The sequence below is a fragment of the Arthrobacter sp. UNCCL28 genome (assembly GCF_900102805.1).
Taxonomy (GTDB): Bacteria; Actinomycetota; Actinomycetes; order Actinomycetales; family Micrococcaceae; genus Arthrobacter; species Arthrobacter nicotinovorans_A.
On record NZ_FMWE01000003.1, the window covers coordinates 574,197 to 630,864 of the forward strand.

Here is a 56,668-nt window from a genome sequence, read left to right on the forward strand (position 1 = left end):
TAGCCCAAGGCTCACCACCGAGAAATCACAGCGACCACGGCGGGGGCGGGGCGCAATTGCCCCGTATGCGCGTCCACTATTGGTGCGCAAAAGGACACGAAACACAGCTTGTTTTCCTGAAGCTCCCGGATGACCAAATCCCAAGGACCTGGGATTGCCCCAAATGTGGTCTTCCTTCTTCGCGTGATCCCGGTCATCCGGCCGCGGCCGCGCCGGTGGATGACCTCTATAAATCCCATCTGGATTACGTCAAGGAAAGACGCTCCAGCCAGGAAGCCGAAGTTGTCCTGGCCGGAGCGTTGGAGCGCCTACGCTCCCGCGGGGTCCTTCCGGACCAATTGCTGGGGGACCCGTGATGCTGCGTTTTCGTCGATAAGCCACAAGGTCCTGGAACGACCAACAGGACCTGCAGCCGGAACCTGGACGGGATTGGCTCCGGCCAACGCCAAACCGACAGCGCCGGCCTTGTCCTCACCGGCAACAACCATCCAGATTTCCTGGGCAGTGTTAATGGCGGGCAGCGTCAGGGAAACACGCGACGACGGCGGCTTGGGCGAGTTTTCCACCCCCACCACCGTGCGCTTCTTCTCACGGATGCCGGCCTGTTCGGGAAACAGCGACGCGACGTGAGCGTCCGGACCCACTCCAAGAAGCAGGACATCGAAGCGCGGCAGGACTCCAGGCTCTTCAGAACGGTCATCTGACATGTCAGCCGCATGCTCGGCTTCGGCTGCCGCCTTCAGCTCCTCGGCATAGGCTGAGGCCGCTTCGTCAGCAGTTGCGAAGTGATCGGTCGAACCCGGCTCGTGGATACGCGCAGGATCCACCGCAAGGTGTGCCAGGAGAGCCTGGTGTGCCTGACGGGTATTCCTGTCCTCGCTGTCCGCTGCAACGAAACGTTCGTCCCCCCACCAGAAGTTAACCTTTGACCAGTCGACCGCGGGCGCTGCAGCCGAATCGGCCACCGCTTTCAGCGTTCCAATGCCGACTGTACCGCCGGTCAGGACAACCGTCGCCTCGCCGTGTTTGTCCTGGACGTCCACGAGCTTGGTAATAAGGCGGGCCGCGATGGCGGCCATCAACACCTTGGAGTCGGGATGGATGCTAACTCTTGGCTCAGCGTGCACTGGTCTGGACTCTCCTCTGGCTGGTAAGTGGCAGTCCCATCGTAATCACTTCTCCGAAGACTTCGTCCGGGTCAAGTCGGCGAAGCTCTTCAGCAAGGCAATCCTTCAGGCTTCGCCGCGGGAGGGTGATACGCTGCGCCGGCTGCCCGGGCTGCGTCAACTCCGCCACCGACAGGCCGGGACGGAAAAGTTGGACGTCACCGCTGGCGCGGGTGAGCCGGACTCGACGGATGCCGGTCCCGGCAGGGTCCGCCACGATCGTCACAGGAGCCTCCAGCGCCAGGCTGAGCCAGGCGGCCAGCAGCAGCGTGCTGGGGGAGTCGGAGGCACCCTCAACGGCAACCGCGGAGACGGGGTCACTGTCCACCTGGTCGAAGACAGCGGCGAGTTGCATGCGCCAGTTGGTCAGGCGGGTCCACGCGAGGTCGGTGTCGCCTGCCTTGTACGTTGCCCGGATGTTCTCCAGAGCCAGGCGGGGGTCAGGTTCGTTGGCCGAATCGGTGATGCGTCGGTGGGCGATCCGGCCAATGGAGGTCTCGCAGGCGCTTTCCGGTGCTCCGTGCGGCCACCAAGCCACGATCGGGGCGTCCGGCAGCAACAGGGCTGCCACCAGCGATTCGCTCTCATGGGCCATGTGCCCGTGACCCCGGAGCACGATGACCTCGGACGCGCCGGCGTCGCCGCCAACACGGATCTGGGCATCCAGACGATCCGGTCCCTCAACGCCGGCGTCAGCAAGGACGATGATCCGACAGGGGTGTTCCCGGCTGGCTTCGTTGGCCGCCTCGATGGCCTCTTCTTCCTGCCCGGACTTGGTCACCACCACCAGCGTCAGCACACGGCCCAAGGCGATCACGCCGCCTTGCTCGCGCAGGGACATGATCTTCTTGGAGATCTTTGAAGTAGTGGTATCGGGAAGATCTACAATCATGGCCTTCTCCAGGTTCGTCCGTCGCGGGCCAGCAGGGCATCGGCCGAAGCCGGACCCCAACTGCCGGGCGCGTAGGGTTGCGGTTGTTCATCCAGTCCGGCCCAGTATTCCTCGAACGGGTCAAGGATCTTCCAGGACAACTCGACTTCCTGGTGGCGCGGGAACAGCGGCGGTTCGCCCAGGAGCACGTCCAGGATGAGGCGTTCGTAGGCTTCGGGGCTGGATTCGGTAAAGGAGTGTCCGTAGCCGAAGTCCATGGTGACATCGCGGACTTCCATCTGCGTCCCCGGAACCTTTGAACCCAAACGGATCGTGGCACCCTCGTCGGGCTGGACACGGATCACCACGGCATTCTGGCCGAAGTCGTCCTCGCCATGGTCACGGAACAATAGATTCGGTGCCCGTTTGAACACCACCGCGATTTCAGTCACGCGGCGGCCCAACCGCTTACCGGCGCGCAGGTAGAACGGCACACCATTCCAGCGGCGGGTATTGATATCCACCCGGATCGCAGCAAACGTCTCAGTCTTCGAATCAGCAGGAATGCCATCCTCGTCCAAATACCCGAGGACTTCCTCACCGCCCTGCCACCCACCGGTGAACTGGCCACGGGCTGAATGCGTGGACAAATCATCAGGCAGCTTGACCGCAGCGAGCACCTTCTCCTTCTCCGCCCGCAAATCATCGGCATTGAACGAGATCGGTTCTTCCATGGCCGTCAACGCCAGCAACTGCAGCAAGTGGTTCTGCAGGACGTCACGGGCAGCACCCACGCCGTCGTAATAGCCTGCACGCCCGCCCGTACCGATGTCCTCGGCCATGGTGATCTGGACATGGTCTACGTAATTGGCGTTCCAGAGCGGCTCGAACAACTGGTTCGCGAAACGCAGCGCCAGGATGTTCTGCACCGTCTCCTTGCCCAGGTAGTGATCGATCCTGAACACCGCATCAGCCGGGAACACCGATTCGACGATGTCGTTCAGCTGACGGGCAGACTCCAGGTCGTGACCGAACGGCTTCTCGATCACCACACGACGCCATTGCCCCGGCTTCGCCTGCGCCAGGCCGTGCTTGGAGAGCTGGCGGCAGACCTGCTCGAACGCCTTCGGCGGGATCGACAAATAGAAGCCATGATTCCCACGGGTGCCACGGGTCTCATCCAGCTCATCGAGGACATCGCCGAGACGCTCGAAAGCATCGTCGTCGTCGAACTCGCCCTGAACAAAACGGATACCCGAAGCCAACTGCTCCCACACCGCTTCATCGAACTTCGTCCTGGCGTGAGCCTTAACGTTTTCCTTCACCTCAGCGGCGAATTCAGCGTTGTCCCAGTCGCGGCGACCGAAGCCAACCAAGGCAAAGCTCGGCGGCAAAAGACCACGATTGGCGAGGTCATAGACCGCCGGCATGAGCTTCTTACGGGCAAGGTCGCCGGTGACTCCGAAGAACACCAACGACGACGGCCCGGCAATGCGGTTCAGGCGCCGGTCCCGCGGATCCCGCAAAGGATTCCGCAGACCGGCGTTTTTCCTGCCGTTTTCAGTTTCTGGCATGTTTGGTTCTGTGCCTTAGCTTTCGAGTGCGCTGGCCTGGCCGGCCAACGCAGCGACGACTTCCTGGAGTTGGCTTACGCCGGCAGCACGCTCTGTGAGGTGCAGGCGCAAAACCGGGCGGCCATGGCCTTCCAGCACCTGGGCATCGCCCGAGGCCTGGGCAGCAATAAGCTGGCCAAAGGTGAACGGCCGGTCCGGAATTTCCAGATCGGTGGAGGACGCTGCAGTAACCTGCAGGAAAACCCCGATTGCCGGTCCGCCCTTGTGGAACTGCCCGGTGGAGTGGAGGAACCTCGGACCCCAACCGAACGTCACCGGACGCCCACTGATGGCAGCGAGTTCATCGCGGATACCTTCCAGGGGCGCGTGGGAAATACGGTCAAGGTACGCCTGGACGCTCAAGTACCCGTCGGTGCCAAGCTGGCCCAGGAGGGCCTGAACAGCCTCCGACACAGTGGAAGCCGAACCAAGCCAGCTGCCACCGCGGACTTCCACTGCACCATCGGTGAATGCCGCAGGAGTGGGCTCGGGTCGGGCATCCAGCAAGCCACGGGCGGCCACCTTGGCGGCTTCGACGTCAGGCTGGTCAAAGGGGTTGATCCCCAGCAGGCGACCGGCCACAGCCGTCGCAAACTCCCAAGTGAACATCTGCGAAGCCAGGCCGCCGGCAATTGCGACCTCGTTTCCACGAAGCTCGACGTCGGAATCCGCACCGACCAGCCGGACCACCAGTACGTCGGGGGCACCGTTCAGGGCTTCCGGAGAATCCGGTCCGGCCACGACTGGAAGGACGCCGGTGCCCAGCTTGCCGGTGGATTCGGCAATGAGCTGCTCGGCCCAATCGGCAAAACCAACAATGCCGGAACCGTCTTCAGCGATAACGATTTTGTTGCGCAGGGGACTGGTGCCGCCCAAGGCAATGCCCAGGGCCAGTCCGATGTTGTCGGTGGAGTCCTCATTGAGGATCTCTGCAGCTTCCTCCGCCTCATCCAGGAATGCCTGGATGTCCACACCGGCCAGGCCACAAGGGACCAACCCGAATGCAGTAAGTGCCGAGAAGCGTCCGCCGACGTTGGGGTCGGCATTGAACACCGCACGGTAGCCCGCATCACGCGAGGCCTTATCCAAGGGCGAACCCGGATCCGTGACGATGATGATGCGGCTCTTGGCGTCGATGCCGGCGTCGTTGAATGCCTTTTCGAAAACCCGCCGCTGGGAGTCGGTTTCCACGGTGGAGCCGGACTTGGACGACACCACGATTGCCGTTTCGGCCAACCGCTCCTCAAGGGCAGCACTGACCTGTTCGGGGTCCGTGCTGTCCAGCACAGTCAGCTCGACGCCGGCGGTGCCGGCGATGACCTCGGGAGCCAAGGAAGACCCACCCATGCCACAGAGGACAATACGTGTCACTCCTTCGGCGCGGAGGGCATCGCGGAGTTCCAGGATGTCGCCAACCAAGGCCTGGGACACTGTGGCAGCCTCTACCCAGCCAAGACGGATAGCGGATTCGGATTCTGCATCCGGACCCCACAGGGTGTGGTCCTTGGCGAAAATCCTCGTCGCGATCCGGTCTTCGACCAGGCTGTCAATGTGTTGGGCGATGGCCTGCTGCGCGGCACCGCTGGCGTCGTAGCTGATTGTGCTCATGAGGTGTTAGGAAGCCTTCCGTGCGGTGGCGAGGGCGCCTTCGACGTCGGCCAGGAGTTCCTTCCAGGAGCCCACGAACTTCTCGAGGCCTTCGGTCTCCAGGAGGGTGACGACGTCGTTGTAGGAGACGCCGAGGGCTTCGAGGGCGTTGAGGGTCTCATTCGCTTCGTCGTAGGTGCCGGTGATGGTGTCACCGGTGACTACGCCGTGGTCGAACGTGGCATCCAGCGTCTTCTCCGGCATGGTGTTGACCACTCCTGCTGCGACGAGCTCGGTCACGTACAGCGTGTCCGGGTAGGCCGGGTCCTTCACGCCGGTAGAGGCCCACAGCGGACGCTGGGGGAGCGCACCGGCCTCAGCCAGGACGGCCCAGCGCTCGGTGGAGAAGAGCTCCTCGTAGACCTGGTAGGCCAGGCGGGCGTTGGCAACGCCGGCCTTGCCCTTGAGTGCCTTGGCTTCCTCGGTACCGATGGCGTCGAGGCGCTTGTCGATCTCGGAGTCAACGCGTGAGACAAAGAACGAGGCCACGGAGTGGATCTTGGAGAGGTCGTGGCCGTTTTCCTTGGCCTGCTCAAGGCCGGTCTGGAAAGCGTTGATGACCGCGCGGTAGCGCTCCAGGGAGAAGATCAGGGTCACGTTGACGCTGATGCCCTCGGCCAGGGTAGCCGTGATGGCTTCCAGGCCTTCCAATGTTGCCGGGATCTTGATGTGGACGTTGTCCTTGTTGACCTTCGCGTAGAGGTTCTTGGCCTCGGCGATGGTGCCCTCGGTGTCCCAGGCAAGGCGGGGATCGACCTCGATGGAGACGCGGCCGTCAACACCGTTGGTTGCAGCGGCGATCGGTGCGAAGAGATCGCAGGCGTCGGCCACGTCCGTGGTGGTGATTTCAAAGATGGTCTCTTCGACGCTGGCACCGGATGCCGCCTTGGCTGCAATGGTGGCGTCGTAGTCGGTACCGGCGGTGATCGCGGCGTGGAAGATGGACGGGTTGGTGGTTACACCAACCACGTTCTTCTCATCGATGAGCTTCTGCAGCGTGCCCGTTTCGAGGCGGGTGCGTGAGAGGTCATCGAGCCAGATCGAAACGCCGGCGTCGGAAAGCTGCTGTGTGGGAGTTGTAGACATGTGATTTCTCCTGTTGTGAGGTATCAGGCTGTTACGCGTTGGCGTCTGCGAGCGAGTCCTTGGCGGCAGCGGCGACGGCTTCGGCGGTGATGCCGAATTCGTTGAAAAGCCGCTTGTAGTCAGCGGAGGCCCCGAAGTGTTCCAGGGAGATGGAGCGGCCGGCGTCACCGACGAATTCACGCCAACCCAGGGCCAGGCCGGCTTCAACCGAGACACGTGCCTTCACCGATGCCGGGAGCACGGACTCGCGGTAAGCCTCGTCCTGCTTGTTGAACCACTCAACACACGGCATTGAGACCACACGCGCAGCGATGCCTTCAGCCTGCAATGCTTCGCGGGCCTGCACGGCGAGCTGGACTTCGGAGCCGGTGCCGATCAGGATGACCTGCGCGTCAACGGTTTCGCCATCCTTGGAAGCCTCGGCCAGCACATAGCCGCCCTTGGCAACACCTGCCGTTGAACCGAACGTGTCGCCGCTTGCTTCGCCTTCACCGCGGGCGTAAGTGGGGATGTTCTGACGTGTCAGGACAATGCCGGCCGGGTTCTCGTGGTTCTCCAGCATGGCCTTCCATGCGGCGGAGACTTCGTTCGCATCGCCGGGACGGACAACGTCCAGACCGGGAATGGCGCGCAGCGACGCGAGCTGCTCCACGGGCTGGTGGGTGGGGCCGTCTTCGCCCAGACCGATGGAGTCGTGCGTCCAGACATACAGGGACGGGACACCCATCAGTGCGCCGAGGCGGATGGCCGGGCGCTGGTAGTCGCTGAAGATCAGGAACGTGCCGGAGAATGCGCGGGTGCGGCCGTGAAGGGAGATGCCGTTCACGATCGAGGCCGCAGCGTGCTCACGGATACCGAAGTGCAGTACACGGCCGTAGGGGTTGCCCTTCCAGGCGTCCGTGGAACGGGACGTCGGAATGAACGACGGCGAGCCTTCAATGGTGGTGTTGTTGGACTCGGCGAGGTCGGCCGAACCGCCCCAGAGCTCAGGAAGGACCGGGCCGATGGCGTTCAGGACCTTGCCCGAAGCGGCGCGGGTGGAAACATCCTTACCGGCTTCGAACACCGGAAGCGCGGCGTCGATGCCCACGGGCAGCTTCTTGGCTTCCACACGTTCCAGCAAGGCAGCAGCGTCAGGGTTGGCGGACTGCCATGCCTCAAAGCTCTTCTGCCATGCAGCGCGGGACTCCGCACCGCGGTCCAGGACCTTGCGGGCGTGCGCCAGGACTTCTTCGTCAACGTCGAAGGACTTGGCCGGATCGAAGCCGAGGACGCTCTTCAGTGCAGCGACTTCTTCGGCGCCCAGTGCGGAGCCGTGGATCTTGCCCGTGTTCTGCTTCTTAGGTGCCGGGTAGCCAATGATGGTGCGCAGCGAGATGATGGACGGCTTGTTGGTCTCTGCCTTCGCAGCGAGCAGCGCCGAGTAGAGTTCCTGGACGTCTTCGACGTAGTCGCCGGTCTTGGTCCAGTCAACGCGCTGGGTGTGCCAGCCGTACGCTTCGTATCGCTTGAGGACGTCTTCGGTGAAGGCGATATCGGTGTCGTCTTCGATGGAGATGTGGTTTTCGTCGTAGATCACCACGAGGTTGCCCAGTTCCTGGTGCCCGGCCAGTGAGGACGCCTCGGACGTCACACCTTCCTGCAGGTCGCCGTCGGAAGCGATAACCCAGATGGTGTGGTCGAACGGCGACTCGCCGGCGGGAGCATCGGCGTCGAACAATCCACGCTGGCGACGCTGGGAATAAGCGAAACCTACGGCAGATGCCAGGCCCTGGCCCAGCGGGCCGGTGGTGATTTCGACACCGGCGGTGTGCTTGTACTCGGGGTGGCCGGGGGTCAGCGAACCCCACGTGCGCAGCGCCTCAAGATCCTTCAGTTCCAGCCCGTAGCCGGAGAGGAACAACTGGATGTAGAGGGTCAGCGAGGTGTGGCCGGGGGACAGCACGAAACGGTCGCGGCCCAACCAATCCGGGTTTTTGGGATCGTGGCGCATCAGCTTCTGGAACAGCAGGTACGCTGCCGGAGCCAAGCTCATCGCCGTACCGGGGTGGCCGTTTCCGACCTTCTCCACGGCGTCAGCGGCCAACACGCGAACGGTGTCAACTGCCTTCTTGTCCAGATCGGTCCATGACAGTTCTTGCTCTTCCAAATGTGGCACGAAAACCGAGCCCCTCTCTGTGCTGACGGCAGGTGTAAGGACACGGCACGCAGGAAGCACAGGATGGCGCCCGCTGCAATGTGTCTACCAGCCGTTCACCATTGAAACGTTGATCTCTCATCCAGACGCACGGATATCCGAGAATACGGTTTCCCGGATCGTCAACGTGTGCTGATCTGCTCAACAGCTTAGCCCTAAACGTGTCAGGGAACTCAGGGAATCCCACTAACTGGACAGAAATTCCCTTATATGAATCACGATGGCCCTGAAGGCGGGTGAAGTTTCGGAAACATTGACGACTTTTGGGGACATTGGGCCACTTCCGGCCACGGTATGATATTTGGAGGCCACCAGCGGATCATGCGCCCGTGTCAGCTTCGAGGACCGGGACGGCAGCCGCTGCGAGAACCCCAGAGCATAGAACAGAGTGACTGCCGCCGTGAGCACAACTGATACGCCCCTTAACGCGTCCCCGGCCCGGGGAAGCATCGGAATTTCCCGTAAGTTCAAGGCGTATCTGGCACTCACCAAACCCAGGGTCATCGAACTCCTCCTGGTCAGCACTTTGCCCACCATGATCTTCGCCCAGCGGGGTTTCCCTTCCATCGGCCTGATCCTTGCCACCCTTGTAGGTGGAGCGTTTGCGGCCGGCAGTGCCGGCGTCTTCAACTGCTATATCGACCGTGACATCGACAAGTTGATGCACCGGACCGAGAAGCGGCCCCTTGTCACCGGTGAGGTGACCCCGCGTGAAGCGTTGGTCTTCGCCTGGATTCTCGGGGCAGCCTCGATTGCCATCCTGTGGTTCGGCGCCAATCCGCTGTCCGCCTGGCTTGGACTTGGGGCCATCGTCTTCTACGTGGTGATTTACACCATGATCCTGAAGCGCCGCACAGCCCAGAACATCGTGTGGGGTGGCGCAGCCGGTTGCTTCCCTGTCCTGATCGCCTGGGCTGCAGTGACCAACACTGTGGAGTGGCCCGCAATCGTGCTCTTCATGGTCATCTTCCTCTGGACGCCTCCCCATTACTGGCCGCTGTCCATGCGGTACGGCGAGGACTACCGCAATGCCAACGTGCCGATGCTCGGCGCCATTGCCGGCGCCAAGGTGGTCTCTGTCCAGGTTGTGCTCTACGCCTGGGCCATGGTTGCGTGCTCGCTGTTGATGGTGCCCGTTGGCGGCGCCGGCTGGGTCTACACGATCGTGGCAGTTGCTGCCGGCGCCTGGTTCCTCTACGAGAGCCACGCGTTGTACAAGCGCGCACAGGGCGGCGACGTCTCCAACAAGGGCGCCATGAAGGTCTTCCACGGCTCCATCAGCTACCTGACGTTGCTCTTCATCGCCCTGGCGGTAGACCCGTTCATCGGCTCAGCGATCGTCGGCGGCTAGGTTCCGCAGACTTTTGTGACAAGAGAGTTCGACGCCGGTACCCGCCACTTGCTTTAGTGGCCGGTGCCGGTGCCGGTGCCGGCGTCGCCGTTTCCGGCCACAAGCCCAACGGTCTCTCACATCCCACGGGCTTGAGCCCAACGGTCTCTCACATCCCACGGGCTTGAGCCCCACGGTCTCTCACATCCCACGGGCTTGAGCCCCACGGTCTCTCACATATCAAAAGATGCCACCAAGCGAGCCAGCGGGGGTGGTGCCTTGCCGGAAGGCAGCGCAGACACCAAGAGGGGCGCGTACCGGATCTTATTGCCGCTGCGCCCACCGAAGAACCTCCGCAGTTGAGCCTCAATGGGCCGGCCCCGCAAGGAGGGTTGTCGCCGGAGAAGTTCGAACGAGCCAAGCTCACCTTCCCTGGCGATCACGTTGAGCACTTCATCGACGCCCAGGCAACGAATAAGTTCATCCTCCAAATCAGCCTCACAGACCTGGAACCCCAGGTCGTTCAAGGAAGCGGCCCCGAAACCGGCCCTGCTGAAGGCGCGGGTGATGCCCCGGGATTCTCCGGAATCGCAGAGACCCAGCAGTCGATGGTTTTCCCCTTGCGGTCCGTAGCGGTCGAGGAAGTGGACAATGTTCGTGGCCCCACCCATTGGGACGATGCAGACGTGTTGCTTTTGCAGGTCATGACCAAGGCGGTGGGCCAACGCGTTCACGGCCAGACGGTCGCTCTCGCCTTCCACGAACACTGTCGTCATCTGCACATGACCAGTATGGCTGATGAGGATGTCTGGCCTCGGGTCGCTGATGGCCAGCACCTAGAGGCCCCAACGCAGCACCTAGTTTGGGGCTGTTCGGCACCTAATTCTTGCCGGAACGCCACCTAGTTTGAGCAAAAGCCGTCTAGGTGGTGACGTGCGCAACCTAGTGTTCGTGGTGGAACAGAGCTGTTCCATGGCGCACAAGCATTGGGGACACAAGTGAAAGCATTCCTGCGTACAGCCGGCATTCTGACGGTTGCTTCGGCTTCGGTCTTAACCGGAGTCACCGCCGCGCAAGCCGCACCGGCTTGCGCCACGGCCCGCGTATGTCTCTACGACAACTACTGGTTCACCGGAACTCAGCGAACCTATAACTGGGTCGCATCGTATGTGGGTGACGCGGCAAACGATAAAGCCAGCTCAATAGTCATAGGCCCGCCTGCGAACATTCAATCGCCCTACGTGTATCTGTATCGGGATCTTAACTACTCAGGGCATTCCGTCATCTTCCGGGGTGGCAACGCCGTCAACGACCTTCGGGGCGTGTCAATGTATGCCGGCGTGAACTGGGATGACGAAATCTCCAGCATCTGGGGTTAGCCGTGCGATCTCCCACTTTTCATTCAGTTTCGGCGGTCGCGGCGACACTGGCTGTAGTCGTGCTCGCCGGCGTGGCCTGTTCGGACCCGCCGGCATCGTCTCCCACCGCAACGACGACGGTCAGCCTGCCTGCAGTGGATCGCGCGGCCGGAGCAGGAGCCAGGGCCGACCTCAAGGAAAGCACCGGCGAAGTTGTCCTTCCCATGAGTGCTTACTGGTACTCAGACCGTGAGAACGTCCTGGTCAATACGGCGGTGGCATTCCTCATTTACGATTGCGTGGAAGATGCCGGGTTCACGGTGGCTCCGTGGGGAGGCGGTGGCAAGGCCCTCCAGGACGGTAGGTATGGACAGTGGTCCCGCCCGTTGGCCGCCAGAAACGGTGCCATGCCGGAGATCCGCGAAATTCCAGGTGTAATGGACGAACAACCCGAGCGCCCCGCACTCAGCGCCGACCATCAGGCGGCGGAAACAAAGTGCAGTAATTCGGTGGGGAGGGCCGGACTACCCGAACTCCTGGACGGCCTGGCTGGTGATGCCTCCTTGCAGAATCAAATCACTCGGAACGCCGTGGCACTGACAGAGCTCGATTCGGAGTACTTGGCTTACCGGAAGAGCTGGGAGGAATGCCTGGCCACCAAAGGCATCAAACTTTCGGAACAGGGTTCGTGGAGCTTGCAATCCAGCGGATCAAGGGAGGATGGGATACGGGTTGCCCTCTTGGATTTGGACTGCAAGGACGCCAGTGGCGGGGCCAGGAAACCCTACGACATCCTTGCTGAATACCAGGCCGCACAGATGATGGATCATCAGGCCGAACTCAACGCCTTGGCAGAAGAGAAGGCGGACGCCGTGGTGCGTGCCAAACAGATTTTGCGGGATCACGGCGTTGCTGATGCAAGACTATGAGTTGCAGCTGATTGGACGCGGACTGAGGCGGGTCCCGCGGTCGTGGCTGATCCTCGTTGCATCACTGGTGGTGCTGGCAGGTTTGGGCGGCGCTTACTGGGCAGGAACATCGACCACAGCAGGGGCGAAGTCCACACCGATCCCTGCATCGGTGGTTCCGGTTTCGGCTGCGGTAGAACGCCGTGTGGTGGCCAAACAGGTTGTTCTTTCGGGGAAAGTCGTTCCAGGAGCCGAGACAAACCTTCAGGCCAGTCCCGCAGCCGGCGTCGACAGACTGGTGGTGACCGACGTGGCAAAAGAGGCCGGGAGCCCCGTGGTTTCCGGTGAATTACTGGCGGTCGTCTCAGGGAGGCCGCTGTTGATACTACCCAGCAGCGTGCCGTTGTATCGGGACATCAATCCAAACGACTCGGGCCCCGATGTCAAGGCACTACAAGGGGTTTTGGCGGGCTTCGGTTATGCATGCGCCATAACGGGAACCTTTGACCGGGCTACTCAGCAGGCACTGGCATCGTGGTACCAGGCCGCAGGGTTTAGAGCCCCCGTTTCGCTCGCGCAGGAGGAAGCTGGTGATGCGGCATCGAGGAGCCCATTGGATGTCATGTTTCGCTGGCGGGAATTTGTCCAGGTCCCCGGTGATACTGGCACTGTAGCTTCGATCGCCGGACCCGGTTCCATCTTGGCCGAGGACGGGGTGGTGGCCCGGATCAGGATCGCTGACGACTCCTTCGTTGCCCGCGCAGACGTTGTCCAGGCCGAGAGCTTCGTGGCGGGTACGCCCGTAACGGTCAGGGCCGGTTCAACAGTTCTGGACACCACAGTGGTTCATGTCAGCGACTTCCTGGAGGGTGACCAAAGCAAGAATGAGATCCCTGGAAAAGATGTCACCGTAGCTTTGCCGCCGGGGACGCAGGGATTCGCTGCCGGCCAATCAGTCACCATTGCCGCTGGTGGTGCGGCTGCAGAGTCCCTCGCCGTTCCCCTCATCGCCATTCGCCAGGACGGCGGGATACCGTATCTCCTGGTTGAAGGGAACAGCGAGCCCCGCCGCGTAGTCGTCAGGGTTACCGCGCAGGTGGATGGGTGGGCGGCGATCGCTGACGTGGACGGCCTGGTTGTTGGGGATCAGGTGAAACTCCAATGAATGCGCTTCTGCCAGCCCGGGAAACGTCCTTGCATGCGAAGCGCGTGCCAATCCTCAGCCTGCGTGGTGTTGACCGCAGTTTCCCCGGCGCGAAAGCGCTGAAGGAAGTGGACCTCGACATCCACGAGGGGGAATTCGTGGCCATTGTGGGCCCATCCGGTTCGGGAAAGTCCACACTGCTCAACGTCCTCGGCCTCCTGGACACACCCTCGGGGGGTTCGTATCGGATCAGGAACCTAAACGTCGCAGATCTCAGCGAGAGGCAGAAGGCGGCTCTACGGGCCGATGTTTTCGGCTTCGTCTTCCAGGAATCACATATGGTGGGCCGGGATGCCACGGCCCGCAACGCCGTGTTGGGACTGCGTGTGCGGGGCATAGGGATGAAGGTCCAGAAACAACTGGTCATGCCCGCTCTGAAGAAGTTCGGGCTCGCAGACAGGGCAGCAACACCGGCGTCGTTGTTGTCCGGGGGAGAGCGCCAACGTCTGGCTATCGCACGGGCAGTGATCGGAGCGCCAAAGGTTGTCCTCGCAGACGAACCCACAGGCAGCCTGGACACCGGCAACGGCCAGATCGTCATTCAGCATCTCCGGGAGCTTAGTGATGCCGGTACCACTGTGGCCTTGGTGACCCACGATCCCGACGTTGCGTCAGCCGCGGACCGCATCATCACCATGCGCGACGGAGCCATCATCATGGACACCGGGCACAACAGGGACAGCATTCCAGCACCAACAACAGATGGCATTCCATCGCCCACAACAGAAGGTCCCGAAAGCAAACGTGCCTTCGGCCGGAGCCTGCGCCATGAGGCAGCAGATGCCGTTGCCGACGCGCTCTCCGGGCTGACCGTTCGCCCAGCCAAAGCCCTACTGCTGATCATGGCGTTTCTCCTTGGCAGCGGAGGGTTGGTTGCGGCCATCGGACTAAGCGAGAGTGCCTCAGTCAAGGTGTCCACGCGGATAGATGCAGCCGCGAGCGACGAAGTCAGGGTGACGCGTTCGGCCGGTTATCCATCGTGGGAAACCATCAGCAGCGACCTCAATGCATCCAGAAGGCTCTCGGGAGTGCATGACGCCGGTGTTATCGCCGAACTCTCATCGTCAGTGGTGCAGCCATCCACCTTTCGGCCCGCATCCTTTCCTGAACAACCGGCTTTCAACGGCGCAGTCCGGATCATCGACTCTGCTTACCTTCGGCTCCAAGGCGCGACCCTGTCCTACGGTGATGCTGCCCTGCTCGACCAATCGTTCGGTGGTCCCGTCGCAATCCTGGGTCAGAACGCTGCCAAGGAACTGGGAGTCGCAAAGCCAGGTCCCGGCGTCGTGGTGTGGCTCTATGGCCAGCCAGTCCCGGTGGTGGGCATTATTGGGGACCCCGGCCGTGACCCGATTCTGCCGTCAGGAATCATGGTGGGGATCGGGTCCTACCATTTGACCGGCAATGTGGCGGCAAGCCTGGTCCTTCGGACTGATCCAGGGATGCCGGCGGCCATTGCCGAGGCGCTCCCAAAAGCGCTCAACCCTGCTGAACCCGGCGACGTAGAGGTTCAAACAGTGGCCGATCTTCGGGAACTCAAACAGGGGATTAATACGGACCTCGGCAGACTGGTTGCCGTTGTGTCCATCATCCTGCTCGCCATGGCTTGCCTGAGCGCCGGAACCACCATGTATCTGGGGGTGTTGGCGCGATCCAGCGAAATTGCGCTTCGACTCGCCTTGGGTATGCGTCGAAGAGTGCTCGCCCTAATGTTCCTGACCGAAGGCGCCGTGGTGGGAGTGCTCGGCGGGGCTGGAGGAGCAGCCGTCGGGATGGGTGCTGTGCTGGCCTACGCATCCAGTGAAGGTTGGGCGGCTGTGGTCCCTTGGTACGCGTCCCTGTGGGGCATAGGGGCGGGATTGGCCAGTGGCACCTTGTCGGCTGTGTATCCGGCAGTGCTGGCCATGCGTTCCAACCCGGCGCAATTGATCCGGAGTTAGGAGATCTGCTGAAGGACCGGGCTGTGCTTGGCGAGGTCGGCGGCATTGGTGGCCGCGCTCATCAGCACTGCGGCACCGAACATATGCGCACCAACCAGCAACGCCGGGATTCCGTTGTAGTACTGGGTAAAGCCGATGACTGCCTGCAACAGTGTTACGCCCAGCAGAAGGTAGGCCGCCGTTCGGAACGGGCCGCCGATCTTGCCGCGGATCACCAGGAACACAGCGAACAGTGTGCCGGCGGTGATGAGGTAAGCCGGAACGGCGTGGATGTGCGAGAAGAGGTCCCAGTCGAGATCGTTGCGGGGGGCATCAGCGTCGCCGGCATGAGGACCGGCGCCAGTGACTACGACGCCCAGCATCACTGAGAGTGCGGAGAAGACGGCGACAGCCAGCATCACGGGTCGTGCGACGGCGGGCAGGCCCGGGAGGGTCCGGTTCATGAAGCCACCGGTACGGCCGTAGGCCCGGTTAACAAGCAAGGTGGAGAACACCACCAGGGCCATGGATACCAGGAAGTGCAGGCCCACAACCCACGGGTTTAGCCCGGACAAAACGGTGATGCCGCCGATGATGGCCTGGGCCGGGATGCTCGCCAGGAGGCCCAGGGCCAGAAGAAAGAGGTCGCGCCGCTCTTTACGGAGGTTCCACAAGTACACCAACATGAGCGCTGCGACGGCCGCGAGGGCAAATGTCAGCAGGCGGTTGCCGAATTCGATGAATCCGTGGATGCCCATTTCCGGTGTATTGACCAGCGAGTCGTTGGTGCATCGCGGCCAGGTGGGGCATCCCAACCCTGAAGCGGTCAGGCGCACGGCACCACCGGTCACCACCAGGATTGTCTGCCCGATGAGTGACAGCAAGGCCAGGCGGCGTACTGCCTTGTTGACTTCGGTAGGCAATTTGGACGTGAACCGCTGAATGGTTTTTGGGAGGCGCGATGCCGTGCTCACAGTTTTCTCACTTCTCAGTTCTGCATTGTTGGTGGTGCCCGGTTGGATTAGTTCCACTTGAACCAGCGGATGGCTGCGGCGCCGGCAAGTACCGTCCACAGCAAAAGAACGAGGACGGCGGGGAAGGGCACAGTGCCTGCAAGGAGAGCGTCACGCAGTGCCTGACCCAAGGCCCCCGAAGGAAGGAAGTGAACTATGCCTTGAAGCAATGCGGGCAATCGTTCGGACGGCACCACTATGCCGCCTAAAGCTCCGAGCAGGATCCACAGGAGGTTGGTGATGGCCAGGGTAGCTTCCGGGCGCGCAGTACCGGCGACCAATAGTCCCAGCGCGGTAAAGGCGGCAGCGCCCAGAACCAGCAATCCGAGTCCTGGGAGCCAGCCCTCTGGCCTGGGTTGCCACCCGAGGACGCCGGCAATGGCGCCAACCACCAGTACCTGCAGACAAAGGACCACCAGTACGGCGAGGATCTTGCCGGCGATCAGGCCCCCCTTGCCCAGTGGGGTGGTGGACAGGAACCGGAGCACTCCGTAGCGTCTGTCAAAGCCGGTTGCAATGCCTTGGCCGGTAAAGGCCGTGGACATCGCGCAGAGAGCAAGGATGCCCGGCGTGGCAACGTCCACACGCGAACCCCCGAGCCCATCCAGCAGCGGAGTCACTACCAGTCCGACCAAAGCCATCAAGGGCAGGACGATCGCGAGGATCAGCTGTTCGCCGTTCCGAAGCATGGCAATGGTTTCGTAGCGGCCCTGCTGCATGATGCGGCGCGGCAGCGATGCGGGCCCCGCGTTGGGGGAGAGGAGCTTGCTCATCGGAGGTCCCTTCCGGAGATATCAAGGAACACGTCTTCGAGGCTGCGGGCTTCCAACCGGAGCGAGGCCGGCATGATGTTCCGTTCCGCCCACCAGGCAGTCAGGGCCGCAAGGTCCTTTGGCGTGATCGCACCGGTAATGGAGTAGCTTCCGGAGCGGGTTTCGGTCAGCTGGAGGCCGGCCCCCAAGACGCCCGTGAAGTCGAGGCCGCCGGGCACATCGAAGTAGAGCGTCCGGTCCGTAACGGCAGAATCCGAGGCAGGACCGTGGCTGAGCAATTCGGCGACGGTTCCCTCCACCACGTTGTGGCCGGCGTCGATGATGTAGACGTAGTCGGCGAGGCGCTCGGCGTCGTCCATGAGGTGTGTGGTGAGGACAATTCCCATGCCGGCATCGCGAAGTTCGGCGATCAGCTCGAAGACCATTTGGCGCGATTGCGGATCCAGCCCGGCGCTGGGTTCATCAAGGAAGAGGATTTCCGGGTTGCCCACCAAGGCAGCGGCCAGGGCCAGGCGTTGCTTTTGGCCGCCGGAGAGCCTGCGCACGCTGGTTCTGCTGAATTGGTTGATTCCCAACCGTTCCACGAGCGCATCCAGGTCCATGTGGTTTTGGTACATGCCGGCGATGTGCCGCAGCAGCGGTATGGGACGGGCCGACGGCGGCAGCCCGCCGTCCTGGAGCATCACGCCTACGCGGGACCGTAACCCGGCGCCGGCTTTATCCGGGTCCGAACCCAGGAGCGAAATAGATCCGCCGGTTCGCTTCTGGAGCCCCTGGGCACATTCGAGGGTGGTGGTCTTGCCTGCCCCATTGGCACCGAGGAGTGCGGTCACTTGGCCGCGCTCGGCGACCAGTGACACTCCGCTGACCACCCGGAGCATTTTTCCGTCAAGGGAGGCCAACGGGCCTACATCCTTAATGAGTCCGTCTATGGTGAGGACAGGGGATTCGGGTGAGCGCACCAGAGTATTCTACGTGAAGTAGTACGGTCACACTTGGCGGGCAGCTGAGGTCAGTCTTGCCTTACTGGATGCATGAAACAAATTACGACATGATTGTGTTGTGTATTCCATGAGCAGTCCAACTTCCATGCCCTCAACGCGGCATGCTGCAGCGGCAGGGGCCTATGTTGCCCCGCCGACGCTGCCGGACGCGGATGACCGGACCCGGGACCGCGTGCTGAGCGCCGTTCTGGAGAACGGCCCGGTCAGCGCAGCGGAGCTCGGAGATCTTCTCGGCTTCACGCCCGCGGCCGTCCGCCGCCACCTTGACCACCTGGAGCGCAGCGGCGTCATTGAGGTCAAGCGCGTTGCCAAGGCCGGTTCCGGCGCGGGACGTCCCGCACGCCGTTACGTCCTTAGCTCCCAAGGGCAGTCCACCCTTGGCGACGATTACCTGAATATTGCCAGCTCCGCGCTCCGGCGCCTCCAGGAACTCGCCGGCGAAGAGGCCGTCCGTGAATATGCCGAGGAACGCTTCTCGGACATGGAACGGCGCTACGCCCCCGAGGTAGAGGCCGCTGGAGATGACATCACCGCGCGTGCCATGGCATTGTCCAAGGCACTGACCCGGGATCGCTTCGTTGCTTCTGCGCACTCCATTGAGGCCAAGGCTCCGTTGCCGGCTGCATTGTCCAGCGTCCAGCTCTGCCAGGGCCACTGCCCCATCCAGCGGCTCGCCGCGGAGTTCCCGGTGTTTTGCGACACCGAGACCAAGGTCTTCTCGCGTTTGGTGGGCGTTGACGTCCGGCGCCTCTCAACATTGGCGCAGGGCGGACACGTTTGCACCACCCACATACCTACCGGGCGCCCGGCTGCCACGGCATCCCTGGATGTCGCAGAGCAGTCCGGGAACCCGTACCAGGAATCAAACAACCAGCAAGAAAGGCCGTGATGACGGACCAAATAGCAGAGAAAGCGGTAGCTGACGGCACTGTGATCTCGGAGATTCTGGAGAAGAATCCCGAACTGCACGGTATCGGAAACTACGAGTACGGCTGGGCCGACAAGAACGACGTAGGCGCCAATGCCCGTCGTGGCCTCAGCGAGGAGGTTGTCCGCGACATCTCCTCGAAGAAGAACGAGCCCGAATGGATGCTCGACCTGCGCCTCAAGGGCCTGAAGTACTTCGATCGCAAGCCCATGCCCACCTGGGGTGCAGACCTCTCCGGCATTGACTTCGACAACATCAAGTACTTTGTGCGTTCCACCGAGAAACAGGCGGCAACGTGGGAAGACCTTCCCGAAGACATCCGGAACACCTACGAGAAACTGGGCATCCCCGAAGCTGAGCGCAGCCGCCTCGTTTCCGGTGTCGCCGCACAGTACGAGTCCGAGGTCGTTTATCACCAGATCCGTGAGGACCTGGAAGCCCAGGGCGTCATCTTCCTGGACACGGACACCGCACTGCGCGAGCACCCGGAGATCTTCCAGGAGTACTTCGGCACCATCATCCCGGTGGGCGACAACAAGTTCGCCTCGCTCAACACGGCCGTATGGTCCGGCGGTTCCTTCGTGTACGTGCCCAAGGGCGTCCACGTGGATATCCCGCTGCAGGCCTACTTCCGCATCAACACCGAAAACATGGGCCAGTTCGAGCGCACGCTGATCATCGCCGACGAGGACTCCTACGTTCACTACATCGAAGGCTGCACGGCTCCGATCTACACCTCGGACTCACTGCACTCCGCCGTTGTGGAGATCATCGTGAAGAAGGGCGCCCGCGTCCGCTACACGACCATCCAGAACTGGTCCACCAACGTGTACAACCTCGTCACCAAGCGTGCCATCTGCGAAGAGGGCGCCACCATGGAATGGATCGATGGCAACATCGGCTCCAAGGTGACCATGAAGTACCCGGCCGTCTACCTCGTGGGCGAGCACGCCAAGGGTGAGACGCTGTCCATCGCATTCGCCGGCGAAGGCCAGCACCAGGACACCGGCTCCAAAATGGTGCACATCGCACCGAACACCAAGAGCTCCATCATTTCCAAGTCCGTAGCCCGCGGCGGCGGACGTGCAGCTTACCGCGGCCTGGTCCAGGTCCGCGAGGGTGCCAAGCACTCGGCCAACACGGTCCGTTGCGACGCCCTCCTGGTGGACACCATTTCCCGTTCGGACACGTACCCGTACATCGATATCCGCGAGGATGACGTTGTCATGGGCCACGAGGCCACCGTTTCCCGCGTCAGCGAAGAGCAGCTCTTCTATCTGATGTCCCGCGGCATGCCTGAAGACGAGGCCATGGCCATGATCGTGCGCGGCTTCATTGAGCCGATCGCCCGGGAATTGCCCATGGAATACGCTCTTGAGCTGAACCGCCTGATTGAACTGCAGATGGAAGGGTCCGTCGGTTAACAATGACTGATATCACTACTGAAAAGGCGCGCATCGGCGCGCCCTCGGCCCAGCCGTTTATCAACGGCTTCACCGAGGAAGGCGAGAACCTTTCGCCCGTGAACACCGGAACAAACACCAGCACGACGTCGGAGCAGCCTTCCGCTGGTCCGCTCGGCGGCGCTTCGGCCAAGAGCCACTCCCACGGCGGTGGCGTTGGCATTCCGGACAGCTCGCGTGCAGGGCGTCTCACGTCCTACAAGCTTGCAGACTTCAAGCCGCTGAACGGCCTTGAGGAAGACTGGCGCTTCACGCCGCTGAAGCGCCTGCGCGGCCTTCACACCGACGTCCTCAACGGCGCAGCTCCCGCTGTGAGCGTTACCGCCCCGGCCGGCGTCGTTGTTGAAACGGTTGGCCGCGATGACCAGCGCATCGGCCAGGCAGCCATCCCGGAGGACCTCGTGTCCGCCAATGCCTGGGAGAACTTCGCCGAGGCCACGGTTGTCACCGTTCCTGCCGAGCTGCAGGCCGAGAGTGAAGTTTCCGTCCTGATCACCGGTGCAGGAGAGGCTCCGGCCGCCCAGCACATCGTGATTGTGGCAGAGCGGTTCTCCAAGTCCGTCGTCGTCCTGGACCACCAGGGTTCCGCGGTTGTTTCCGAGAATGTGGAAATCATCGTTGAAGATGGCGCTGAACTGACTGTTGTCTCGTTGCAGGAATGGGCAGACAACGCCGTCCACGCATCATCGCAGCAGGCCAAGATCGGCCGCGATGCCAAGTTCAAGCACATCGTGGTCAGCCTTGGTGGCGACCTTGTTCGCGTCACGCCGTCCACGCGCTTTACCGCGCCGGGCGCCGACGTCGAAATGTTCGGCTTGTACTTCGCCGACGCCGGACAGCACCTTGAGCAGCGCCTGTTCGTTGACCACGCAGTGGCCAACTGCAAGTCGCGTGTCCTCTACAAGGGTGCGCTGCAGGGCCGCAATGCCCACAGCGTCTGGGTTGGCGACGTCCTGATCCGCAAGGAAGCAGAAGGCACGGACACCTACGAGGCCAACCGCAACCTGGTCCTCACCGACGGCGCCCGCGCAGACTCCGTACCCAACCTCGAAATCGAAACCGGTCTGATCGAGGGCGCGGGCCATGCCAGTGCCACCGGCCGTTTCGATGACGAGCACCTGTTCTACCTCATGGCCCGCGGCATCCCTGAGAAGGTTGCCCGCCGCCTGGTGGTCCGAGGCTTCCTCAACGAGATCATCCAGCAGATCAAGGTTCCGGCAATCGAAGATCGCCTGACCGCAGCTGTTGAGCGCGAACTCGCCGCGACCGACAACTAAGACAGGCCAGGCAGAGCAACAATGAGTGAAGAAACCAAAGGCGAACTGGTATGCAGCGCCAATGACATCCAGGTCAAGCAAGCGCTGCGCGTCCTGATCGATGACTACCCCGTAGCCATCGTGAAGGATTCCATGGGCGAGATCCACGCCATCGCCGATACTTGCTCGCACGCGGACATCTCGTTGTCCGAAGGTGAGGTTGAAGGCTGCGCGATCGAGTGCTGGGGACACGGTTCCCAGTTTGACCTCCGCAGCGGACAGCCCCTTCAGCTGCCTGCTTATGACCCCGTCCCCGTTTTCGCCGTCACCATCGACGGAGACGACGTTTATGTGGACGTGACCAACGTTGTGAACGGTGCTTCGGTAGACCACTACTGAGCGCCCAGTACCGCCAGACTTACGAACGGAAAGAAAGAAGAGCATGTCAACTCTTGAAATCAAGGACCTGCACGTCAGCATCGAGACGGAGCAGGGTACCAAGGAGATCCTGAAGGGCGTCAGCCTCACCATCAAGACCGGTGAAACCCACGCCATCATGGGCCCCAACGGCTCGGGCAAGTCCACCCTGGCCTCCACCATTGCCGGACACCCGCGTTACACCGTTACCAGCGGCACCATCACCCTGGACGGCGAAGACGTACTTGAGATGAGCGTCGACGAGCGCGCCCGGGCAGGCGTCTTCCTGGCCATGCAGTACCCGGTAGAGGTTCCCGGCGTTACCATGACCAACTTCCTGCGCACCGCCAAGACGGCAATCGACGGCGAAGCACCGGCACTGCGTACCTGGACCAAGGACGTCAAGGCTGCCATGCAGCAGCTGCGCATCGACGCCGACTTCGCACAGCGCAATGTCAACGAAGGCTTCTCCGGTGGTGAGAAGAAGCGTGTTGAGATCCTTCAGCTCGAACTCTTCAAGCCGAAGTTCGCCATCCTTGACGAAACCGACTCCGGCCTGGACGTTGACGCGTTGAAGGTTGTCTCCGAGGGCGTCAACCGCGCTCACGAAGAGGGCAACATGGGTACTCTGCTCATCACCCACTACACGCGCATCCTGCGCTACATCAAGCCGGACTTCGTTCACGTGTTTGTTGACGGCAAGGTTGTCGAAGAGGGCGGCCCCGAGCTCGCTGACCGTCTCGAAGATGAGGGCTACGACCGTTACGCCCCGGGCGCCGGCGTAGCCGTTGCCCCTGCTGTGCAGGCCTAGTTAGGATCGTTCCATGACCGAAATCAACACGGCGCGGACCAGCCTCGAGGACGTCGAGGAAGCGCTCAAGGACGTCATTGACCCCGAGCTCGGCGTCAACGTGGTGGACCTGGGCCTCCTTTATGGCCTCAAATACTCCGACGAGGACGGCGCGCTCCTGATCGACATGACACTGACGACGGCGGCCTGCCCGCTGACGGACGTGCTTGAAGAGCAGGTGGGCAAATCCCTTGATGGCGTCGTTGACGACTGGCGCCTGAACTGGGTGTGGATGCCGCCATGGGGTCCCGAGCGGATCACCGACGACGGCAAGGACCAGATGCGGGCCCTCGGCTTCAACATCTGATCACCAATATTCACCCGCCAACGGCGGGCATAAGGAAGGGTTCCGGGCCAACAGCCCGGAACCCTTCTTTTAGTCTTTCAACTTTTCCCTGAACCGCCTCACCGCTAAGGTGCGGCCACACCAAACGTGTCGCACTTGTTGATGTCGCCAGTGGTGTACCCCTGATAGAACCACTTCTGGCGCTGCTCACTGGAGCCGTGCGTCCATGATTCAGGAGATACCCGGCCGGTGGCGGCCTCCTGGATCCGGTCATCGCCTACCGCGGAGGCGGCGGACAAGGCATCCTGCAGGTCTTGTTCGGTCAACGGATCAAGGAAGGGCTTGCCGCTGGCATCGGTCTGCGTGGTGGCATGCCGGACCCACAAGCCCGCGTAGCAGTCTGCCTGGAGTTCAACACGGACCGCTCCCGATTGCGGACCCTGGGGATCCTGCTGGGCCTGGTCCAGGTTTCCGAGGATGTTCTGGATGTGGTGTCCGAACTCGTGGGCTACTACGTATTCCTGCGCCAGTGGCCCTCCGGAGGAGCCAAAGCGGGTCACCAGTTCATCGAAGAATCCCGGATCAAAGTAGGCGGTAGTGTCCGCCGGGCAGTAGAAGGGGCCAACTGCACTGGTAGCTGCACCACAGCCTGTGTTGGTGGCCTCGCTGAAGATCACCGTCTTCGGCCGTGGGTACTGGACGTTGTAGTCCGACAGGTAGCCAGGCCAAAAAGCATTGAGGCTGTTCACCGTACCGGTGATCCGGCAGTCGAGCCGCTTGTCCGCGTCGGCACCGGACTGGCATTCCTGTATGCCGCCGGCTCCCTGGCTGCCGCCATCGACGGCGGGAGGCTGGGTTCCGCTTCCCGTCAGATCGCCAAGGATATTGGGATTGATACCGAAGAGTGCCAGGAGAAGCACCACGATTCCGCCGCCAATACCACCGCCGATCTTGGTCCCGCGGCCCATTCCACTGCCGCGTCGGTCCTCCACTTGGGAGGGGTCAAGCTGTGCGCCGTCATTGAAACTCATACAGTCAGAATAGACGTCACTATTGGTGCCCGGTGCCCGACACTGCCGTAAAATTGTGTGGATGCCTTTCCTGGACAAACTTCAGCACTGGGCCGACGAGCGCCCCCACGACACCGCCGTGGTGGTGGGCAACGACCGGCTCACATGGGCGGACCTCCGGGACGCCGCAGCAGCGCTTCTGCGCGCCGCGACCTCCGCTACTGTTCTCGCCGAACCCAACTCTGTGCGCTTTGTGGAGCGCTACGCAGCTGCCGTCGCGGGGGAGCGGTGCTGTGCTGTGCTGGACCCCGAATGGCCAGCGCCGATGATCGATGACGTTTCCGCACGCATACCCGGAACCACCACCCCGGTTGTGGCGGAACTGCTGGATGGCGATCCGTCCAGCACCTTCCTGATCGGCCTGACGTCCGGGACCACTTCGGTTCCAAAGGCCTTCACCAGGTCCCGCCGATCGTGGCAGGTTTCGTTTGAGGCATCCATCGAGTTTTTCGGCCTTTCGCAGGATGATCGGACCCTTGCGCCGGGACCCCTTTCAGCCAGCCTTAACCTTTACGCCCTTTCGGAGTGCCTTTACGCCGGCGCAGCCTTCCACACGCTGGAGTCCTTCGACGTCGGTGATGCCCACGCTGCCATCAGCCACGACGGCATCACCCGCCTTGTCCTGGCCCCGACGGCCTTGAGGTTGCTCAGTGAACGGGGAATTGCCGGGGACGTTGATGCGTCCGGTATCCGCAGCATCATCTGCGCTGGATCCAAGCTGGATGCCCGGACCTTGGAAGCTGCCAGGCGGTGGGCACCCCGGGCGGCCATCCATGAGTACTACGGCGCTTCCGAACTGAGTTTCGTCTCCGGTACCCGCCTGGCAGCCGGGGAACCTTTGGATGCCGGCGGGACAGGCATCGGTTTGCCTTTTCCGGGGGTTGAACTGGCGATTTTGGACGACGCCGGCAAGCATCTTCCGGAGGGGTCGCACGGCAACATCAGCGTCCGCAGCGGAATGGTGAGCAACGGTTACCTGTGGGGAGACGACGGTCAGGCACTAAGGTGCCTCGATGGCTGGTACACCGTAGGGGACCAGGGGTTCCTGGAGCAGGGCATCCTGCACATCCTTGGCCGCCGTTCGGACATGATCATTACGTCGGGGAAGAATGTCTACCCTCACGAGGTGGAGCTGGCAGTGGCATCCGTTCCCGGTGTGGACGGTGCGGTTGCCGCCGGGGCACCTGACGATATCCGCGGCCAACGCGTCGTCGCCGGCGTCGTTCCCGCTTGCGGTCCGGTCACCGCAACCCAGCTCCGCACAGGCCTGGATGGCATGTTGGCACGGGACAAATGGCCCCTTCAGTATTACTTGTTGGCGGAGTTGCCGCTGACCGACCGGGGCAAAGTAAGCAGGAAAGTCTTCCTGGACTGGGTCAAGAATCATGACCCGCGGGCTCAGCTTCTTGGATAGCGCCGGCGGTCCATCCTGGCAAGCCGGGGAGTCCCGTCAGCCCGTCATCATCGCGGCGCTTCGGTCTCCGATTTGCCGGGCCAACGGTCAGCTGAGGGATCTCCGTGCACCGGACCTCCTGGCACCGGTGCTTGCTTCCCTGGTGGAAACAACAGGTGTGGACCCGGCGGACGTGGACGATGTCATCATGGGCAACGCCGTGGGCGGCGGCGGAAATGTGGCCAGGTTCGCTGCCCTCCAGGCCGGTCTGCCCGTAGGCGTTCCCGGCATCACCATTGACCGGCAATGCGGATCGGGCCTGGATGCGATTGCGCTGGCATCCCGGTTGGTCGCGGCCGGCGGTGATCCGCTGTACTTGGCCGGAGGGGTCGAAAGCATCAGCACTGCCCCGGCCAGGGCAAACAGAAACCACGACGGCGGACTCGACTTCTACTCCAGGGCCAGCTTTGTGCCACCACAGTTTGGCGACCCGGACATGGGTGTCGCTGCAGAAAATGTTGCCCGCGAGTACGCGGTGACAAGGGAGCAACAGGATGACTACGCGCTCCGCAGCCATCAACGTGCCGTAACAGCGGCCAACGAAGACAGGTTTCGTGGCGAGATAGTTCCGCTGGGGGCCAACGGAACTGTGGTGGATTCCGACGACGGTCCACGGGCTTCCTTGCGGGCGCCCCTGATGGGCAGGTTTCCTGCGGCATTCATCCCAGGAGGGACCGTCACCGCAGCAAACTCCTGCTTCGACGCGGACGCAGCATCCGGCGTCGTCATCACTTCACTTAAACGTGCCCGCGCACTGGGAGCGCGGGACGGACTGCTGGTGCTGGGCTGCGACACTACCGGAGTCGATCCGCAACTCCTTGGCATCGGGGCCGCGCACGCTGCCGAACGACTTCTGGCCCGCCACGACGTAGCCGCTGCCGACGTTGACCTGATCGAGTTCAACGAAGCGTTCGCATCACAAACCATCGCTTGCTTGAATCACCTGGGTATTGATCCTGCCAGGGCCAACCTCGACGGCGGTGCGCTGGCACTCGGTCACGGCTACGGCGCTTCCGGTGCAGTCCTGGTAACCCGGTTGCTGGCCCAAGTACGGAGAGGGTTTGCCTGCCACGGGCAAAGCCCACTGACACTGGCCATGATCAGCGGTGCAGGCGGTTTGGGCACCGCTGCGCTCATGCAATACTCCCGGCTGTAGCCCCGCCCGTCAGTCGCTTTCGGGTTCGCCCAGTCCCCGGGCGGCCAAGGCGTCGCCGGTTTGCCGGGCGTACGCCACGGTGGTGATGAAGACCGGGAGAACCAAGGCGCGGGGGTTGCGTTCCAGTCCACGGGCCCTTGCCGAATCCCGCACGTCCGAGAAAGCGCCGGCAATGAAGGGGATGCTCCTGAGCATCACGGCAATCGTCAAAGCGAACCGTTCGGGGTCGGCGCCGAACCGCCGGAACGGCTTTGCCACAGCAACCACGCCATCCAACAGGTCCTGGACGGGGGTTGTGGCAGTCAGCACCGAAGCTGCCACGACGCACACCAGCACGTTCAGCACGATGCGGGCCGCTGTGGGACCTCCAAGTTGCCACCACTGGAAAAGGCCGATGACCAAAAGGATGGGCATCACCAACCAGATGGCCTGCAGGAGACGCCGTAGGCCCGCTCCGCTGAGAAGGAACAGAGCGCACATCACGGCGAAAATCACCAGCGACACCGCCCAATCCACTATGAGGAAGGACGCCGCTCCGCACCCTGCCACCACCAGGAACTTCAGCCAGAGCGGAGTTCTGTGGATGATGGAGTTGCCGCGGACATAGTTCGCGATCAGGAAGCCATGGCCCCTCATCTGGAAACGTCACCCAGCCGCGCTCCGGGCAGGGGAGTTGCACACAGCGCCCGGTAGAAGGCGACGCCGCCGGCGGCATCGCCGTCGAAAACGATCCGCCCGGATTCCACCACCAGTACCCGGTCCATGTCCAACGCCAGGTCGAGATCGTGAGTGGACATGATGACCTGTTGGTCCAGGCCGGACACCGTACGCCGCAGGAGTTCGCGGTTCCTGAGGTCCAGGAGGGTGGATGGCTCGTCGAGGACCAGGACGGCGGGATCGACGGCAAGGACTGCCGCCAAGGCCAGCAACTGCCTTTCACCACCGGACAGTTCATAGATGCTCTGATCGGCCAGATGCAGCAAGCCGAAGCGGTTCAGGACTGCTTCGGCCCGGGCTGCCCGCTCCTTGGAGTTCCTGATGGAACGGCGGAGGGAAAGTTCAACATCTTCCCTCCCGGTGGGCATCACCAACTGGGACAGGGGATCGGTAAAGACGAAGCCCACATTGCCCCTGACCCGACGGACATCGGCGGCCGTGTCGTTACCGTGGACCTTGACGTTGCCCTCGGTCGGCCCAACCAGGCCATTGACCAGCCGCAGCAGGGTGGACTTCCCGGATCCGTTGGCACCGATCACTCCGATCCGGCGTTCGGTCAGATCAAGGGAAAATTCGTGCAGCAGGGTCTTGGGCGTGTCGCTGCCATCGACAGCGACACGTACCGAAACCCCGGTGAAACTGATGGAATCCATGGAGATTGTTCCGATTACTTGACCCGGCGAACCAGGACATCCGGGAAGGCCTTGTGAATAGCCATGGCGATAATGACGGCCAGGACATTCTTAAGGATATCGCCGGGGACAAAGGGGATGTCGGCGAGGAAGGCTTTGGTGAAGTCCAGCTTGGCATTGACCATCATGCCCAGGACGCCCAGTGCGTGGATGACCACGATGCTGCTGACCATGGTGGCGCCGAAAAGCCAGAGAGCCCGGAATTTGACCGTTCGCCGGATGACGATCGCCGCGAGGTAGCCGGTTGCGGCTGCGGCCAGCGGGAAGGCAATGATGTAGCCGGCTGAGGGAGTTGCCAGGATACCGAGGCCGCTGCGGCCGCCACTGAAGATCGGCAGGCCTGCCAATCCCAAAAGGACATAAAGCCCGACGGCGGCGAAACCGCGCCCGGCGCCGAGCACCAGGCCGCTGAGCATCACTGTCAGGGTCACTAAAGTGATGGGTACGCCGAGGGCACCTACCGGGATGCCTGGAACGATCGCGGACGCCGCCACCAAGGCTGCGAAGACGGCGATGAGGCCCAGGTCAGTAGCGGTCCAGCGTTTCCGGGACATGGGTTTCTTCTGCGCTGGGGCAGTGTTGGTCTGGCTCATTGTGGGTCCAATCGGGTGTGGTGCGAGGCGATGACGGTGTTGCTTTTCCCCTGTCCTTGACAATACGGACGCAGCGGAGCCGGGTTTTTGGAGCCTTTCCACAAAGCCGGCCAGGAATTGTTTGGCCCTGGACACAGTTTCCCCTGCAGGGGCCGATGTCAGCCTGCGCCCCGGGTGCCGGTAGACTTGAACAGGCTGTTCTCACAGCCGCATCCCGCCGCACTTAACGGACCCGCCGGTCCCCGCGAGCGTTCCCCATTGAAAGGCATCACCCGAATTGATTACCGTCCAGGACCTCGAACTCCGCGCCGGCGCCCGCCTGCTCATGGACCAGGTCAACTTCAGGGTGGACAAAGGGGACAAGATCGGTCTCGTCGGACGCAACGGAGCCGGCAAGACCACCCTTACCCGGGTCCTCGCCGGCGAAGGCCTTCCCGCAGGCGGCAAAGTCACCCGATCCGGTGAGATCGGCTACCTTCCCCAGGATCCCAGGACCCCGGACATGGAGCAGCTTGCCCGCGACCGCATCCTGTCAGCGCGCGGCTTGGACGTAGTGGTGGGAAAGCTCAAAAAAGCCCACGATGACATGGCCAGCGACGACGCTGCCGTTCAGCGTAAAGCCATGAACCGCTATGACCGCCTGGAAGCTGAATTCCTGGCCGGTGGCGGCTATGCTGCCGAGGCCGAAGCCGCGGCGATCTCCTCCAACCTCGCGCTGCCTGACCGGCTGCTCAACCAGCCGTTGAAGACCCTTTCCGGTGGCCAGCGCCGCCGTGTCGAATTGGCACGCATCCTTTACTCCGATGCCGAAACCTTGCTCCTCGATGAGCCCACCAACCACCTTGATGCCGACTCCATCACGTGGCTGCGCGACTTCCTGAAGAACCACCAAGGCGGCTTGATCGTGATCAGCCACGACACCGAACTGCTCGAAGCCACAGTGAACAAGGTCTACCTTTTGGACGCCAACCGCGCCCAGATCGACTACTACAACATGGACTGGAAGCGTTACTTGCTCCAGCGCGAAACGGACGAGCGCGCCCGCAAGCGTGAACGCGCCAACGCCGAGAAGAAGGCCCAGGTCCTGATTGACCAGGCCAACAAGATGCGCGCCAAGGCCACCAAGGCCGTCGCCGCCCAAAACATGGCCAAGCGTGCTGAGCGGCTCCTCAGCGGACTGGAAGCTGTTCGCGAAAACGACCGCGTGGCCGCACTGCGTTTCCCGGACCCCTCTCCCTGCGGCAAGACCCCGCTGACCGCGGAGGGTTTGAGCAAGTCCTACGGTTCACTGGAAATCTTCACCGACGTGGACCTGGCCATCGACCGCGGTTCCAAGGTAGTCATCCTGGGCCTCAACGGTGCCGGCAAGACCACCCTGCTGCGCATGCTGGCCGGCGTCGATAAACCGGACACGGGCGACATCATCCCTGGGCATGGCCTTAAGGTGGGCTACTACGCCCAGGAACATGAAACGCTCGACGTCGACCGCACCGTCCTGGAAAACATGCGCTCTTCAGCGCCGGACATGAAGGATGCCGAAGTACGTGGCATCCTGGGCTCATTCCTGTTCTCGGGCGACGACGTCGACAAGCCCGCCGGTGTTCTTTCCGGTGGTGAAAAAACCCGTCTGGCCCTCGCCACCATCGTGGCATCCAGCGCCAACGTCCTCCTCCTCGATGAGCCCACCAACAACCTGGACCCCGCCAGCCGTGCGGAAATCCTGGGCGCACTCAAAAACTACAGCGGCGCCGTCGTCATGGTCAGCCACGACGAAGGTGCTGTGTCCGCACTGAACCCGGAGCGCGTTGTGTTGCTGCCGGACGGCGTAGAGGACCACTGGAACGAAGACTACCTGGACTTGATCACGCTGGCGTAAGCCTGCTTGCGTCCGCTGCGCGGTGTTGTTGCGTCCACTTCTTGCGTCCGCTGCGCGTCGCGCTTGATGTGCCGCGTGCTCGCTCGTTCCTCGCTTGGACGCACGCTGCGCACATCAACCGCGTCGCTTTGCTCGCGGGCAGGTCACCTCATGCGAGTTATCGGACCTGCAGGGGTTCGGCGGCGGTAATGCGTGCCAGTTCTTCGTAGCTGATGGAGAACATTGAATTGTGGTCTCCGGCTCCGGCCCAGAGGACAGGGTGTTCTTGGAGTGAGATGTCCAGGACGGTGCGCAGTTTCCTTGGGTGGCCCACTGGCGCTACTCCGCCTACTTCCTGACCGGTATGTACCAGCACGAAATCCGGTGTGGCGCGGCGGATCTTGCCTGTGCCCAACTGGGCTGCAACCAATGCCGTATCAACCTTGGCCGCACCGCTGGCCAGGATCAGCAATGGTTGGCCGTCCAGCTCAAAGACCAGGCTGTTGGTGATTGCCGCGACCTCACAGCCCAGGACAGCGGCAGCGGCGGCCGCCGTCGGGACCTTGTCCTCGAAAGTGCGGACTGTGTCAGGAGCTCCGGCGTCGGTCAGGGCAGACCGGACGTTCCGGACAGGATCAAGAGAAATTTCAGTAGCCTTGGGCATCCAGGATTGCGTCTTCCTCTTCTTCGGACGTAGCACGCTTATTTTTCCGCAGGGCGGGCGCGCGCTTCTTGGGCGTTCCCCCTGCGGCAATAATCTGCTCGTCCTCTTCCTCTTCGGCGTCGATGGCCGCGTTGCGGGCTTGTTGCCGCGCTGCATACCCGAAACCGATGAACATCAGGACGCCAAAGGCGAACCATTGCAGGGAATAGGAGAGGTGTGTCCCCTCTTCGGTGGCCGGCTTGGGGAACGGAGTGGGCATTGGCTGCACCGCGGGATCTTCGCTGGCCAGCTGCCCGTAGGCTCCCGTGGCAATGGGGTAGGGGAGTTCCCCGGCAAAACTTGCCAGGTCAATGGATGCCAGCTGCCCGTCCACAGCTCCACGGTCCAACTTGGGTTCGGCCGGTTTCAGCCGGGCTATCACGGTGACCTCGCCCGTTGGCGGTGCCGGAATGACGTCGGGGCGGCCGGGGGTGTTGTTCCCAATGGGCAGCCATCCACGGTCAATGACGACTGCTTCGCCGGTTGTGAGCCGGAAGGGGACCACGACGTCGTAACCTGGCTGGCCGTTCAGCGGACGGTTCCTGACAACGCGCTGGCCTTCGAGGTCGTAGCTGCCCCGCAACTGAACCTGGGTCCATTCACGCTCAGGATCCAAGGCGTTGAACTGGCCCTTGATTTCCGTGTAGGGGATTGGGGTGGCCGAGTAGTTGCTGACCACGCGATTGATCTCGGCCAGGGTCTCGGCCCGGCGGTCCATCTGCCAGCGGCCCAGGAAAACGCAGGCCGTGGCAAAGACGACAGCCAGAACGAAGTACCCCAGCCACTTGCTGGAGAAGAGAAAGCGGTACATTCAGTCGGCCTCGTTCAAAACTGCTTGGCCGGCCGAAAACGGAAGGGTCTCTTTCCACAGGCCCCGGGTGGTCAGATACTCCTCCAGCCACTCGCGGTGGTCTGTGCAGGAAAGCCAAACCTTGCGCCGATCCGGTGTGTGGATCCGCGGGTTGTTCCACAAGAGCTGCCACTGGGCCACCACACGGCACCCTTTGCGGGAGCACACCTCAGGCGCCAAAGCCCGCCCGGATTCCCCGGTGGCTGCACCCAGGCCGCCAAGATTGAAGATGTTCATGAAGCCGCCCGTTCATCGCCGGTGTGTCCGGCCTCGCTTGCAGGGCCCGTTGGGGGGCCGTCTTGTTGCCATGATGGTTCGTCATCGACCAACTCGCCTTGGAGAACCTCAGGTCCCTCTGCCGCCGGTTCTTCCGAGGGGGAGGAACGCTCGATTTCAGGGACTGCCACGTAGTCCAGCAATGATTCGCTATGGTCCTCGGCCTTGTCATTGCCGTTGGCGATGACAACGGCAATCCAAGGAAGGAAAACAGCGCCCGCGATCGCAATGATCTTGAACCAGCCATCCACCACGAAAATCAGGACGATGCAGACCATGCGGATACCCATGGCCACTGCATACTTGATCATGCGCTCACGCATGTCCTCGGAGTGGGCAGCGGCGGCATCTGTGATGCTGTGGACTTCGGGCTCGCCGGAAAAAGCGTCCGGTTCCCCGGGCACTTGCTGCAGGGGACTGTTTTCTCGTGTCACAACTGAATCATCACGCTCCAAAGGCCTCTCCCAATTCTCTCACCAAGGCCGTGACGACCCAAACCGCGCAGGTTGGGGGTAAGCCATGGGTTGGGATGGCCGGCGGATAAGATCGACACAGGAAAATCCCCCTTCAATGCGGCATGTTGTTGCCGCGGAACCTGGAGCCAAAGCATGTCTGAAGCAGTCACAACCGGCCGCAGCGTCCTGATAACCGGCGGCAACCGTGGCATTGGCCTGGCCATTGCGGAATCGTTCCTCGCCAACGGCGACAAGGTAGCCGTGACCTACCGAAGTCAAACAGAGTTGCCTGAGGGCATCCTGGGTGTCCAGGCCGATGTCACGGACGAGGCTTCCATCGACGCCGCGTTCAAAATCGTCGAAGATGCCCACGGACCCGTTGAAGTACTGGTTGCCAATGCAGGCATCACCAAGGACACGCTGCTGCTGCGCATGAGCGAAGATGACTTCACGTCGGTCCTGGACACCAACCTCACGGGCGCCTTCCGGGTTATCAAGCGGGCATCCAAGGGAATGATCCGTCTCCGCAAAGGCCGCGTGGTCCTCATTTCTTCGGTCTCCGGCCTCTATGGTGCACCCGGCCAGATCAACTACTCTGCGTCAAAGGCAGGCATGGTGGGAATCGCACGCTCCCTCACGCGCGAACTTGGCAGCAGGGGAATTACCGCCAACGTCGTGGCACCGGGCTTTATCAATACCGACATGACCGCAGAACTGCCTGAGGACACCCAGAAGTCCTACCTGGCCAATGTTCCCGCGGGCCGTTTTGCGGAGGCCTCCGAAGTTGCTGATGTAGTTCGCTGGGTTGCCAGCGATGAAGCCGCCTACATCTCAGGAGCCGTTATCCCGGTTGACGGTGGCCTGGGTATGGGTCACTAGGACACTAGCCTCAACCGCAGTTTTTGTCCGGGGCCCACAACCTGATTCAACCTTGCCGCTGGCATGATGGAAGGTGAGGCCACGGAATTTGGATGATCTGAACAAAAGGAGCATGAATGGGAACGCTGGATAACAAGACCGCCATCGTCACGGGGTCTTCCCGTGGAATTGGTGCCGAAGTTGCCAAGATCCTTGCAGGCGAGGGCGCCGCCGTCGTTGTTAACTACCGTCAAAAGGCGCCGCGCGCCAACAAGGTGGTGGCCGGCATCCAGGAAGCGGGTGGCCGTGCAGCTGCCGTGGGCGCCGACCTCACCACCGATGAAGGCGTGCACGCCCTGGCGAGCAAAGCCATGGAGGAGTTTGGTTCCCTCGATGTCCTGGTGCTGAACGCTTCAGGTGGCATGGAATCAGGCATGGAGGAGGGTTATGCCCTCAAGCTCAACCGCGATGCCCAGGTCAACATGCTTAATGCAGCGGTACCGCTCATGCCTGAGGGCTCGCGCGTCGTCTTCGTTACCAGCCACCAGGCGCACTTCGTGGAAACTGTTCCCACCATGCCTGAGTACGAGCCGGTCGCAAAGAGCAAGCGCGCCGGGGAAGACGCACTGCGGGATTTGATTCCCCACCTTGCGGACAAGGGCATCTCGTTGGTGGTCGTTTCCGGTGACATGATCGAAGGCACCGTAACGGCGACCCTGCTGGACCGTTCCAACCCGGGAGCCATCGAAGCGCGCCGGGCCGAAGCCGGCAAGCTGTACTCCGTGGAGGAGTTCGCAGCCGAAGTTGCCAAGATGGTCACTGCGGACGTCGAATCCGGGCACACCGAATATGTTGGTGGTGCAGACTACTTCGGCAAAACGGCCGAATAGCGACCATCTGACCTGCTGTGGCCCCGGACCTTCGTCCAGGGCCACAGCTGTTTAACCATCAAAACGGCGAAGGTGCCCACGCTCGTAAAGTGTCAGTTTGATAAATTGTTCGAATTTTCGCGTCACGAATTGGGCTTAACTGTTTTGCAAATTCGACTTTGCATTAAGGGAATCCTTCTGGTTGACTCTCCAAGGCAGCCTCGCACGTAGTTGTCAGCACATTGCATAATCCACAATGGGCGGGTTTGTGCATGCATTAGGAGCTTCTTTGGATCTGTTGTTACATGCTGATGATATTCACGCGTCGTACGATCAACGCCGCATCCTCAAAGGTGTTGGCCTTTCAGTGCATCGCGGCGAGATCCTGGGGCTGATTGGAACCAACGGCGCAGGTAAGACCACCCTCATGGGCGTCCTGGCAGGATCCCTCAAACATGACCAGGGCCGGATCACGCTTGCCGGAGAGAAGTACGCGCCGGATTCGATCGCAGAGGCACAGGCCTGCGGAGTAGGGCTTATTCCCCAAAACTTCCACATAGATCCGGACCTGACCATCACGGAGGCCATTTTCCGCGGGACCTTCCAGTCAGGACGGCCACATGGGGAACTCCGCGGCCAAGCCGCCAAGCTGATCCGGGACATCGGGATCACCCTGGACCCTGATGCGAAGGTCGGCACACTGATACGGGCAGAGCAAGCCTTGGTGGAAGTCCTCCGCATGGTTGCCGAGGAAGCCCAGCTGGTCATCATGGACGAGGCAGCCGCGTCCCTTCCGGACCACGACGTCGCAGTCCTGCACCAGGTTCTGAGAATGCTGACAAGGCAGGGCCGGGCGATCATCTACATCACCCATCGCCTGGACGAAGTCCGCTCCATTGCCCATCGCATCGCGATCCTCCGCGACGGCAGAGTTCACAAGATCGTGGAAGCCAGCAAAACCGACGTCGACGAACTTGCCTTCCTCCTATTGCAGCAGGAACTCGAGCGGATTGCCCGGCCTACAGGTCCGGCCGCCGGGGAAGAGGTCCTGCGGATCTCCAACCTCGGCGTGGGGGAAAACGTCCGTGATGTGAGCTTCAACGTGGTCAAGGGTGAAATTTTCGGCCTCGTGGGAACCCACAGATCCGGCGTCTACCAACTCACGGAGGCACTGGCCGGGATCCACCCCTGCACCTCGGGGACGATCCACGTGAAGGGAAACCAGGTCCAGATCCGCGGGCTCCAGGATGCACGGCGGCTGAAGATCGGCTATTCGCCGGACACGGCCGACACCTTCGCTTCAGGGACCAGCATCGCCGATGGGCTGTATCAGGGCAAAGCCCCGGGTGCTGCAAGTCTCCAGGACGAAATCACCCACCTACGGGGCGTGGCTGACGTGGTGCACCGCATGCGCATCAACACCACCAACATCCAAGGTGCCCTCACCACCCTTTCCGGAGGCGACCGCCAGAAAGTGGAGCTTGCCCGATGGATCTCCACCGATTGCGATGTCCTGATCCTCAGCCATCCCAGCCGCGGGATCGACATCGGTGCCAAGGAAATCGTGTACAAGATGCTGACCCAGCTCAGCCAAACCGGGGTTGCCATCATCCTCCTGTCCTCGGACCTGTCCGAGATGGTCAACTGGTGCCATCGGATTGGCGTCATGCGGGACGGGGAGCTTGTCACCATTGAGGCCAACGCCAACACCAACGAGGATGTCCTGGTGCACCACATGCTGGGCGTCAAGTTCGAATCGGGCGGCCGCGAGGCACGAAGGGTGAAAGTCTGAGGAGTCCGGCAAATTGGACGAAGAAGGGCGGCCGCGATGATCGCGGCCGCCCCTCACTGTTAACACCTGGAGATCAGATGGCGACAGCCTTGGCGATGTTATTGAGCTTGTGGCGTGCCAGCGCCAGGTTCGCATAGGTCCGGTCCAGCACCAGATAAACGAAAAGTCCCTTGGACCCCGCCGAATTCAGGACGTTGATCAAGTGGTATTGCGTATCCAGGGTGATCAGCACGTCCTCAATGTTGCTGTCCAGGCCGAGGTCGGCCATGGTCCGCAATTTGGAGCTGACGACGTTCGAGTTGCCGGCTGCGGCAACTCCCAGGTCGAAACCCGGGTTTCCGCCCTGCGCCAGCGCCATTCCACTGGTGTAGTCAACAATGGCTGCACCCGTAGCACCTTCGATGGACAGCAGTTGCTTGGTAGCTTCGTCAAGTGAGCTCATAATCAGTTCTTCCTGTTCTGTAGTGCCATCACTGGCGGCCATGAAATAAACCGACGGAATTTCCTGGCCAGGAGGTATCGCAGGGCCGGAGTCCCATTGGTTAGGAGCCATTCCCGTTGCCACCGCATCAGGGTGACGCTCACGGATGATCTCGTGGAGGGGTGTTGGCAGGGATTCAAATTCCTCGCTGCGTTTCCACCATTTCCACGTACGCTCCGAACGGTTCACTTACCGACCCTGCTCTTCCGTCATTCAGGACTGCCGCATGTTCACGGATTTCCATGTCGAGCTTTTACTTTACACAGCATTTGCCCGAAAAATGGCATGACTATTCAATTCCGGAAGGAGCTCCGTCCATGAATGGGCTTTTAATGACGATTTGATAAATAGTCGGAATAATAGCGTCACGAAATAGGCATTGTTGTTTCGCATCAGGAACACAAGACAGATACCCGTGGGCACACCAAAGACACCCGCGGCCGTAAGCGGGTTGGCCGGCATTCAAACCGGCTCAGTGAGAGCGGGTGTCAGACGTTGGCGATGTGCCGGACGGCGTCGAGATAGGGCATGTTGATGGCAGCGTCCGCTACTGCCCGAACAGCAGGCTTGGCATTGAAAGCGATTCCGATCCCTGCCGCACTGAGCATGTCCAGGTCATTGGCGCCGTCACCCACTGCGATGGTGTGCTCGAGGCTGATTCCTTCGGCAGCTGCCCACTCACGCAGGTACTTCTCCTTGGCTGCCCGGTCAATCACGGCGCCAAGCACCTTGCCGGTCAACACGCCGTCGACGATTTCAAGCTCGTTGGCGATCCAGTGGTCCAGCCCGAGTTCCTCGGCAATGGGACGAAGGATCTGGTTGAATCCGCCGGACACCACCGCCACAACGTGCCCGGCTTCCTTGAAGGCAGCCACGAGCTCTGCAGCGCCAAGGCTGAGGCGCACCTCCTGGCGGACGGACTCGACGACGTCCATGGGCAGCCCGGCGAGCACGGCGACGCGGGCGTGGAGGCTCTGGGCAAAGTCCAGCTCGCCGCGCATGGCGGCCTCGGTCACTGCGGCCACTTCCTCCCGTTTACCGGCATGCGCGGCCAACAGTTCAATGACTTCCTGCTGGATCAGCGTCGAATCCACATCCATGATCAGGAGCTTCCGGGAAGCCTGGCGCAGTTCTTCAGGAACAATCGCAGTATCAATGCCGGCGCTGGCTGCCGCAGCAACGTTCCGGCGAACGCCGGCAAGATCCACCAACGCCTCCGAGCCCGCAGCGAGGCCTGCCGTAACGACACTGAAGCGGTGGTCGCCGCTATGTGATTCCGATGACACTGCGGCGCCGGCGTCGGCAAGTACCTTCCGAAGGTTCACAAGGGATTCGGGGGACAAATGCACGCCATAGCTGACCGCAGCCAAGTTCGAAGTCATGGCCTCAATCCTACTGAGCACAGCACAACCACCCGAATTCGTTTCGGCCGGTAACACAGAAGGGCGACCGGTTATCAGTCATATGGTTTTTTGTCCTAGTGTCTACTGCTATGAGTGATGTTCTGGAATTGGCTTCCGTCAGCGTTGTCCGAGGCAAGAAGACCCTGCTGGACAAGGTTGACTGGCAGGTCAACGAAGGGGAACGCTGGGTCATCCTGGGACCGAATGGCGCCGGAAAGACCACGCTTCTCCAGATAGCCGCAGCCCGGCTCCACCCGAGCAGCGGAAAAGCCGGGATCCTGGATGAGGTCCTGGGTCGTGTTGATGTTTTCGAACTGCGCCCCCGCATCGGGTTGTCTTCGGCAGCACTTGCGACCCAGATCCCCGAGCATGAGAACGTCCTCAACGTGGTGGTCACCGCCGCCTACGGCGTGACCGGACGCTGGCGCGAGGGTTACGAGCGCGACGACGAGCGGCGCGCCTTTGGCTTGCTGAACGACTGGGGGATGGGCCCGCTGCTTAACCGGACCTTTGCCACCTTGTCCGAGGGCGAGCGAAAGCGTGTGCAGATTGCCCGCGCCCTCATGACCGACCCCGAACTACTGCTTTTGGATGAACCGGCCGCGGGCCTGGATCTGGGCGGCCGGGAGGAACTGGTGCACAAGCTTGGTGAGCTGGCCAGCGACGAGGCGGCTCCCGCGATGGTCCTGGTGACCCACCACCTTGAGGAAGTGCCGCCGGGATTCACCCATGCCATGCTGCTCCGCGAAGGCGGCGTGGTGGCCGCTGGTCCCATCAAGGAAGTTCTCACGGACGAACACCTCAGCGAGACCTTCGGCCTGCCGCTGGACGTTTCAGAAAACGCGGGACGCTACACCGCCACTGCCCGCCGCTTGCCGACCCGATAGTCATCAATGGAAATCCTTAGCAGCATCCTGGTCTTTTTCGCGGGCTTGTGGGCCGGCACCATCAACGCGGTGGTCGGTTCCGGCACACTGGTGACTTTCCCTGTCCTCATTGCCATTGGCATCACACCCGTGGTGGCGTCCATGAGCAATGCCATGGGCCTTGTTGCCGGCACAGCGGCGGGCGCCTGGGGTTACCGCCGCGAGTTGGCCGGCAGGGGACGGCAGCTGATGAAGTTGCTGCCGGCCTCGCTGCTGGGCGGCATCACCGGCGCATGGCTCCTGCTGCACCTACCGGAGAAGGTCTTCCACTACGTTGCTCCCGTCCTGTTGGTCATGGCCCTGTTGATGGTGCTGTTCCAGCCCAAACTGCAGGCCTGGGTCCGCAGCCGGGAGCAAAACCCGGAACATGCCATCCGGGATCGCAGCCATGGAATCCTCTTGGTTGTGCTCGTCTATCTTGCCGGCGTCTACGGTGGCTACTTTGTGGCGGCACAAGGGATTTTGCTGGTAGGCATCCTTGGCGTGTTCCTGAGCGGAACAATGCAAAATGCCAACGCCATGAAGAACATCCTGGTGCTCGGCGTAAATATGGTGGCAGCAATCTCCTACCTGATCTTTGCTTTCGACCGCATCGAGTGGCTGGTGGTTCTCCTCATTGCCGTGAGCTCCACAATCGGCGGTTTGGTAGGTTCAAAAGTTGGCCGGAAGTTGTCCCCGCGCGTCCTCCGGGCCGTCATCTTCACCCTTGGCATCGTGGCCCTTGGCTTCATGATCGCCAACCTGATGAAATAACCGCCCGGTGGCTTTCCACTATCTTGAGTCCGCGGATGATCCACGCGTGACGGACTACACCACTCTTACTGATGTGCACCTTCGGAAGCTTCGTGAGCCTGAAGAAGGCATGTACATCGCCGAGTCTTCGAGAGTTTTACGCAGGGCACTGGCCGCCGGACACCAGCCCCGATCCTTTTTCCTGGCGGAGAAATGGCTGGAAGACCTCGAGGACGTTTTCCAGGCATATCCGGACGTTCCGGTGTTCATCGGCAAGGCGTCCCTGCTGGAAGAAATCACCGGATTCCACCTGCACCGTGGTGCCATGGCAGCAATGCACCGGCCGGCCCCTGTTCCACTGGAGACACTGCTGGCCAGCGCCCGGCGCGTCGCTGTCCTCGAAGACATCGTTGACCACACCAATGTGGGGGCAATTTTCCGGTCCGCCGCAGCACTGGGGGTGGACGCTGTCCTGGTGTCCCCACGGTGCGGAGATCCCTTGTACAGGCGCAGTGTCAGGGTCAGCATGGGCACGGTCTTCCAAGTTCCCTGGGCCAGGCTGGAAAGCTGGCCGGATGACCTGTTCCGCCTCAAGGAGCAAGGCTTCACCATTGCCGCAATGGAACTGACTGAAGGTGCGTTGGATCTGGACGACCTGGCCACAAGGGAGTACTCCAAACTGGCTTTGGTGCTTGGCACGGAGGGCCCCGGCATGAGCCAGGACACCCTGGATGCTGCAGACCTGGCAGTCAAAATTCCCATGCGCGCGGGCGTTGACTCACTCAACGTTGCTGCCGCCTCGGCAGTGGCTTTTTGGGAACTCCGTCCGCGCGACTGACAGCGGTTCGTCCGGCCGTGCGGTTTCCGCTATGATTGGTTGTTGGCCCGGCAGCTGGAATGTCCGCATTGCAGCAACCAGACCACCTCCATTCATACCTGGCAGCTGGCAAAATCCAGCTGCGTGAACAAAAGGTCCCATTATGAAGTCTGATATCCACCCGAAGTACGAAGCAGTTGTTTTCAACGACCTGGCTTCCGGTACGCAGTTCCTGACCAAGTCCACCGTGTCTTCCTCGAAGACCATCGAGTGGGAAGACGGAAACACCTACCCGGTTATCGACGTCGAAATCTCGTCGGAGTCCCACCCGTTCTACACGGGCAAGCAGCGCATCATGGACTCCGCTGGCCGCGTCGAGCGCTTCAACGCCCGCTTCAAGGGCTTCGGCGGCAAGAAGTAACCCACTTCACCCCAAGGCTTTTCACAGCCCGCATTGCTGGATTCTTCGGCAATGCGGGCTTTTGCGTTTTCCGGCAAGATGGACACCATGACTCCCAGCCCTGATCAGCACCCAGCCATCAACGACGCCGACACCCGCCTTCACGGCGAATACAAGGTTCCCGGGGGCAAACTGGTGGTGGTTGACCTGGACGTGAGCGAAGGGAAATTCACCAACGTCTCCCTCAGCGGCGACTTCTTCCTGGAACCGGACGAGGCATTGGAGGACATCAACACGGCACTGACCGGTCTTCCGGACAGCTCGACGGCCGCAGACATTGCCGCAGCGGTCACTGCGGGGCTGCCCGGGGACGCAGTACTGTTCGGCTTTTCTGCAGAAGCCGTGGCTATCACCGTCCGGCGGGCACTGTCCAAAGCCACCAGCTGGGGAGACCACCAATGGGAAGTCATCCCGCCCTCCGTGCTGCCCACCCAGGTAAACGTCGCACTGGATGAGGTCCTCACCGAGGAGGTGGGCGCGGGGCTGCGCAATCCCACGCTGCGCTTCTGGGATTGGGAAGAGCCGTCGGTGGTCATTGGCAGCTTCCAGTCAGTGCGTAATGAGGTGGACCCTGAAGGGGTTTCCCGGTACGGCATCAACGTGGTCCGGCGCATCAGCGGCGGCGGCGCCATGTTCATGGAAGCCGGCAACTGCATCACCTACTCGCTCTACCTGCCACAGACACTGGTGGACGGCATCAGTTTTGCCGATTCCTACGCTTTCCTGGACGCTTGGGAGATGGCGGCCCTGGAGAAATTGGGGATCGCCGCTTTCTACGTTCCCCTCAATGACATCGCCACCGATCAAGGAAAGATCGGGGGCGCTGCACAAAAGCGCCTCGCGAACGGGGGCATGTTGCATCACGTCACCATGAGCTACGACATCGATGCAGACAAGATGGTGGAAGTCCTGCGCATCGGCAAGGAAAAACTCTCCGACAAAGGCACGCGCAGCGCCAAGAAGCGCGTTGATCCGTTACGACGCCAAACGGGGCTTGCCCGGGCAGCCATCCTTGAAGCCATGCAGGAGGTATTCATGGAACGGTATGGCGCCCTCGAGTCCCGCCTCACCGAGGCTGAGCTCGGTGAGGCGAAGAACCGCGTGGAGGCGAAGTTCGGAACCGAAGAGTGGTTGAACCGGGTTCCGTAGCTGCCGACAGGCCTAAGCCGGGGCGGCTTGCGCCGTGAGCGCCCGGGCCAAGTGGCTTCTCTGCTCGATGACGATACGGCGCAATGCCCGGGGAGCGTCACTGTGGTCGGTCAACCATGTGTCCGTGCGTACCAGGACCGGGTGCTCCGAAGGCTGCATGCCTTCCGCCAGGTCCTGTGCCCCCGGGAACAGTCCGCGCACAATCCTGCCGGCTATCTCGATGCTGCGTTCGGCCCACACCCGTTCAAGGCATTCGAAGTAGGGTTCCACATAGGGTTCCAGAAGGGACGCCGGTCCCGTCATGAAGCCACCGATCGTTGCGCTCAGGATTTCGTTGGAAAGCCCCGTGCTGTTGACCGTGGAATCCCAGGCGGCTGCCTTGGTTGAGGCGTCGGGAATGGATGCCGCAGCAAGGGCATGGCCCTCCCTTCCGGATGCCGTCTTGTCTGCCTGCAGTTCCCGGTCCAATTCGGCCCGGGACGCCTGGCCGTGGGCTGACAAAGCCTGCCAGAAGCTCCAACGTAGTTCGGCATCGACAGCCAGTCCTTCAATGACGACGCTGCCGTCCAGGATTCCCCGGAGCAAGGGGAGTTCGCTGTCCCCGTGCCGGGATACCTCCGCCAAGGTCCTTGCCCAGGCGAGCTGATGGTCGGAGCCTGGATCTGCGGCCTTCATCCTGTCAGCGGCCACCGAGAGGAAATCCTTGCGCACCCCTTCCCGGCCGGCTGCAGGAACGTAGCGTTCAATGGCGGCAGAAGCGTTGCCCAGCACGTTCAACAGGACCCCGATGCCGGTCTCATCAGAGGCAAACTGCTCCACAGCCGCCACATAGCGCACGGCAGGCGTCACCCCGTCACGCGCGGAATCCCACAGTGCAGTCCAGCAGAGGGCGCGGGCCATGGGATCGCTGATTTTTCCAAGCGAGGCCCGGACAGTGTGTTCGGAACCGGGATCGAGGCGGACCTTGGCGTAACTCAAGTCATCATCATTGACCAAAAGCAAAGCAGGACGGCGTTTACCGTTCAACTGGGGCACCAGGGTACTGGGGCCGGTTACGTCGACCTCCAGGCTCTCGGAACGCACGAGCAGGCCTGAAGCATCAGCGTCGTACAGGCCCAGCCGCAACCGGTGCGGACGGAGTACTTGGTGGCCCGTGATGGGGTCGATGGCATCCTGCCGGAGCGTCACGGCACCAAGGACGCCGTTGTCGTCCACGATCTCCGCCGAAATGGTCGAGATACCGGAGGTCTGCAGCCATTGGCCGGCCCACTGGCCGAGATCCCTGCCGGACGCGGCGCTGAGGGCCAGGAGCAGATCCTGCAGGGAAGTATTCCCGAACTCATGATCCCGGAAATACTGGCGGGAGCCGGCAATAAAAGCATCAAAGCCCACGTAGGCCACCAGCTGCTTCAGGACCGAAGCACCCTTGGCGTAGGTGATTCCATCAAAATTCTGCTTTGCCGCTTCGAGGTCCGGGATGTCGGCCACAATCGGGTGCGTCGTGGGCAACTGGTCCTGGACGTACGCCCAGGCTTTACGCTTGTTCGCGAAGTTCACCCATGCGGTGTCCCAATCGGTGGCACGGTCCACGCCAAGGGTGCCCATGTAGTCGGCGAACGACTCCTTCAGCCAGAGATCGTCCCACCAGTGCATGGTCACGAGGTCGCCGAACCACATGTGGGCCATCTCATGCATCAGCGTGTTGGCCCGGGCCTGGTACTGGGCGTCAGTGGCCCGGGAGGCGTAGACATACTTCTCCGTGAAGGTCACCAGGCCGGGGTTCTCCATGGCTCCGAGGTTGTACTCGGGCACGAAAGCCTGATCGTATTTTCCCCACGGGTAGGGGTAGTCGAAGAGATCGTTGAAGAAGGCAAGCCCACTCTTTGTCAACCCGAACAGTTCGTCCGCGTCGAAGGACTCCGCCAAAGAGGCCCGGCAGAAAAGCGCCAGCGGCACCTCAAGCCGGGTGCCGTCGTCGAGCGTTGCTCCCCAGTGATCCGTGGCTTTGAAGTAGGGGCCAGCGAGCACAGTGGTGATGTACGTGGACATGCGTTTGGTGGTGGCGAAGTCCCAGCGGGCGGCGCGGGCGTCTCCGCCCTCCGGGGTGCGGGATTCCTCCACCCCGTTGGACGCGACTTCCCAGCCTGCCGGGGCGATCACATGGAAAGTGAATTCGGCCTTGAGGTCCGGCTGTTCGAAGTTGGCGAAGACCCGCCGGCTGTCTGCGGGCTCGTATTGCGTGTAGAGGTAGCACTGGCCATCAGCGGGATCGACAAACCGGTGCATGCCTTCACCGGAGCGGCTGTACAGGGCAGTGCCGGTGACGGTGACGGTGTTCTCGGCCGCCAGTCCTTCCAGGACTATCCTGTGGCGGTCCACGACGGACCCAACGTCCAGGGGTTGGCCGTTGAGGATCACGGACTGTACGCCACCGTTGATAAAATCAAGGAACGTCGCCGAACCCGGCATCGCTGAAAAGGTGATGGTGCTGGTACTCGGGTACCCGGGGACGGCGGGATCTTCCGCGTCGCGGACATCGAGGGTGACGTCGTAGCTGTGGGTGGTGATCAGGGCTGAACGGGTGGCGGCTTCATCGCGCGATAGATTGTGATTCGACACACAGCTATCTAATCATGATCAAAGCGGCCCCCAGGCCCAGTGATGCGATGAGCAGCCACGAGCCCAAAGCGACCAGGACGGCACGACCACCGGTATGGATCAGGGTCCTGATGCGGACCGCCGAGCCCAGTCCGAAGAGGGCTGTTGCCAGAAGGATGTCCTGCACCGCCGCAGCGCTCTCCAAAACAGCCGGCGGGGCCCAATCCAAGGATCGAACAGCCACCATGGCGAGGAAACCCACCACGAAGAGGGGGACGATCGGGGGAAACCTGCCATCCGTGCTGCCCGACCCGTCCGTGGCGCCGCTGGCGCGCTCACGGAGGTGGAGTATCCGTTGGTGCAGCCCGGCCGTGGCGGTTATCGGTGCCAGCAGGACAACCCTGGTCAATTTCACGACGACGGCGATCGCCAGTGCGGAGGTCCCTGCGGTTTGGGCGGTGGCCACCACCTGGCCAACGTCATGGACGGACGCACCGGTCCAGGCACCAAACTGTTCAGGAGACAGGCCAAGAGGGTGCATCAGCAGCGGCAGCACGCCAATGGCCAACGTGCCGCAGAGGGTTACCAGCGCTACCGGCAGGACGGTGTCCTGGTGCCTGATCCGCCGTACAGCCGCCATGGCACCGATGGCCGAGGCACCGCAGATGGAAAAACCCGTGGCGATCAACAAAGCCGCCTCACCAGGGAGACGCAATAGACGCGCAAGGCCATACGTGCCGGCGAAACTCATCAGAACCACACCTGCAATCAGCAGCAGCGCCAGCCAGCCCAGTCCCAGGACATCGCCCATGCTGACTTTGAGTCCCAGCAGGACAATCCCTGCACGCATGAGGTGTTTCCCCGCGAAGTCCAGTCCAGGCCGGGCGCGCCCCGCGGTCAGGACCGCCGTGCCCGGTATATTTGCTGAGAGCAGGCCCAAGGCAACAGCGAGCGTCATGGCGGGAACCGCCGGAACCACCGTGTGGATTGCGAAGGCAAGACCCGCAGCGGCGACGCTCAGGACCAACCCGGGCCCCAGCCGGGACAGCTGGGGCGCAGGACTGTTGAAGGGCATGCCTCAACCCTGCCGGATGAGGGCACGGAAAGGCGAACCGGGAGCATCCGGAAACCGCGACACAATCAGTGCGTAATGCGCTCGACTCAAAAAGGTGATTACCTGAATCCCATGTCTGACCTATTCCAGGATTACTCCGAGGCCGCTGCGCGCAGCGGCGCCTATGACGAGATGTTTGCCCCCGGCCACATTGCCAGAAAATCCTACGGTCAGGTTTCCGGCGCCTTGCGGGAGCTGTCCCTGGCCGATGTGACGGCCCGTGCAGACTCCATGGCCCGGACGTTCCTGGACCGCGGAGTCACCTTCGACTACGCGGGGGAGGAGCGCCCGTTCCCCTTGGACATTGTGCCCCGGGTCATTCCCGCCGATGAGTGGAATGTCCTGGAGCGCGGCGTGGCCCAGCGGGTCAAGGCACTGGAGGCGTTCCTTAATGATGTCTATGGCCGGATGGCCGTAGTGACAGACGGGGTGATACCCCGGCAGCTGATCACCACCAGCGCCCACTTCCACCGGGCAGTCCACGGTTTCGAACCATCCGGTGGTGTCCGCGTCCATGTATCAGGCATCGACGTCGTCCGTGACGCTGCCGGGACCTTCAGGGTGCTCGAGGACAACGTCCGGGTTCCCTCCGGCGTCAGCTACGTCCTGGAGAACCGAAGGGCCATGGCCAAGGGCCTGCCCGAGGCTTTCGGCCAGCAGCACATCCGCCCCGTGGAAGAGTATCCACGGCGGCTTCTTTCAGCACTTCGCAAGACTGCACCGGCGGGCGTGGACGATCCCACAGTGGTGGTCCTGACGCCGGGCGTTTTCAACAGCGCCTACTTTGAGCACACGCTCCTTGCCGGTCTCATGGGCGTTGAACTGGTGGAAGGCCGTGACCTCATTTGCCGCGGCAACCGTGTCTACATGCGGACCACCGCGGGTGAACAGCGAGTGGACGTCATCTACAAGCGCATCGACGACGACTTCCTGGATCCCCTCCAGTTCCGTTCCGACTCCATGCTCGGATGCCCCGGGCTGGTCAACGCGGCACGCGCCGGGGGAGTGACGATAGCCAACGCTGTAGGCAACGGCGTAGCTGATGACAAGCTCGTGTACAGTTACGTCCCTGACCTGATCCGGTACTACCTTCATGAAGAGCCGATCATCGCCAACGTCGACACTTTCCGGCTTGAGGAAAAGGAAGCCAGGGAGCACGTGCTGGACCGCCTCGACGAACTGGTGGTCAAGCCTGTTGATGGTTCAGGAGGCAAGGGGTTGGTCATTGGACCTGATGCCACCAAGGACGAGCTTGATGCCCTGCGTAAACGGGTCATCGCCGATCCCCGCGGGTGGATCGCCCAGCCGGTCCTGCAGCTGTCAACCGTGCCGACGCTCTCCGGGGACAAATTTGGTCCCCGCCACGTGGACCTGCGGCCCTTCGCAGTCAACGACGGCGACGACGTCTGGGTCCTGCCCGGCGGCCTCACCCGGGTGGCCCTGAAGGAAGGTTCCTTGATTGTGAACTCCAGCCAGGGCGGCGGTTCCAAGGACACCTGGGTCCTGGCCGACTCGCCGAAACTTCCCGCCGAGGTCATCCCACGCCAGTCTGTCACGCTCCGCGAACAAGTATCCGTGTGGCCCGTGGAAAGCAACTGGCGTGACCGCCAAACGGAGCAGCAACAGTGACCCCGCTCCACCACCACTTGAACTTCGACCTGCACCACTCGAAGGAGGCAGTTCCATGCTGAGCCGTATTGCTGAGTCTCTCTTTTGGATCGGACGCTACGTAGAACGTGCCGACGGCACGTCCCGGATCCTTGACGTCCACCTCGAACGGCTGAACCACCTGCCCCTTGAGGAGCAGCGGAGCGTGGCCAGGGAACTCCTCGCCGTCATGGGTGCCAAGCCCCAAAGCGAGGATTTTGGCCTTCCTGAACTCCTTCATGCCCTGGCTTATGACAAGCAGAGCGCTTCTTCCATAGCCGGCTCCCTCGGTGCAGCACGCGAGAACGCGCGGCGTGCACGGGAAACCGTCTCGCAATCCCTGTGGGAAAGCCTCAACACCACCTATTACGGCCTTAACCAGCACCGCAAGGACGTTGTGGGAACCTACCGTTTCTGCAATTGGGTCCTGGAGCGGACGGCCATGGTCCGGGGACTTGCGGACACCACCGTCAGCCACGACGAGAGCTGGTTGTTCATGGTTCTTGGCCGTTCCCTGGAGCGGGCAGACATGACTGCCCGCATGCTCTCTACGAGGGATGTCCAGTCCGCGGGAATGTCCTGGGTCAACATGCTCCGGTGCGCCGGGGCCTACGAATCCTTCATCCGGACCCGCAGGGCCGCATTCGGAGACCAGCACGCAGCTGAATTCCTCCTTCTGGACCGGTTGTTCCCGCGGTCCATCGTCTACGCGCTGCGTGATGCCGATGAGTGCCTTGCCAAGCTGGATCCATCAGCACAGCGTGTGGGCTTCATCAATGATGCCCGTCGAATAGTTGGCCAGGCCCGCACGTTCCTTGAGTTCCACCGCACAGACGATCTCATGTCGGAGCTGCCCGAGCACATGGAACGTGTGCAGAAGGCCGTGACGCAGGCGTCCGATGCGATTTCCCGTAAGTACTTCAATCAGGCTGATGAGCACGCCTGGGTGGGAGAAGTTTCATGACCCGGCTGAGCATCGTCCACAAGACGGCCTACAAGTACAACCGCCGCGTGACGTTGTCCTACAACGAGGCCCGGATGACCCCATTGACCGACGGCCAGCAAGTGGTCCTCGAGTCCTCCTTGAAGGTCTCGCCCAACCAAGCGTCCGTCAGCACGTACCGTGACTACTGGGGTACCCGCGTCACGGCGTTTGATATGCAGATGCCGCACGAGAGCCTCGAAGTCCTCGCCACAGCCACCGTGGAAGTTCACCGCACCGAACGCGTGGCAGTGGAGGACGACATCGTCGGGTGGGACGTCATTGCCTCGGACAAGGTCCAGGACGACTTCAGCGACTGGCTGCCCCAGTCCAGGCTCAGTGGGCCCGGAGAAGAAGTCCTGGGCATTGTCCCGGGCGTTGTCGAAGGAAAGAATCCCCACGAGGCGGCCTTGGCCGTGTTCGCCTGGATGGCCGGGGAAATGACCTACATGAAGGGTTCCACCGGCGTCACCACCAACGCCGAGCAAGCATGGTCCCAGCGCCAGGGCGTATGCCAGGACCTGGCGCATTTGGCTATCGGGGCCCTGCGTTGCAGCGGCATCCCTGCCCGCTATGTTTCCGGGTACATCCATCCCAGGTCCTCGGCGGACATCGGCGAAACCGTTGCAGGGCAGTCGCACGCGTGGCTGGAATGGTGGGATGGGGAATGGCGCAGCTGGGACCCCACCAACCACAAGCCTGCAGGTGACTACCACGTCACTGTGGCCCGCGGACGTGACTACCGCGATGTTCCCCCGTTGAAAGGCATCCTGTCCGGAGGTGGAGGTTCGGGACTCTCCGTATCAGTGGAGATCACCCGCCTGGCCTAGGCGTTGAATCGCACAGGAATGTGAAAACAGCGAAGGCCCTTAAGAGTTGCTCTTAAGGGCCTTCGCTGTAATCAGGCTCGGGGAACGGTCACCAGGGTGAGGGCTTGTAGTCCTTCAGGAAGACACCGTACTGGTCCTCGCCCTTTTCGCCCATCACGATGGGGTCGTAGACCCGCGCGGCTCCATCCACCAGGTCCAACGGCGCATGGAAGCCTTCCTCCATAAGCCGGACCTTCGTGTAGTGCGGACGCTCGTCGGTGATCCATCCGGTGTCCACGGCAGTCATGAGAATGCCATCTGAATCCAGCATTTCCTGGGCGCTGGTGCGGGTCATCATGTTCAATGCGGCCTTGGCCATATTGGTGTGGGGGTGTCCGGGGCCCTTGTAAGCGCGGGAGAACTGTCCCTCCATGGCCGAGACGTTGACAATGTATTTCCTGTGCGCAGTGGACCGCTTCATGGCATCGCGCAGGCGGCTGACCAGCAGGAAGGGGGCCGTGACATTGCAGAGTTGGACCTCGAGCATCTCCAGGGGGTCCACTTCGTCCACCACCTGGGTCCAGCTGTTGATGGAGGCGAGGTCCGGGACCAGTCCGCCGGCGTCGATCGCTGTTCCCGACTCGATCCGTTCCAGCGAAGCCGATCCTGTGGACAGTGCCAACGAGGTGATCGCGTCCCCTGCCAGGACCGGGTGTTCGGTAACGCTGCTGGCCAGGGCCAGGGGGTGCTTGTCATGGGCATGGCCGAACGTGACCAGCTCCGGACCACCGTTGGCGGCTTCCAAAGCGGCAGGCAATGGCTCGTCCTCGGCGTCGACCAAGGGCTTGTAGGCGTTGCCGGAGCGCCGCACTGTCTGGGCTGCGTTGTTGATGATGATGTCCAGCGGCCCGGCCTCGTTGAGGGAGTCCGTAAGGGCCATGACCTGAGCCGGGTCACGGAGGTCGATGCCCACAATCCGGAGACGGTGCAGCCACTCACCGCTGTCTTCCATGGCAGCGAAGCGACGGGCCGCGTCCTTTGGGAAGCGGGTAGTGATGGTGGTGTGGGCGCCATCGCGGAGCAGGCGAAGGGCGATGTACATGCCGATCTTGGCGCGTCCACCTGTCAGCAGGGCCCTGCGTCCTGTGAGGTCGGTGCGGGCGTCGCGCTTGCTGTGGCTGAATGCAGCACATTCCGGGCAGAGCTGGTGATAGAAGGCATCAACCTGCGTGTAGTGCTTCTTGCAGATGTAACAGGGGCGCGAACGGATGAGGTGGCCGGCGATCTCGCCGGTGGCAGAAGGTTCCAGCTTGTTGCCGCGGGTCTCATCATCGATGCGGTCCGGAGCGGCAGTGGCCGTCAAGGCGATGACTGCGCGGTCGGCCTCCGCGATGGAGTCGCGCTTGGTAACCCTGCGGTGCCGTTTGACGGCTTTGAACATCTTGCCGGTGGCACGGCGGACTGCAACGTAGTCCGGGTGCTCTTCGTCATAGACGTGGATCGTGGTCAGAACCTTGAGGCAGGCCTGGATCTCTTCAGGCGTCAGATCGGTGGAGCTCATTGACCTGATTTTACAGCCTTGGGAGCCTGTGGCCTGCCTCGGGTTCCGGCGACGTCAGTGCAGTGCCCGCACCTTAGTGCGAGGCGCCCTGCGCTGCAGCGTCCGCGACGCGTGATTGGATTCCCGCGGCTACCTTTTCGGCAGAATCGCGGATGTCCGGATCATCATGGGTAGCTGCCTTCACAGCTTCGGGCAACCCACGGCGGTGTTGCGCCGACAGGGCAAGCTCTGCTTCACCGGGCTCGGGCACAACCTGGCCCTTCGCCAGCACAGTAATGCCGGATTCGGTGACCTTGTAACCCCGGGCCTTGTCCAGGGCCGGGTCCAGGCCGATGGCAGCACCGGCAGGGACCTTGACGTTCTTGTCCAGGATTGCCCGCTTGATGACCGCGCCTTCACCAACGCGGACCTTGTCCATCAGTACAGAGTCCTGGACGCGGCTGCCTGCCGCCACATAGGCGTCGTTGGAAATCACGGACCCTTCAACGATGCCACCGGAAACCACCACTCCGCTGGCAACAATGGAGTCCAGGGCAGTACCGACGGTGTTGTTCTCGCCACGGACAAACTTTGCCGGCGGCGAGATGCTCTGGCGGGTGTAGATCGGCCACTCGGAGTTATAGAGGTTGAAGATCGGCACGGGGGAGATGAGGTCCATGTGCGCGTCATAGAACGAGTCGATGGTACCGACGTCGCGCCAGTAGGTCCGGTCCCGATCGGTGGCACCGGGGATGTCATTGAGCGTGAAGTCGTACACGCCTGCTTCACCTTGGTCCACGAAGTAGGGAATGATGTCCCCGCCCATGTCGTGCTTGGTATCGAGTCTCTCCGCATCCACATGCAAGGCTTCCACCAAGGCGTCTGCGTTAAAGACGTAGTTGCCCATGGAGGCCAGGAACTGCGTGGGATCTGCCGCCAGCCCGGGGGTGCTGGCCGGTTTCTCCACGAATGCGGCAATCTTTTGGGGATCGTTCTGGTCTACTTCGATCACACCGAATTGGTTGGCCATGTTCAGCGGCTGCCGTACGGCAGCAACCGTTGCTTTGGCACCACTGGCAATATGCTGCTCCACCATTTGGGAGAAATCCATGCGGTACACATGGTCAGCGCCGACCACAACCACGATGTCCGGGGCGTCGTCATGGATGAGGTTCAGCGATTGGTAAATTGCGTTGGCACTGCCAAGGAACCAGCTCTTGCCCACACGCTGCTGCGCGGGAACAGAAGCCACATACCGGCCCAATTGCGTGGACATCCTCCAGGTTTCGGAGATGTGCCGGTCAAGGCTGTGCGATTTGTACTGCGTCAGCACCACGATTTTCAAATATCCCGAATTAACGAGATTGGATAGTGCAAAGTCAATCAGCCGGTAGCCGCCTGCGAACGGAACCGCGGGTTTTGCCCGGTCCGCCGTCAGCGGCATCAGTCGATTGCCTTCTCCGCCTGCCAATACGATTGCCAGAACTTTCTTCAACGCCATGGTCACAGCTCCCCGTACGTCTTCGTATCCCCCAAAAGTCCGATTTTCCGGACTCTTTCACACTAGAACACATACGCCGGAACGACTACGTTGGTTAGCGTGCGAATAGACATTGTGACTAAAGAATTCCCTCCGGAAATTTATGGCGGTGCCGGTGTCCACGTTGCCGAGCTCAGCCGGGTGCTGGCAAAGCACGTCGACCTTCACGTCCGGGCCTTCGGCGCGCCGCGTGATGCCGACTACCACGGGGCTTCGGTGGCATCCTATGCCACCCCTGAAGACCTCGGCGATGCCAACGCCGCCCTCCAAACCCTGGGCGTGGACCTGAGGATCGTTCCGGACATTGCGGGGGCGGACCTGGTCCACTCGCACACCTGGTACGCGAACATGGCCGGCCATCTCGCCTCGCTGCTGCACGGAATTCCCCACGTGCTCAGCGCCCACAGCCTTGAACCTCTCCGGCCGTGGAAGGCCGAGCAGCTTGGGGGAGGCTATGCCCTGTCCTCCTGGGTGGAGAAAACAGCCTATGAGGCAGCAGCGGCGATCATTGCCGTTTCAGACGGCATGCGCCAGGACATCCTGCGCAGTTACCCCGATGTTGATCCCGATAAAGTCCGCGTGGTCCATAACGGGATCGATGTTTCCCTCTGGGAACGCGATGAAGAAGATGACGCCATCCGTGCGCTGGGCATCGACCCCGCCAAGCCGAGCGTGGTCTTTGTTGGACGCAACACCCGGCAGAAGGGTGTGCCGTATCTGCTTCGTGCCGCCTCAAGCCTGCCGGAGGACGTCCAGCTGGTCCTGTGCCTCGGAGCGGCCGACACGCCCGAGCTTGCAGCCGAAACTGCCCGCCTCATCGAGGAACTTCAGTCCAAGCGCCAAGGTGTGGTCCTCATTGAGCGGATGCTCCCGCGCAAGGAACTGATCCAGGTGCTCAGCCACGCCACGGCCTTCGCCTGCCCGTCCATTTACGAACCCCTGGGCATCGTTAACCTCGAAGCCATGGCCTGCGGCGCAGCCGTGGTGGCCAGTGCCACGGGCGGAATTCCCGAGGTGGTCCAGCACGGCGAAACCGGGCTCCTGGTCGAACTTGAGCAGGTCACCGACGGAACGGGCACACCGTTGGATCCGGAGAAGTTCGTCAGCGACTTCGCCGCGGCCTTGAATGAGGTGGTGGCTGATCCCGCACGCGCCCGCGAAATGGGCATTGCCGGTCGCCGCCGCGCGGAGGAACACTTCTCCTGGGAATCCATTACGGAAACAACACTGGAGGTTTACCGCTCCGTACTGCGCTGATCCTCCCGCTCCAGCAGTCCAACGACGACGGCGCCGCCCCCTTGGTGGGGACGGCGCCGTCGTCGTTTTTCAACAGTTCCGCAACTGTTCACCGCAAGGCAACAGGCTGCTGCTAACGGGCCTTGGAAGCCTTGAGGGCCAGGAGCGTCTTCTCATCAGCCGGAGCGCTGCCGCTGGCACGCTGCTCACGGAAGTGCTTGCGTGCAGCATCCTGCCGCTCAGCCTCGGCACCGGTTGCGATGGAGGCCCTCAAGTGCTCGGGACCATAACCGAAGGCGTCCACAAGGTCCACGGCATGAGGGCGGATCTTGACCAGGAGCCGGTTGATGTAGGTGCCCACGGTCCGGCCGCGCTGCATGGAGAGCCGGCCGTTCATCAGGTACCAGGAGAGATGCTTTTCAATCAGGGACAGGCCGAACAGATCGCGCAGCCAGGTCAGCACGCGTTTGGTTCCCTCGTCCGTGACCTGGTTCAGGCCCTCCGTGAAGGCTTCCCACTGCAGCAGTTCGGCGTGCGCCTGGGCTGCTTCGATGAGTTCGTGCTGGTGCTGGTTGAACAGGGCCGCGGCCTGGTGCTGGGGAAGCTTGTTGGCGCCTTTCAGGGCTGCACCTACCTCGGCAACCATGGACTGCACACGGTCCGCCAGCAGCGTCCGCTGGCCTTCCTCGTCCCGCAAAGCCAAAGCGGCCTTCTGCACGGAGCCGGTATCGGCCACGAACTGCGCCACTTGGCGAAGGCCTGTGCGGTGAAGGGCCACACCGGCTGCCTGGTCCACGACGTAGCGTGCCAGGACACCAAAATCGGCGCTGCGGAATTCCTTGGCGTAATCGGCAAGGAGCCTCTTGGCCACCAACTGCAGCAGGACGGTGTTGTCACCTTCGAACGTGACATAGACATCAAGGTCCGCCCGCAGGGAAGCAAAGCGGTTCTCGATCAGGAAACCGGCACCGCCGCAGGCTTCGCGGCATTCCTGCAGCGTATCCAGGGCATGCCAGGTGCTCAACGGCTTCAGGGCGGCGGCCAGCGTTTCCAAGTCCTGGCGGTCGGCGTCGGTGTCGTGGGCGCCTGAGAAGACGTCGTCGAACTTCTGAAGAAGTTGCTCATGGGCGAAGCTGGCCGCGTAGGTGGTAGCCAGCCTGGAGAACAGCCGGCGCTGGTGACGCTGGTAGTCCAGCAGGACTTCCTCATCGGTTGCCGAGGAAGCGTTGAACTGTCGTCGCTCGGTGGCGTACTGGATGGCGGTCTTCAAGGCCACCTTGCTGGCGGCTACGGCTGCTCCGTCCAGGGAAACCCGCCCCTGGACCAGGGTGCCCAGCATGGTGAAGAAGCGCCGGCCGGGGCTCTCGATGGGCGAGGAGTAGGTGCCGTCCACGGCTACGTCGCCGTAGCGGTTGAGCAGGTTGGTGCGGGGGATGCGGACATTGGTGAAATGCAGGCGGCCGTTGTCGATGCCGTTAAGTCCGCCCTTGATGCCGTCATCCTCGCCGCCGATCCCCGGAAGGAATTCCTTGGTGGCCGGGTCCCTGAGTTCGACGTAGAACGCGTGGACGCCATGGTTCACGTTCCTGGTAATCAGCTGGGCAAACACCACCGCGGCGAGGCCGTCATTGGCTGCATTGCCGATGTAGTCCTTCCAAGCAGCACGGAACGGAGTGTTGATGACGAATTCCTGGCTGGCGTCGTCGTAAGTAGCCGTCGTGGCGATGCTGGCGACGTCCGAGCCGTGGCCGGTTTCGGTCATGGCGAAACATCCCGGTATCTCAAGGCTCATGATGCCGGGGAGCCACTTGTCCTGGTGCTCCACAGTTCCAAGGTGCATCACGGCAGAACCGAACAGGCCCCACTGGACCCCGGCCTTGATCTGGAGGGAGGGATCGGCGGTAACGATTTCTTCGAATCCGGCAATGTTTCCACCGTGATCGTCGGAACCGCCCAACCGCGTGGGAAATGCACGGTGGACGGTGTTGTTGTCCACCAGGAACTTCAGTTGCTCGAACACACGGGCGCGGTGCTCGGTGTGGTGCAGGCCTTCAATCTTCTGCACCACCGGATTGCCTGCAACCTTGCGGGCCTCGTGGCGGATATGCGCCCACTTGCCAAGGAGCTGTTCTCCAAGCGCGGCGACGTCCACCACGGGCTCAGGGCCAGCGGCGGCGGCACCCTTGCTGCCCGCGGTGTGCTGGACGGATGCGTTCCGGTCCACTACTTCAGTCATGTTGCTTCCTTCTTTGGTTCCGACAACTGATGAGTCATTGCTGGTGTCAGGTGGATGTCTTGAGTGCTGGAGCGATGCCGAGGCACAACCAGTCAGTGATCTGCGCGGCCATGGTTTCCTGGTCCGGCTTGGCATTGCCGGCCGGGCTTCCCAGCCACATCTCCCCGGCGTTCCTGACCAGTCCTATGGCTGCGGTGGGCCAATACACGATCACCGCTTCCTTCTCTTCACCCAGGTATTCCCGCATGGGAGTGGCGATCATGTCCGTGATTTGCTCGAAGAAGTTGCCCAGCGCCCCGGAAGCGGCGATGGCGTCCTGCGCTGAGGCTTCACCTGGCGTGAGCCGGGTAATGAACGCATAGACATTGGG

General features: G+C 62.1%; 55 protein-coding genes (2 of these 55 only partly in view). 27 read left to right on the top strand and 28 right to left on the bottom strand.

Annotated features, from left to right (window positions below; all coding sequences use genetic code 11):
- Positions 1-356, top strand: partial view of an RNA polymerase-binding protein RbpA gene (locus BLQ01_RS11165; protein WP_091551778.1) — the 3' portion only. 43 nt of this gene lie to the left of the window's left edge; only the last 356 of its 399 coding nucleotides appear in the window; the start codon falls outside the window, past its left edge; its stop codon occupies positions 354-356.
- On the opposite strand, the gene pgl is transcribed toward BLQ01_RS11165, so the two are convergent.
- The 6 genes from pgl to tkt are packed head-to-tail and all read right to left on the bottom strand — an operon-like array spanning position 309 to position 8,541.
- Positions 309-1,127: a 6-phosphogluconolactonase gene (pgl, locus tag BLQ01_RS11170; RefSeq protein WP_091551780.1), complete on the bottom strand. Its 819-nt coding sequence runs from the start codon at positions 1,125-1,127 to the stop codon at positions 309-311. The genes BLQ01_RS11165 and pgl overlap by 48 nt on opposite strands.
- Positions 1,117-2,058: a glucose-6-phosphate dehydrogenase assembly protein OpcA gene (locus tag BLQ01_RS11175; protein WP_026540626.1), complete on the bottom strand. Its 942-nt coding sequence runs from the start codon at positions 2,056-2,058 to the stop codon at positions 1,117-1,119. Before BLQ01_RS11175 ends, pgl begins: the two co-directional genes overlap by 11 nt.
- Entirely contained in the window at positions 2,055-3,611 is a 1,557-nt protein-coding gene (gene zwf, locus BLQ01_RS11180) for a glucose-6-phosphate dehydrogenase (protein ID WP_026546777.1), read from the bottom strand. The genes BLQ01_RS11175 and zwf overlap by 4 nt, the downstream gene beginning before the upstream one ends.
- A gap of 15 nt (positions 3,612-3,626) precedes the next feature.
- A complete protein-coding gene (locus BLQ01_RS11185; RefSeq protein WP_091551781.1) occupies positions 3,627-5,258 on the bottom strand; it encodes a glucose-6-phosphate isomerase in 1,632 nt (543 codons plus the stop codon).
- A gap of 6 nt (positions 5,259-5,264) precedes the next feature.
- Positions 5,265-6,383, bottom strand: a complete 1,119-nt coding sequence (gene tal / locus BLQ01_RS11190) for a transaldolase (RefSeq protein WP_026540629.1) — start codon at positions 6,381-6,383, stop codon at positions 5,265-5,267.
- 31 nt (positions 6,384-6,414) lie between these two features.
- Positions 6,415-8,541, bottom strand: coding sequence for a transketolase (gene tkt, locus BLQ01_RS11195; RefSeq protein ID WP_254779374.1), 2,127 nt, complete (start codon positions 8,539-8,541; stop codon positions 6,415-6,417).
- 427 nt (positions 8,542-8,968) lie between these two features.
- Here tkt and BLQ01_RS11200 point away from each other — a divergent pair, with 427 nt between their 5' ends.
- Positions 8,969-9,931 carry a heme o synthase gene (locus BLQ01_RS11200; RefSeq protein ID WP_026540631.1) on the top strand — a complete coding sequence of 321 codons (963 nt, stop codon included), beginning with the start codon at positions 8,969-8,971 and terminating at the stop codon, positions 9,929-9,931.
- Positions 9,932-10,143: 212 nt separating this feature from the next.
- Here BLQ01_RS11200 and BLQ01_RS11205 read toward each other — a convergent pair whose 3' ends face one another.
- Positions 10,144-10,686, bottom strand: coding sequence for a TOPRIM nucleotidyl transferase/hydrolase domain-containing protein (locus BLQ01_RS11205; RefSeq protein WP_254779399.1), 543 nt, complete (start codon positions 10,684-10,686; stop codon positions 10,144-10,146).
- Between the two features lie 222 nt (positions 10,687-10,908).
- On the opposite strand from BLQ01_RS11205, the gene BLQ01_RS11210 reads away from it, so the two are divergent.
- Positions 10,909-11,289 (top strand): peptidase inhibitor family I36 protein, encoded by a 381-nt coding sequence (locus BLQ01_RS11210; protein ID WP_091551784.1) that lies wholly within the window; start codon positions 10,909-10,911, stop codon positions 11,287-11,289.
- A gap of 19 nt (positions 11,290-11,308) precedes the next feature.
- Here BLQ01_RS11210 and BLQ01_RS22875 read toward each other — a convergent pair whose 3' ends face one another.
- Both BLQ01_RS22875 and BLQ01_RS22880 read right to left on the bottom strand, forming a co-directional pair.
- Positions 11,309-11,494, bottom strand: a complete 186-nt coding sequence (locus tag BLQ01_RS22875; RefSeq protein ID WP_368086114.1) for a hypothetical protein — start codon at positions 11,492-11,494, stop codon at positions 11,309-11,311.
- An 89-nt stretch (positions 11,495-11,583) separates the two neighbouring features.
- The gene (locus tag BLQ01_RS22880; RefSeq protein WP_223943121.1) at positions 11,584-11,733 is read right to left on the bottom strand and encodes a VHL beta domain-containing protein; all 150 of its coding nucleotides are present in this window, start codon (positions 11,731-11,733) and stop codon (positions 11,584-11,586) included.
- Positions 11,734-11,858: 125 nt separating this feature from the next.
- Between BLQ01_RS22880 and BLQ01_RS22885 the strand changes: the two genes are divergently transcribed.
- From BLQ01_RS22885 to BLQ01_RS11225, 3 genes are read left to right on the top strand one after another with little or no spacing between them, the layout of a single operon-like run.
- Positions 11,859-12,197, top strand: coding sequence for a hypothetical protein (locus tag BLQ01_RS22885; protein WP_368086115.1), 339 nt, complete (start codon positions 11,859-11,861; stop codon positions 12,195-12,197).
- Complete coding sequence (locus tag BLQ01_RS11220) at positions 12,184-13,341, top strand: efflux RND transporter periplasmic adaptor subunit (RefSeq protein WP_091551788.1); 1,158 nt, start codon at positions 12,184-12,186, stop codon at positions 13,339-13,341. Before BLQ01_RS22885 ends, BLQ01_RS11220 begins: the two co-directional genes overlap by 14 nt.
- Positions 13,342-13,385: 44 nt before the next feature.
- Positions 13,386-15,320, top strand: a complete 1,935-nt coding sequence (locus BLQ01_RS11225) for an ABC transporter ATP-binding protein/permease (RefSeq protein ID WP_217638373.1) — start codon at positions 13,386-13,388, stop codon at positions 15,318-15,320.
- On the opposite strand, the gene BLQ01_RS11230 is transcribed toward BLQ01_RS11225, so the two are convergent.
- Genes BLQ01_RS11230 through BLQ01_RS11240 form a run of 3 tightly spaced genes read right to left on the bottom strand, consistent with a single transcriptional unit; the run spans position 15,317 to position 18,047 of the window.
- A complete protein-coding gene (locus tag BLQ01_RS11230) occupies positions 15,317-16,273 on the bottom strand; it encodes a COX15/CtaA family protein (RefSeq protein WP_091551791.1) in 957 nt (318 codons plus the stop codon). The genes BLQ01_RS11225 and BLQ01_RS11230 overlap by 4 nt on opposite strands.
- A 47-nt stretch (positions 16,274-16,320) precedes the next feature.
- Positions 16,321-17,085 carry an ABC transporter permease gene (locus tag BLQ01_RS11235; protein WP_026540638.1) on the bottom strand — a complete coding sequence of 255 codons (765 nt, stop codon included), beginning with the start codon at positions 17,083-17,085 and terminating at the stop codon, positions 16,321-16,323.
- Positions 17,082-18,047: an ABC transporter ATP-binding protein gene (locus tag BLQ01_RS11240; protein WP_026540639.1), complete on the bottom strand. Its 966-nt coding sequence runs from the start codon at positions 18,045-18,047 to the stop codon at positions 17,082-17,084. Before BLQ01_RS11240 ends, BLQ01_RS11235 begins: the two co-directional genes overlap by 4 nt.
- 109 nt (positions 18,048-18,156) lie before the next feature.
- Between BLQ01_RS11240 and BLQ01_RS11245 the strand changes: the two genes are divergently transcribed.
- Genes BLQ01_RS11245 through BLQ01_RS11270 form a run of 6 tightly spaced genes read left to right on the top strand, consistent with a single transcriptional unit; the run spans position 18,157 to position 23,310 of the window.
- Positions 18,157-18,978 carry a helix-turn-helix transcriptional regulator gene (locus tag BLQ01_RS11245; protein WP_091551792.1) on the top strand — a complete coding sequence of 274 codons (822 nt, stop codon included), beginning with the start codon at positions 18,157-18,159 and terminating at the stop codon, positions 18,976-18,978.
- Positions 18,978-20,441 (top strand): Fe-S cluster assembly protein SufB, encoded by a 1,464-nt coding sequence (sufB, locus tag BLQ01_RS11250; protein ID WP_026540641.1) that lies wholly within the window; start codon positions 18,978-18,980, stop codon positions 20,439-20,441. Before BLQ01_RS11245 ends, sufB begins: the two co-directional genes overlap by 1 nt.
- Positions 20,442-20,443: 2 nt before the next feature.
- Positions 20,444-21,757 carry a Fe-S cluster assembly protein SufD gene (gene sufD, locus BLQ01_RS11255; protein ID WP_026540642.1) on the top strand — a complete coding sequence of 438 codons (1,314 nt, stop codon included), beginning with the start codon at positions 20,444-20,446 and terminating at the stop codon, positions 21,755-21,757.
- A gap of 21 nt (positions 21,758-21,778) precedes the next feature.
- Positions 21,779-22,135: a non-heme iron oxygenase ferredoxin subunit gene (locus BLQ01_RS11260; protein ID WP_026540643.1), complete on the top strand. Its 357-nt coding sequence runs from the start codon at positions 21,779-21,781 to the stop codon at positions 22,133-22,135.
- Positions 22,136-22,178: 43 nt separating this feature from the next.
- Positions 22,179-22,964 carry a Fe-S cluster assembly ATPase SufC gene (gene sufC, locus BLQ01_RS11265; protein ID WP_026540644.1) on the top strand — a complete coding sequence of 262 codons (786 nt, stop codon included), beginning with the start codon at positions 22,179-22,181 and terminating at the stop codon, positions 22,962-22,964.
- Between the two features lie 13 nt (positions 22,965-22,977).
- Complete coding sequence (locus BLQ01_RS11270; protein WP_011774796.1) at positions 22,978-23,310, top strand: metal-sulfur cluster assembly factor; 333 nt, start codon at positions 22,978-22,980, stop codon at positions 23,308-23,310.
- Between the two features lie 104 nt (positions 23,311-23,414).
- Here BLQ01_RS11270 and BLQ01_RS11275 read toward each other — a convergent pair whose 3' ends face one another.
- A complete protein-coding gene (locus BLQ01_RS11275; protein ID WP_091551794.1) occupies positions 23,415-24,320 on the bottom strand; it encodes a KPN_02809 family neutral zinc metallopeptidase in 906 nt (301 codons plus the stop codon).
- Between the two features lie 61 nt (positions 24,321-24,381).
- On the opposite strand from BLQ01_RS11275, the gene BLQ01_RS11280 reads away from it, so the two are divergent.
- Together BLQ01_RS11280 and BLQ01_RS11285 are read left to right on the top strand one after the other, a co-directional pair.
- Positions 24,382-25,773 (top strand): class I adenylate-forming enzyme family protein, encoded by a 1,392-nt coding sequence (locus tag BLQ01_RS11280; protein WP_091551796.1) that lies wholly within the window; start codon positions 24,382-24,384, stop codon positions 25,771-25,773.
- Complete coding sequence (locus BLQ01_RS11285; protein WP_091551797.1) at positions 25,745-26,968, top strand: thiolase family protein; 1,224 nt, start codon at positions 25,745-25,747, stop codon at positions 26,966-26,968. The genes BLQ01_RS11280 and BLQ01_RS11285 overlap by 29 nt, the downstream gene beginning before the upstream one ends.
- 9 nt (positions 26,969-26,977) lie before the next feature.
- Here the strand turns inward: BLQ01_RS11285 and BLQ01_RS11290 are convergent, their stop codons facing one another.
- From BLQ01_RS11290 to BLQ01_RS11300, 3 genes are read right to left on the bottom strand one after another with little or no spacing between them, the layout of a single operon-like run.
- Positions 26,978-27,604 (bottom strand): energy-coupling factor transporter transmembrane component T family protein, encoded by a 627-nt coding sequence (locus tag BLQ01_RS11290; RefSeq protein ID WP_091551799.1) that lies wholly within the window; start codon positions 27,602-27,604, stop codon positions 26,978-26,980.
- Positions 27,601-28,338, bottom strand: a complete 738-nt coding sequence (locus BLQ01_RS11295; protein ID WP_026540649.1) for an energy-coupling factor ABC transporter ATP-binding protein — start codon at positions 28,336-28,338, stop codon at positions 27,601-27,603. Before BLQ01_RS11295 ends, BLQ01_RS11290 begins: the two co-directional genes overlap by 4 nt.
- Positions 28,339-28,352: 14 nt before the next feature.
- Positions 28,353-28,970, bottom strand: a complete 618-nt coding sequence (locus BLQ01_RS11300; protein ID WP_026540650.1) for a biotin transporter BioY — start codon at positions 28,968-28,970, stop codon at positions 28,353-28,355.
- Between the two features lie 277 nt (positions 28,971-29,247).
- Between BLQ01_RS11300 and BLQ01_RS11305 the strand changes: the two genes are divergently transcribed.
- Positions 29,248-30,846 carry an ABC-F family ATP-binding cassette domain-containing protein gene (locus BLQ01_RS11305; RefSeq protein WP_026540651.1) on the top strand — a complete coding sequence of 533 codons (1,599 nt, stop codon included), beginning with the start codon at positions 29,248-29,250 and terminating at the stop codon, positions 30,844-30,846.
- 157 nt (positions 30,847-31,003) lie between these two features.
- Here BLQ01_RS11305 and BLQ01_RS11310 read toward each other — a convergent pair whose 3' ends face one another.
- From BLQ01_RS11310 to BLQ01_RS11325, 4 genes are read right to left on the bottom strand one after another with little or no spacing between them, the layout of a single operon-like run.
- Positions 31,004-31,489, bottom strand: coding sequence for a YbaK/EbsC family protein (locus BLQ01_RS11310; protein ID WP_026540652.1), 486 nt, complete (start codon positions 31,487-31,489; stop codon positions 31,004-31,006).
- Positions 31,473-32,339 (bottom strand): SURF1 family cytochrome oxidase biogenesis protein, encoded by an 867-nt coding sequence (locus tag BLQ01_RS11315; protein WP_026540653.1) that lies wholly within the window; start codon positions 32,337-32,339, stop codon positions 31,473-31,475. The genes BLQ01_RS11310 and BLQ01_RS11315 overlap by 17 nt, the downstream gene beginning before the upstream one ends.
- Positions 32,340-32,615 carry a hypothetical protein gene (locus tag BLQ01_RS11320; protein WP_026540654.1) on the bottom strand — a complete coding sequence of 92 codons (276 nt, stop codon included), beginning with the start codon at positions 32,613-32,615 and terminating at the stop codon, positions 32,340-32,342.
- Positions 32,612-33,109, bottom strand: a complete 498-nt coding sequence (locus BLQ01_RS11325; RefSeq protein WP_026540655.1) for a DUF3099 domain-containing protein — start codon at positions 33,107-33,109, stop codon at positions 32,612-32,614. Before BLQ01_RS11325 ends, BLQ01_RS11320 begins: the two co-directional genes overlap by 4 nt.
- A gap of 153 nt (positions 33,110-33,262) precedes the next feature.
- On the opposite strand from BLQ01_RS11325, the gene BLQ01_RS11330 reads away from it, so the two are divergent.
- The 3 genes from BLQ01_RS11330 to BLQ01_RS11340 all read left to right on the top strand — a co-directional run bounded on the left by BLQ01_RS11330 (position 33,263) and on the right by BLQ01_RS11340 (position 36,628).
- The gene (locus tag BLQ01_RS11330) at positions 33,263-33,988 is read left to right on the top strand and encodes a beta-ketoacyl-ACP reductase (protein ID WP_026540656.1); all 726 of its coding nucleotides are present in this window, start codon (positions 33,263-33,265) and stop codon (positions 33,986-33,988) included.
- Positions 33,989-34,104: 116 nt separating this feature from the next.
- Positions 34,105-34,857 carry an SDR family oxidoreductase gene (locus BLQ01_RS11335; RefSeq protein ID WP_026540657.1) on the top strand — a complete coding sequence of 251 codons (753 nt, stop codon included), beginning with the start codon at positions 34,105-34,107 and terminating at the stop codon, positions 34,855-34,857.
- A gap of 277 nt (positions 34,858-35,134) precedes the next feature.
- Positions 35,135-36,628 (top strand): sugar ABC transporter ATP-binding protein, encoded by a 1,494-nt coding sequence (locus BLQ01_RS11340; RefSeq protein ID WP_254779377.1) that lies wholly within the window; start codon positions 35,135-35,137, stop codon positions 36,626-36,628.
- A gap of 73 nt (positions 36,629-36,701) precedes the next feature.
- Here the strand turns inward: BLQ01_RS11340 and BLQ01_RS22640 are convergent, their stop codons facing one another.
- Together BLQ01_RS22640 and serB are read right to left on the bottom strand one after the other, a co-directional pair.
- The gene (locus BLQ01_RS22640) at positions 36,702-37,298 is read right to left on the bottom strand and encodes a hypothetical protein (RefSeq protein WP_245232860.1); all 597 of its coding nucleotides are present in this window, start codon (positions 37,296-37,298) and stop codon (positions 36,702-36,704) included.
- Positions 37,299-37,597: 299 nt separating this feature from the next.
- Positions 37,598-38,491 (bottom strand): phosphoserine phosphatase SerB, encoded by an 894-nt coding sequence (serB, locus tag BLQ01_RS11350; RefSeq protein ID WP_026546795.1) that lies wholly within the window; start codon positions 38,489-38,491, stop codon positions 37,598-37,600.
- A 110-nt stretch (positions 38,492-38,601) separates the two neighbouring features.
- On the opposite strand from serB, the gene BLQ01_RS11355 reads away from it, so the two are divergent.
- The 5 genes from BLQ01_RS11355 (at position 38,602) to BLQ01_RS11375 (ending at position 42,596) form a co-directional block, all read left to right on the top strand.
- Positions 38,602-39,399: an ABC transporter ATP-binding protein gene (locus BLQ01_RS11355; protein ID WP_026540661.1), complete on the top strand. Its 798-nt coding sequence runs from the start codon at positions 38,602-38,604 to the stop codon at positions 39,397-39,399.
- 6 nt (positions 39,400-39,405) lie between these two features.
- The gene (locus tag BLQ01_RS11360) at positions 39,406-40,191 is read left to right on the top strand and encodes a sulfite exporter TauE/SafE family protein (RefSeq protein ID WP_026546796.1); all 786 of its coding nucleotides are present in this window, start codon (positions 39,406-39,408) and stop codon (positions 40,189-40,191) included.
- A 7-nt stretch (positions 40,192-40,198) separates the two neighbouring features.
- A complete protein-coding gene (locus tag BLQ01_RS11365) occupies positions 40,199-41,008 on the top strand; it encodes a TrmH family RNA methyltransferase (RefSeq protein WP_091551801.1) in 810 nt (269 codons plus the stop codon).
- Positions 41,009-41,150: 142 nt separating this feature from the next.
- Positions 41,151-41,408 carry a type B 50S ribosomal protein L31 gene (locus BLQ01_RS11370; RefSeq protein ID WP_017200906.1) on the top strand — a complete coding sequence of 86 codons (258 nt, stop codon included), beginning with the start codon at positions 41,151-41,153 and terminating at the stop codon, positions 41,406-41,408.
- Positions 41,409-41,495: 87 nt separating this feature from the next.
- Positions 41,496-42,596 (top strand): lipoate-protein ligase LplAB, encoded by a 1,101-nt coding sequence (locus tag BLQ01_RS11375; protein WP_254779379.1) that lies wholly within the window; start codon positions 41,496-41,498, stop codon positions 42,594-42,596.
- A gap of 12 nt (positions 42,597-42,608) precedes the next feature.
- On the opposite strand, the gene pepN is transcribed toward BLQ01_RS11375, so the two are convergent.
- The gene (gene pepN / locus BLQ01_RS11380) at positions 42,609-45,215 is read right to left on the bottom strand and encodes an aminopeptidase N (RefSeq protein ID WP_091551804.1); all 2,607 of its coding nucleotides are present in this window, start codon (positions 45,213-45,215) and stop codon (positions 42,609-42,611) included.
- 4 nt (positions 45,216-45,219) lie between these two features.
- Positions 45,220-46,269 (bottom strand): YeiH family protein, encoded by a 1,050-nt coding sequence (locus BLQ01_RS11385; protein WP_091551805.1) that lies wholly within the window; start codon positions 46,267-46,269, stop codon positions 45,220-45,222.
- Positions 46,270-46,380: 111 nt separating this feature from the next.
- On the opposite strand from BLQ01_RS11385, the gene BLQ01_RS11390 reads away from it, so the two are divergent.
- From BLQ01_RS11390 to BLQ01_RS11400, 3 genes are read left to right on the top strand one after another with little or no spacing between them, the layout of a single operon-like run.
- Positions 46,381-47,937 (top strand): circularly permuted type 2 ATP-grasp protein, encoded by a 1,557-nt coding sequence (locus BLQ01_RS11390; RefSeq protein ID WP_091551807.1) that lies wholly within the window; start codon positions 46,381-46,383, stop codon positions 47,935-47,937.
- 55 nt (positions 47,938-47,992) lie between these two features.
- Positions 47,993-48,919: an alpha-E domain-containing protein gene (locus BLQ01_RS11395; protein WP_026540668.1), complete on the top strand. Its 927-nt coding sequence runs from the start codon at positions 47,993-47,995 to the stop codon at positions 48,917-48,919.
- On the top strand, positions 48,916-49,767 hold the full coding sequence (locus tag BLQ01_RS11400; RefSeq protein ID WP_026540669.1) for a transglutaminase family protein: 852 nt from the start codon (positions 48,916-48,918) through the stop codon (positions 49,765-49,767). The genes BLQ01_RS11395 and BLQ01_RS11400 overlap by 4 nt, the downstream gene beginning before the upstream one ends.
- 88 nt (positions 49,768-49,855) lie before the next feature.
- Here the strand turns inward: BLQ01_RS11400 and BLQ01_RS11405 are convergent, their stop codons facing one another.
- Both BLQ01_RS11405 and glgC read right to left on the bottom strand, forming a co-directional pair.
- Positions 49,856-51,307 (bottom strand): SDR family NAD(P)-dependent oxidoreductase, encoded by a 1,452-nt coding sequence (locus tag BLQ01_RS11405; protein WP_026540670.1) that lies wholly within the window; start codon positions 51,305-51,307, stop codon positions 49,856-49,858.
- 73 nt (positions 51,308-51,380) lie between these two features.
- Positions 51,381-52,793: a glucose-1-phosphate adenylyltransferase gene (glgC, locus tag BLQ01_RS11410; RefSeq protein ID WP_172322769.1), complete on the bottom strand. Its 1,413-nt coding sequence runs from the start codon at positions 52,791-52,793 to the stop codon at positions 51,381-51,383.
- A 93-nt stretch (positions 52,794-52,886) separates the two neighbouring features.
- Between glgC and glgA the strand changes: the two genes are divergently transcribed.
- On the top strand, positions 52,887-54,083 hold the full coding sequence (gene glgA, locus BLQ01_RS11415) for a glycogen synthase (protein ID WP_035760663.1): 1,197 nt from the start codon (positions 52,887-52,889) through the stop codon (positions 54,081-54,083).
- 112 nt (positions 54,084-54,195) lie between these two features.
- On the opposite strand, the gene BLQ01_RS11420 is transcribed toward glgA, so the two are convergent.
- Both BLQ01_RS11420 and BLQ01_RS11425 read right to left on the bottom strand, forming a co-directional pair.
- The gene (locus tag BLQ01_RS11420) at positions 54,196-56,298 is read right to left on the bottom strand and encodes an acyl-CoA dehydrogenase family protein (RefSeq protein ID WP_091551809.1); all 2,103 of its coding nucleotides are present in this window, start codon (positions 56,296-56,298) and stop codon (positions 54,196-54,198) included.
- A 46-nt stretch (positions 56,299-56,344) separates the two neighbouring features.
- Positions 56,345-56,668, bottom strand: the 3' end of a protein-coding gene (locus BLQ01_RS11425; protein WP_026546803.1) for a TetR/AcrR family transcriptional regulator. 432 nt of this gene lie beyond the right edge of the window; the window shows 324 of its 756 coding nt (coding positions 433-756); the start codon falls outside the window, past its right edge; it ends in the stop codon at positions 56,345-56,347.

Coding starts and splice junctions, on each gene's coding strand:
- BLQ01_RS11175 (WP_026540626.1), bottom strand. CDS start 2,058: ATGATTGTAGATCTTCCCGATACCACTACTTCAAAGATCTCCAAGAAG.
- zwf (WP_026546777.1), bottom strand. CDS start 3,611: ATGCCAGAAACTGAAAACGGCAGGAAAAACGCCGGTCTGCGGAATCCT.
- BLQ01_RS11185 (WP_091551781.1), bottom strand. CDS start 5,258: ATGAGCACAATCAGCTACGACGCCAGCGGTGCCGCGCAGCAGGCCATC.
- tal (WP_026540629.1), bottom strand. CDS start 6,383: ATGTCTACAACTCCCACACAGCAGCTTTCCGACGCCGGCGTTTCGATC.
- BLQ01_RS11205 (WP_254779399.1), bottom strand. CDS start 10,686: ATGACGACAGTGTTCGTGGAAGGCGAGAGCGACCGTCTGGCCGTGAAC.
- BLQ01_RS22875 (WP_368086114.1), bottom strand. CDS start 11,494: ATGGGAAGGACAACTTCGCCGGTGCTTTCCTTGAGGTCGGCCCTGGCT.
- BLQ01_RS11220 (WP_091551788.1), top strand. CDS start 12,184: ATGCAAGACTATGAGTTGCAGCTGATTGGACGCGGACTGAGGCGGGTC.
- BLQ01_RS11235 (WP_026540638.1), bottom strand. CDS start 17,085: ATGAGCAAGCTCCTCTCCCCCAACGCGGGGCCCGCATCGCTGCCGCGC.
- BLQ01_RS11245 (WP_091551792.1), top strand. CDS start 18,157: ATGAGCAGTCCAACTTCCATGCCCTCAACGCGGCATGCTGCAGCGGCA.
- sufB (WP_026540641.1), top strand. CDS start 18,978: ATGACGGACCAAATAGCAGAGAAAGCGGTAGCTGACGGCACTGTGATC.
- sufD (WP_026540642.1), top strand. CDS start 20,444: ATGACTGATATCACTACTGAAAAGGCGCGCATCGGCGCGCCCTCGGCC.
- BLQ01_RS11260 (WP_026540643.1), top strand. CDS start 21,779: ATGAGTGAAGAAACCAAAGGCGAACTGGTATGCAGCGCCAATGACATC.
- sufC (WP_026540644.1), top strand. CDS start 22,179: ATGTCAACTCTTGAAATCAAGGACCTGCACGTCAGCATCGAGACGGAG.
- BLQ01_RS11270 (WP_011774796.1), top strand. CDS start 22,978: ATGACCGAAATCAACACGGCGCGGACCAGCCTCGAGGACGTCGAGGAA.
- BLQ01_RS11275 (WP_091551794.1), bottom strand. CDS start 24,320: ATGAGTTTCAATGACGGCGCACAGCTTGACCCCTCCCAAGTGGAGGAC.
- BLQ01_RS11280 (WP_091551796.1), top strand. CDS start 24,382: ATGCCTTTCCTGGACAAACTTCAGCACTGGGCCGACGAGCGCCCCCAC.
- BLQ01_RS11285 (WP_091551797.1), top strand. CDS start 25,745: ATGACCCGCGGGCTCAGCTTCTTGGATAGCGCCGGCGGTCCATCCTGG.
- BLQ01_RS11290 (WP_091551799.1), bottom strand. CDS start 27,604: ATGAGGGGCCATGGCTTCCTGATCGCGAACTATGTCCGCGGCAACTCC.
- BLQ01_RS11295 (WP_026540649.1), bottom strand. CDS start 28,338: ATGGATTCCATCAGTTTCACCGGGGTTTCGGTACGTGTCGCTGTCGAT.
- BLQ01_RS11300 (WP_026540650.1), bottom strand. CDS start 28,970: ATGAGCCAGACCAACACTGCCCCAGCGCAGAAGAAACCCATGTCCCGG.
- BLQ01_RS11310 (WP_026540652.1), bottom strand. CDS start 31,489: ATGCCCAAGGCTACTGAAATTTCTCTTGATCCTGTCCGGAACGTCCGG.
- BLQ01_RS11315 (WP_026540653.1), bottom strand. CDS start 32,339: ATGTACCGCTTTCTCTTCTCCAGCAAGTGGCTGGGGTACTTCGTTCTG.
- BLQ01_RS11320 (WP_026540654.1), bottom strand. CDS start 32,615: ATGAACATCTTCAATCTTGGCGGCCTGGGTGCAGCCACCGGGGAATCC.
- BLQ01_RS11330 (WP_026540656.1), top strand. CDS start 33,263: ATGTCTGAAGCAGTCACAACCGGCCGCAGCGTCCTGATAACCGGCGGC.
- BLQ01_RS11335 (WP_026540657.1), top strand. CDS start 34,105: ATGGGAACGCTGGATAACAAGACCGCCATCGTCACGGGGTCTTCCCGT.
- serB (WP_026546795.1), bottom strand. CDS start 38,491: ATGACTTCGAACTTGGCTGCGGTCAGCTATGGCGTGCATTTGTCCCCC.
- BLQ01_RS11355 (WP_026540661.1), top strand. CDS start 38,602: ATGAGTGATGTTCTGGAATTGGCTTCCGTCAGCGTTGTCCGAGGCAAG.
- BLQ01_RS11360 (WP_026546796.1), top strand. CDS start 39,406: ATGGAAATCCTTAGCAGCATCCTGGTCTTTTTCGCGGGCTTGTGGGCC.
- BLQ01_RS11370 (WP_017200906.1), top strand. CDS start 41,151: ATGAAGTCTGATATCCACCCGAAGTACGAAGCAGTTGTTTTCAACGAC.
- BLQ01_RS11375 (WP_254779379.1), top strand. CDS start 41,496: ATGACTCCCAGCCCTGATCAGCACCCAGCCATCAACGACGCCGACACC.
- BLQ01_RS11385 (WP_091551805.1), bottom strand. CDS start 46,269: ATGCCCTTCAACAGTCCTGCGCCCCAGCTGTCCCGGCTGGGGCCCGGG.
- BLQ01_RS11390 (WP_091551807.1), top strand. CDS start 46,381: ATGTCTGACCTATTCCAGGATTACTCCGAGGCCGCTGCGCGCAGCGGC.
- BLQ01_RS11395 (WP_026540668.1), top strand. CDS start 47,993: ATGCTGAGCCGTATTGCTGAGTCTCTCTTTTGGATCGGACGCTACGTA.
- BLQ01_RS11400 (WP_026540669.1), top strand. CDS start 48,916: ATGACCCGGCTGAGCATCGTCCACAAGACGGCCTACAAGTACAACCGC.
- BLQ01_RS11405 (WP_026540670.1), bottom strand. CDS start 51,307: ATGAGCTCCACCGATCTGACGCCTGAAGAGATCCAGGCCTGCCTCAAG.
- BLQ01_RS11420 (WP_091551809.1), bottom strand. CDS start 56,298: ATGACTGAAGTAGTGGACCGGAACGCATCCGTCCAGCACACCGCGGGC.